55 protein-coding genes, 1 pseudogene and 1 riboswitch (2 of these 57 only partly in view) are annotated in these 57,671 nt (G+C 43.3%); of the genes and pseudogenes, 35 read left to right on the top strand and 21 right to left on the bottom strand.

Translation table 11 applies throughout. The annotated features are described in order from the left end of the window. The 6 genes from AC6HZ4_RS25250 to dat form a co-directional block, all read right to left on the bottom strand. Window positions 1-232: the start of a DEAD/DEAH box helicase gene (locus tag AC6HZ4_RS25250; RefSeq protein WP_497492617.1), read on the bottom strand. 2,531 nt of this gene lie to the left of the window's left edge; only the first 232 of its 2,763 coding nucleotides appear in the window; the start codon lies at window positions 230-232; the stop codon falls past the left edge of the window. Next, the gene (locus tag AC6HZ4_RS25245) at window positions 222-1,835 is read right to left on the bottom strand and encodes an SWIM zinc finger family protein (RefSeq protein ID WP_497492616.1); all 1,614 of its coding nucleotides are present in this window, start codon (window positions 1,833-1,835) and stop codon (window positions 222-224) included. Before AC6HZ4_RS25245 ends, AC6HZ4_RS25250 begins: the two co-directional genes overlap by 11 nt. A 118-nt stretch (window positions 1,836-1,953) precedes the next feature. Continuing rightward, a complete protein-coding gene (locus tag AC6HZ4_RS25240) occupies window positions 1,954-2,232 on the bottom strand; it encodes a DUF3910 family protein (RefSeq protein WP_497492615.1) in 279 nt (92 codons plus the stop codon). A gap of 220 nt (window positions 2,233-2,452) precedes the next feature. Further along, window positions 2,453-3,208: an SH3 domain-containing protein gene (locus AC6HZ4_RS25235; RefSeq protein ID WP_497492614.1), complete on the bottom strand. Its 756-nt coding sequence runs from the start codon at window positions 3,206-3,208 to the stop codon at window positions 2,453-2,455. Window positions 3,209-4,158: 950 nt separating this feature from the next. Further along, window positions 4,159-5,481, bottom strand: a complete 1,323-nt coding sequence (locus AC6HZ4_RS25230; RefSeq protein WP_497492613.1) for a C40 family peptidase — start codon at window positions 5,479-5,481, stop codon at window positions 4,159-4,161. Between the two features lie 263 nt (window positions 5,482-5,744). Next, entirely contained in the window at window positions 5,745-6,620 is an 876-nt protein-coding gene (gene dat / locus AC6HZ4_RS25225) for a D-amino-acid transaminase (RefSeq protein ID WP_497492612.1), read from the bottom strand. 341 nt (window positions 6,621-6,961) lie between these two features. Between dat and AC6HZ4_RS25220 the strand changes: the two genes are divergently transcribed. Beyond that, entirely contained in the window at window positions 6,962-7,864 is a 903-nt protein-coding gene (locus tag AC6HZ4_RS25220) for an aldo/keto reductase (protein ID WP_497492611.1), read from the top strand. Between the two features lie 85 nt (window positions 7,865-7,949). On the opposite strand, the gene AC6HZ4_RS25215 is transcribed toward AC6HZ4_RS25220, so the two are convergent. Further along, complete coding sequence (locus tag AC6HZ4_RS25215; RefSeq protein WP_497492610.1) at window positions 7,950-9,875, bottom strand: LTA synthase family protein; 1,926 nt, start codon at window positions 9,873-9,875, stop codon at window positions 7,950-7,952. Between the two features lie 452 nt (window positions 9,876-10,327). On the opposite strand from AC6HZ4_RS25215, the gene AC6HZ4_RS25210 reads away from it, so the two are divergent. The 3 genes from AC6HZ4_RS25210 to AC6HZ4_RS25200 all read left to right on the top strand — a co-directional run bounded on the left by AC6HZ4_RS25210 (window position 10,328) and on the right by AC6HZ4_RS25200 (window position 13,163). Next, entirely contained in the window at window positions 10,328-10,708 is a 381-nt protein-coding gene (locus AC6HZ4_RS25210) for a YkvA family protein (RefSeq protein WP_497492609.1), read from the top strand. A gap of 33 nt (window positions 10,709-10,741) precedes the next feature. Then, window positions 10,742-11,230, top strand: a complete 489-nt coding sequence (locus tag AC6HZ4_RS25205) for a metal-binding protein (protein WP_497492608.1) — start codon at window positions 10,742-10,744, stop codon at window positions 11,228-11,230. Between the two features lie 153 nt (window positions 11,231-11,383). Continuing rightward, window positions 11,384-11,498: riboswitch (TPP riboswitch) on the top strand. 681 nt (window positions 11,499-12,179) lie between these two features. Then, window positions 12,180-13,163 carry an alpha/beta hydrolase fold domain-containing protein gene (locus AC6HZ4_RS25200; protein WP_497492607.1) on the top strand — a complete coding sequence of 328 codons (984 nt, stop codon included), beginning with the start codon at window positions 12,180-12,182 and terminating at the stop codon, window positions 13,161-13,163. 63 nt (window positions 13,164-13,226) lie between these two features. Here AC6HZ4_RS25200 and AC6HZ4_RS25195 read toward each other — a convergent pair. The 3 genes and pseudogenes from AC6HZ4_RS25195 to AC6HZ4_RS25185 form a co-directional block, all read right to left on the bottom strand. Then, window positions 13,227-13,450 (bottom strand): annotated as a pseudogene (locus tag AC6HZ4_RS25195) (DDE-type integrase/transposase/recombinase); the annotation flags it as partial. 46 nt (window positions 13,451-13,496) lie between these two features. Further along, a complete protein-coding gene (locus AC6HZ4_RS25190) occupies window positions 13,497-14,534 on the bottom strand; it encodes a cytochrome d ubiquinol oxidase subunit II (RefSeq protein WP_497492606.1) in 1,038 nt (345 codons plus the stop codon). Continuing rightward, on the bottom strand, window positions 14,527-15,882 hold the full coding sequence (locus AC6HZ4_RS25185; protein WP_497492605.1) for a cytochrome ubiquinol oxidase subunit I: 1,356 nt from the start codon (window positions 15,880-15,882) through the stop codon (window positions 14,527-14,529). The genes AC6HZ4_RS25190 and AC6HZ4_RS25185 overlap by 8 nt, the downstream gene beginning before the upstream one ends. A gap of 243 nt (window positions 15,883-16,125) precedes the next feature. On the opposite strand from AC6HZ4_RS25185, the gene AC6HZ4_RS25180 reads away from it, so the two are divergent. Then, window positions 16,126-16,281 carry a hypothetical protein gene (locus AC6HZ4_RS25180; RefSeq protein WP_497492604.1) on the top strand — a complete coding sequence of 52 codons (156 nt, stop codon included), beginning with the start codon at window positions 16,126-16,128 and terminating at the stop codon, window positions 16,279-16,281. Between the two features lie 348 nt (window positions 16,282-16,629). Here AC6HZ4_RS25180 and AC6HZ4_RS25175 read toward each other — a convergent pair whose 3' ends face one another. Then, complete coding sequence (locus AC6HZ4_RS25175; RefSeq protein WP_497492603.1) at window positions 16,630-17,202, bottom strand: CPBP family intramembrane glutamic endopeptidase; 573 nt, start codon at window positions 17,200-17,202, stop codon at window positions 16,630-16,632. 529 nt (window positions 17,203-17,731) lie between these two features. On the opposite strand from AC6HZ4_RS25175, the gene AC6HZ4_RS25170 reads away from it, so the two are divergent. Continuing rightward, on the top strand, window positions 17,732-18,754 hold the full coding sequence (locus AC6HZ4_RS25170; protein WP_497492602.1) for a LacI family DNA-binding transcriptional regulator: 1,023 nt from the start codon (window positions 17,732-17,734) through the stop codon (window positions 18,752-18,754). Between the two features lie 134 nt (window positions 18,755-18,888). Here the strand turns inward: AC6HZ4_RS25170 and AC6HZ4_RS25165 are convergent, their stop codons facing one another. Continuing rightward, window positions 18,889-19,449 (bottom strand): shikimate kinase, encoded by a 561-nt coding sequence (locus tag AC6HZ4_RS25165; RefSeq protein ID WP_497492601.1) that lies wholly within the window; start codon window positions 19,447-19,449, stop codon window positions 18,889-18,891. 91 nt (window positions 19,450-19,540) lie between these two features. Next, on the bottom strand, window positions 19,541-20,356 hold the full coding sequence (locus tag AC6HZ4_RS25160) for a hypothetical protein (RefSeq protein ID WP_497492600.1): 816 nt from the start codon (window positions 20,354-20,356) through the stop codon (window positions 19,541-19,543). A gap of 837 nt (window positions 20,357-21,193) precedes the next feature. Between AC6HZ4_RS25160 and AC6HZ4_RS25155 the strand changes: the two genes are divergently transcribed. From AC6HZ4_RS25155 to aroD, 4 genes are all read left to right on the top strand, one after another. Next, on the top strand, window positions 21,194-22,219 hold the full coding sequence (locus AC6HZ4_RS25155) for a TRAP transporter substrate-binding protein (RefSeq protein ID WP_497492599.1): 1,026 nt from the start codon (window positions 21,194-21,196) through the stop codon (window positions 22,217-22,219). 182 nt (window positions 22,220-22,401) lie between these two features. Further along, on the top strand, window positions 22,402-22,962 hold the full coding sequence (locus AC6HZ4_RS25150; RefSeq protein WP_497492598.1) for a TRAP transporter small permease: 561 nt from the start codon (window positions 22,402-22,404) through the stop codon (window positions 22,960-22,962). Then, complete coding sequence (locus tag AC6HZ4_RS25145) at window positions 22,963-24,240, top strand: TRAP transporter large permease (RefSeq protein WP_497492597.1); 1,278 nt, start codon at window positions 22,963-22,965, stop codon at window positions 24,238-24,240. Between the two features lie 167 nt (window positions 24,241-24,407). After that, complete coding sequence (aroD, locus tag AC6HZ4_RS25140) at window positions 24,408-25,169, top strand: type I 3-dehydroquinate dehydratase (protein WP_497492596.1); 762 nt, start codon at window positions 24,408-24,410, stop codon at window positions 25,167-25,169. A 134-nt stretch (window positions 25,170-25,303) separates the two neighbouring features. Here aroD and AC6HZ4_RS25135 read toward each other — a convergent pair whose 3' ends face one another. From AC6HZ4_RS25135 to AC6HZ4_RS25125, 3 genes are all read right to left on the bottom strand, one after another. Continuing rightward, complete coding sequence (locus AC6HZ4_RS25135) at window positions 25,304-26,485, bottom strand: acyltransferase (RefSeq protein WP_497492595.1); 1,182 nt, start codon at window positions 26,483-26,485, stop codon at window positions 25,304-25,306. A 627-nt stretch (window positions 26,486-27,112) separates the two neighbouring features. Continuing rightward, window positions 27,113-27,934, bottom strand: coding sequence for a polysaccharide deacetylase family protein (locus AC6HZ4_RS25130; RefSeq protein ID WP_497492594.1), 822 nt, complete (start codon window positions 27,932-27,934; stop codon window positions 27,113-27,115). Between the two features lie 150 nt (window positions 27,935-28,084). Further along, window positions 28,085-29,164 carry a glycosyltransferase family 4 protein gene (locus AC6HZ4_RS25125; RefSeq protein ID WP_497492593.1) on the bottom strand — a complete coding sequence of 360 codons (1,080 nt, stop codon included), beginning with the start codon at window positions 29,162-29,164 and terminating at the stop codon, window positions 28,085-28,087. 336 nt (window positions 29,165-29,500) lie between these two features. On the opposite strand from AC6HZ4_RS25125, the gene galU reads away from it, so the two are divergent. The 6 genes from galU (at window position 29,501) to AC6HZ4_RS25095 (ending at window position 36,024) form a co-directional block, all read left to right on the top strand. Next, window positions 29,501-30,394, top strand: a complete 894-nt coding sequence (gene galU / locus AC6HZ4_RS25120; RefSeq protein ID WP_497492592.1) for a UTP--glucose-1-phosphate uridylyltransferase GalU — start codon at window positions 29,501-29,503, stop codon at window positions 30,392-30,394. Window positions 30,395-30,556: 162 nt separating this feature from the next. Next, the gene (gene galE / locus AC6HZ4_RS25115; protein WP_497492591.1) at window positions 30,557-31,543 is read left to right on the top strand and encodes a UDP-glucose 4-epimerase GalE; all 987 of its coding nucleotides are present in this window, start codon (window positions 30,557-30,559) and stop codon (window positions 31,541-31,543) included. Window positions 31,544-31,665: 122 nt separating this feature from the next. Beyond that, a complete protein-coding gene (locus tag AC6HZ4_RS25110; RefSeq protein WP_497492589.1) occupies window positions 31,666-32,367 on the top strand; it encodes a hypothetical protein in 702 nt (233 codons plus the stop codon). Between the two features lie 20 nt (window positions 32,368-32,387). Then, a complete protein-coding gene (locus tag AC6HZ4_RS25105; RefSeq protein ID WP_497492587.1) occupies window positions 32,388-33,047 on the top strand; it encodes a PspA/IM30 family protein in 660 nt (219 codons plus the stop codon). 314 nt (window positions 33,048-33,361) lie between these two features. Further along, a complete protein-coding gene (locus AC6HZ4_RS25100; RefSeq protein ID WP_497492586.1) occupies window positions 33,362-34,678 on the top strand; it encodes a UDP-glucose dehydrogenase family protein in 1,317 nt (438 codons plus the stop codon). Window positions 34,679-34,923: 245 nt separating this feature from the next. Further along, window positions 34,924-36,024, top strand: coding sequence for a glycosyltransferase family 4 protein (locus AC6HZ4_RS25095; protein WP_497492584.1), 1,101 nt, complete (start codon window positions 34,924-34,926; stop codon window positions 36,022-36,024). A 167-nt stretch (window positions 36,025-36,191) separates the two neighbouring features. Here AC6HZ4_RS25095 and AC6HZ4_RS25090 read toward each other — a convergent pair whose 3' ends face one another. Both AC6HZ4_RS25090 and AC6HZ4_RS25085 read right to left on the bottom strand, forming a co-directional pair. Then, window positions 36,192-37,202, bottom strand: a complete 1,011-nt coding sequence (locus AC6HZ4_RS25090; protein WP_497492583.1) for an LCP family protein — start codon at window positions 37,200-37,202, stop codon at window positions 36,192-36,194. An 18-nt stretch (window positions 37,203-37,220) separates the two neighbouring features. After that, complete coding sequence (locus AC6HZ4_RS25085) at window positions 37,221-37,868, bottom strand: YigZ family protein (RefSeq protein ID WP_497492582.1); 648 nt, start codon at window positions 37,866-37,868, stop codon at window positions 37,221-37,223. A 258-nt stretch (window positions 37,869-38,126) separates the two neighbouring features. Between AC6HZ4_RS25085 and AC6HZ4_RS25080 the strand changes: the two genes are divergently transcribed. The 8 genes from AC6HZ4_RS25080 (at window position 38,127) to cspD (ending at window position 44,393) form a co-directional block, all read left to right on the top strand. Beyond that, window positions 38,127-38,969, top strand: a complete 843-nt coding sequence (locus tag AC6HZ4_RS25080; RefSeq protein ID WP_497492581.1) for a DegV family protein — start codon at window positions 38,127-38,129, stop codon at window positions 38,967-38,969. A gap of 197 nt (window positions 38,970-39,166) precedes the next feature. Continuing rightward, the gene (locus AC6HZ4_RS25075; RefSeq protein WP_497492580.1) at window positions 39,167-39,478 is read left to right on the top strand and encodes a winged helix-turn-helix transcriptional regulator; all 312 of its coding nucleotides are present in this window, start codon (window positions 39,167-39,169) and stop codon (window positions 39,476-39,478) included. A 322-nt stretch (window positions 39,479-39,800) separates the two neighbouring features. Beyond that, complete coding sequence (locus AC6HZ4_RS25070) at window positions 39,801-40,961, top strand: C40 family peptidase (protein ID WP_497492578.1); 1,161 nt, start codon at window positions 39,801-39,803, stop codon at window positions 40,959-40,961. A 135-nt stretch (window positions 40,962-41,096) separates the two neighbouring features. Next, window positions 41,097-42,470: an ATP-dependent helicase ComFA gene (locus AC6HZ4_RS25065; protein WP_497492576.1), complete on the top strand. Its 1,374-nt coding sequence runs from the start codon at window positions 41,097-41,099 to the stop codon at window positions 42,468-42,470. Next, a complete protein-coding gene (locus AC6HZ4_RS25060) occupies window positions 42,467-43,174 on the top strand; it encodes a ComF family protein (protein ID WP_497492575.1) in 708 nt (235 codons plus the stop codon). Before AC6HZ4_RS25065 ends, AC6HZ4_RS25060 begins: the two co-directional genes overlap by 4 nt. Window positions 43,175-43,354: 180 nt before the next feature. Continuing rightward, the gene (locus AC6HZ4_RS25055) at window positions 43,355-43,555 is read left to right on the top strand and encodes a cold-shock protein (RefSeq protein ID WP_497492574.1); all 201 of its coding nucleotides are present in this window, start codon (window positions 43,355-43,357) and stop codon (window positions 43,553-43,555) included. Window positions 43,556-43,857: 302 nt separating this feature from the next. Further along, window positions 43,858-44,058 carry a cold-shock protein gene (locus AC6HZ4_RS25050; protein WP_129729973.1) on the top strand — a complete coding sequence of 67 codons (201 nt, stop codon included), beginning with the start codon at window positions 43,858-43,860 and terminating at the stop codon, window positions 44,056-44,058. A gap of 137 nt (window positions 44,059-44,195) precedes the next feature. Further along, complete coding sequence (gene cspD / locus AC6HZ4_RS25045) at window positions 44,196-44,393, top strand: cold-shock protein CspD (RefSeq protein WP_497492573.1); 198 nt, start codon at window positions 44,196-44,198, stop codon at window positions 44,391-44,393. A gap of 99 nt (window positions 44,394-44,492) precedes the next feature. Here cspD and AC6HZ4_RS25040 read toward each other — a convergent pair whose 3' ends face one another. Then, window positions 44,493-45,461, bottom strand: coding sequence for an amidohydrolase family protein (locus AC6HZ4_RS25040; RefSeq protein ID WP_497492572.1), 969 nt, complete (start codon window positions 45,459-45,461; stop codon window positions 44,493-44,495). Window positions 45,462-45,497: 36 nt separating this feature from the next. Next, window positions 45,498-46,274, bottom strand: a complete 777-nt coding sequence (locus AC6HZ4_RS25035; protein ID WP_497492571.1) for an IclR family transcriptional regulator — start codon at window positions 46,272-46,274, stop codon at window positions 45,498-45,500. Between the two features lie 220 nt (window positions 46,275-46,494). Here AC6HZ4_RS25035 and AC6HZ4_RS25030 point away from each other — a divergent pair, with 220 nt between their 5' ends. The 11 genes from AC6HZ4_RS25030 to AC6HZ4_RS24980 all read left to right on the top strand — a co-directional run bounded on the left by AC6HZ4_RS25030 (window position 46,495) and on the right by AC6HZ4_RS24980 (window position 56,877). Then, window positions 46,495-47,970 carry an aldehyde dehydrogenase gene (locus AC6HZ4_RS25030; protein WP_497492570.1) on the top strand — a complete coding sequence of 492 codons (1,476 nt, stop codon included), beginning with the start codon at window positions 46,495-46,497 and terminating at the stop codon, window positions 47,968-47,970. A 13-nt stretch (window positions 47,971-47,983) separates the two neighbouring features. Next, window positions 47,984-48,778 carry a 2-keto-4-pentenoate hydratase gene (locus AC6HZ4_RS25025; RefSeq protein ID WP_497492569.1) on the top strand — a complete coding sequence of 265 codons (795 nt, stop codon included), beginning with the start codon at window positions 47,984-47,986 and terminating at the stop codon, window positions 48,776-48,778. 30 nt (window positions 48,779-48,808) lie between these two features. Then, window positions 48,809-49,693 (top strand): acetaldehyde dehydrogenase (acetylating), encoded by an 885-nt coding sequence (locus AC6HZ4_RS25020; protein WP_497492568.1) that lies wholly within the window; start codon window positions 48,809-48,811, stop codon window positions 49,691-49,693. 13 nt (window positions 49,694-49,706) lie between these two features. After that, window positions 49,707-50,732, top strand: a complete 1,026-nt coding sequence (dmpG, locus tag AC6HZ4_RS25015) for a 4-hydroxy-2-oxovalerate aldolase (protein WP_497492567.1) — start codon at window positions 49,707-49,709, stop codon at window positions 50,730-50,732. A 13-nt stretch (window positions 50,733-50,745) separates the two neighbouring features. Beyond that, on the top strand, window positions 50,746-51,531 hold the full coding sequence (locus AC6HZ4_RS25010) for a 2-keto-4-pentenoate hydratase (protein WP_497492566.1): 786 nt from the start codon (window positions 50,746-50,748) through the stop codon (window positions 51,529-51,531). Between the two features lie 27 nt (window positions 51,532-51,558). After that, a complete protein-coding gene (locus AC6HZ4_RS25005; protein ID WP_497492565.1) occupies window positions 51,559-51,744 on the top strand; it encodes a 4-oxalocrotonate tautomerase in 186 nt (61 codons plus the stop codon). A 180-nt stretch (window positions 51,745-51,924) separates the two neighbouring features. Continuing rightward, window positions 51,925-52,776 carry a DODA-type extradiol aromatic ring-opening family dioxygenase gene (locus AC6HZ4_RS25000; protein ID WP_497492564.1) on the top strand — a complete coding sequence of 284 codons (852 nt, stop codon included), beginning with the start codon at window positions 51,925-51,927 and terminating at the stop codon, window positions 52,774-52,776. 147 nt (window positions 52,777-52,923) lie between these two features. After that, entirely contained in the window at window positions 52,924-54,279 is a 1,356-nt protein-coding gene (locus tag AC6HZ4_RS24995; RefSeq protein WP_497495837.1) for an aromatic ring-hydroxylating oxygenase subunit alpha, read from the top strand. Then, window positions 54,276-54,794, top strand: coding sequence for a 3-phenylpropionate/cinnamic acid dioxygenase subunit beta (locus tag AC6HZ4_RS24990; RefSeq protein ID WP_497492563.1), 519 nt, complete (start codon window positions 54,276-54,278; stop codon window positions 54,792-54,794). The genes AC6HZ4_RS24995 and AC6HZ4_RS24990 overlap by 4 nt, the downstream gene beginning before the upstream one ends. 284 nt (window positions 54,795-55,078) lie before the next feature. Continuing rightward, window positions 55,079-56,446 (top strand): MFS transporter, encoded by a 1,368-nt coding sequence (locus AC6HZ4_RS24985; protein ID WP_497492562.1) that lies wholly within the window; start codon window positions 55,079-55,081, stop codon window positions 56,444-56,446. 293 nt (window positions 56,447-56,739) lie between these two features. Beyond that, window positions 56,740-56,877, top strand: a complete 138-nt coding sequence (locus AC6HZ4_RS24980) for a hypothetical protein (RefSeq protein ID WP_497495836.1) — start codon at window positions 56,740-56,742, stop codon at window positions 56,875-56,877. A gap of 290 nt (window positions 56,878-57,167) precedes the next feature. Here AC6HZ4_RS24980 and pobA read toward each other — a convergent pair whose 3' ends face one another. Next, window positions 57,168-57,671: the 3' end of a 4-hydroxybenzoate 3-monooxygenase gene (pobA, locus tag AC6HZ4_RS24975; protein WP_497492561.1), read on the bottom strand. Its footprint extends 708 nt past the window's final position; the window shows 504 of its 1,212 coding nt (coding positions 709-1,212); the start codon falls outside the window, past its right edge — the gene reads right to left on this strand; its stop codon occupies window positions 57,168-57,170.

The following is a 57,671-nucleotide window of genomic DNA, read 5'->3' as shown; positions in this document are numbered from 1 at the left end:
TTGCGGGGCGCTTTGCGATAGATTCAAATGCTTGAACAGCGGTTAATACAACACCGTCTTGCCCCTTGTAGCGTTCTTCCTGCAGAAATGTTCCATAAAATGATGAGGCGTGCCAGGCAAAAGCATGACGAAGCCAAGAGGAACGCGACACCGGAGCGCCCGTTTCATCTTCTCCCGACAAAAACCATGCTTGTCCCGTCTTCGTTAGACGAAGTGTAATTTCAGAGTTCATCGAGCAACTTTCCTTTCCTCAGTTCTTCTTGGAATGCCCGCAAGCGGGAGAATGATGATGAAAGCTGTGTGATATAAACATTCCATTCTTCCGTTCGCTTCAATTTCTTGTAGTGTGTACGCAATTTTTTTAAATAGCGAACAGCCAGCTTGTAGGCCTGTCTGTTTTTCATCCCAATGGCATCGATTACGCCTTGATGATACAAAGGAAGAACAGCTTCACGGTCTTCTTTTTCTACTTCCCTTAAAGCTTCCTTTAATCCTTCCAGCGTCTCAAAGCCAACGAACATGCGCAGCTCTGCCCAAGTGCGGTATTGCCCTTTCGCAATTAAGTACGCTTCGTATTGCCATAGGCTGTGCGGAAGCAGTTCCTGTAAAATGGTTTCGAATCCGCCAGTGTCGTTTGTGTGATGCACATAATACTCATAGGAGGAGAGGAACAGCCGGACAATGTCATTCTTTAAAAACTGCTCTTCAGCTCCAGCCACATACTGCTTGAGCTTTTTATATGAAAACGAGAGCCATTGCTCCACACGATCCCACTGCAGATCGGCGCACAATTCCTCAATCCAGTAAAAATAAAAGCCGACAAGCATGTCTGACTCTGCTTCCAGCAGCTCCATTGCTTCTGCATCCTTTTGATGGAGAAAGAGTAAATGCGACGTTGCAAGCGAGTGAAGAAGGGAGGGCTCCATTGCCTCTAGCTTTGCTTGCTCTTCTGCAAGCCAGTCCGGTTTATTCAATATGTCGGTCCAAAGGTAGCGGTACAAAAAGAAGCGCTCCTGCAGACAGAGGATATGTGAAAAGAACAAGGAATGTGCGAGCTCGCTTGTCCGTTTTAATATAGGGTCAAATGCAAGCGGAAAGGCAGTGGTTTTCATTTTTTCAATATGCATTTCGATTTCGTCAATAAAGCGGTGTGCCACTGCAGTTGGACTAAAGTAGGAGTAGACCTGCTGGGCTGCATATTGCTCTGCCGCCTCGAGCAAACGCTCAAAGGAAAATAGAGCAGCGCTTAGTCCAAATAGCTCGCGCAGCGCAGCAGAGCGCGGCGCTTTTCTCAAAAGCTTCATATAAAAGTCTTCAAAGATGCTCATGAGATAGTACATTTTTCGATACGAATATTTATTTTGCTCTGCATTAAATGCTGTAAATTCCTGATCGAAATAACGAAGCCAGCTGTCAAAATCAAGCTCATCATATGCTGATGCCTGCAGCAGCTGCTTTGCTGTTTTTAGCTGAGGCTGAGCAGGCTTTCCTTTTTCTTTAAATAGCTTTGTAATCTCTCCTACTTGTCCAAAGCTTGATGCGGCATAAAACAAAACAGCAGCCTGATGCTCGCAATAGCCGATTTCAAAGCAGTCACAGCAGCCTGATGCCGCATCGCTGATGGGAAGGGCTGAATCGTACACGCCGGTTTCATCCTCCACAGTTCCTTCGAGAACAAAGCCGTTGAAGGAAACATTATAGACACGTCCTTCCCGATACAGCTGCAGTCCCTTTGTCATGAGGGCGCGATCCGATTCTGATTTCGGATCTAGCTCGGCAATCATCGTATGAGCCATTGATAACACATCTTCTTTTCCTAGTGAATGCTGAAGCATACAATCCCTCCGTGCAAAAAGAATTCCATCTACTCATTATAGCCTAATTTTTGAATTATGAGAATTCGGCTGGTGAGGCTGGGAGATTGACGCGAGAAATCAGTATAAAGGAAGCGGATCAGAGGCAAGCTTGTACATAAGGATCCTGTAGAATCCTCTGAACGAGGGGCATCATGTCATTTGTAAATGGAATATCGATCGGATACGGCTTTTGCGCCCCAGGCCTCACGCCGTACTGCTTACATTCATATTGCACACCGGCGCTGTTTGTCCGAATGACAAGTCTGTAGCGGTTGTCATCATTCTCTAATGAAAAATCGATGGCAAGAACTTCATCCTGCTCGTCTTGATAGCGGCGAGGTGTGCCAATCCAGTCTGGCTTTGCGTGTATGTTCATTTAAAAATCCCCCATTGCTAATTGTTTGCGTAAGCGGATGCAGCCTGCTCCAGTTTGGCATAAAAGACAAAAGGAACCTTTCATAGTGAAGAACACATAGAGAGCTTCCGTGAATAGGCTTCGCCTGAACCGTGCGTTTTGCACCCGCTTTTCTTATTATAGACAAAAAAGAAGCCTATTTCCCAATGAGAGAAACAGACTTCTTCATAATTTCCGTCCATTATTTTAATACTTTTACCTTTACCTTTTTGCGGCCCCATTGTAGAGCTTGCTTTGTTGTTGGCATTAAAACGTCAATTTTGTAGCCTTTAATTGCTCCGCCTGTGTCACCTGCAACGGCTTCACCATAGCCTTCCACCCATACCTTCGAGCCAAGCGGAATGACTTTTGGATCGACTGCGATAAGCTTCATATTCGGGTTTTTCTTCACATTGTAGCCGTACGCTGTGATACCTGTTGTAGACTCCCATGGTGTGTAGGCTGTTGCTTCTACATAAAATTCTTTTGCGACAGACGTTGCCGCAGGAGTCACATATGGCTTATACACATATGCTGTTTGGCCGTTATGATTGATCTTCATCCAGTCGTTTCCTGCATCAGCTATTACTTTGACTGTCTGTCCTTTGCGAAGCTGTCCAATCACTGCATAGCCTGTTCCTGGACCCGTGCGTACATTTAAGGATTCTGCGCTTACGTAATACAATTTAGAAGAAGGAGCCGTACCTGTTTCCTTTGTATATGCTGTGCTCACGTAAGCTGTTTTCCCGTTATATTGAATTTGAAGCCAGCCGTTCAAGCGTTTTGTTACCTGTAAAGATTGACCGTTCGTTACCTTTCCTACAACGGATGAGCCAGTCGTCGGCCCTTGCCTGACATTGAGTACATCTGCTGTTACGACTGTTGCTGCATCTGCAGAAGATGCGAAAAATCCGAGACTGAAAAGTGCAGCTGCTGTGATTCCAAATAATTTCTTCATACTTGTCCCCCGTTGACCGTTGTTTGCTGTCTTCATTATAGCAACTTTTATACTAGTAAACGGGGAAATTACATAACTAAAAAACTATTGTAATATTACTGTAACAGTTTGTAATATACAATAAATTGGAAATAACGTGTCGAACCTTGTGGGACAAGGTGTTGTAAGCGTTATCAAAAAATGGAATGTAACAAATTAGAATGTCTATTTCCTAAGAAATAAATCGAATAGCTTCTGTAAGCGTCAGGATGGGACAAGACATTTCATATTATTATAGAAGAAGCGATGTATAAAATTGTCTGTTTGTGGAAAAATAGGTTGCTTCTTTATGGGAAATGTATTATATTATTCATTGGAAGCGGTTGCAAATAGGTGGGGGATATGATTATATAAGAAGGTAAACTGCTTACGGCTATAAAACAATAGGGGAAAGCTAGGGAACATGAAGTGCTGCGAGAAAAGATAGAAGGCTGCTTTTGTCAAAGCTTCAACTTCCACAGCGGTTGCTTCCTTTATGGGGATGAAGGAAGCTGCATAGTTTTAGAGTAATAGACTACACACAACAAAAAAGATGCGGCAATTGTCTAATAGCCGCATCTTTTTTGTTGTGCGTAAATATATGTCGAATGGCTGTTTCTGATTTTATGCCAGTTAATATGTTTTCACTATAATAGTGGCATGTGCTTTGTCGGCCTGTACAAAAAATACGTCTTGCTAGGCAAGACGTATTTTTTGTATATGTACATTCAGGTACATATTTGCTTTTCTAGAGTAATAGATTTGTAAAGAAAACTTACCGATTAGCAAGCCTTTGGGAAAAGACAGAGGCGTAGCTGCCCTTATACTTAAAATTTCCCGCTGCTTCGAATGATTTCCTTACTGAAAGTTTATGTTCTTTAAGTGTAACAAAAGAAAGTAATCTAGTAATAGATGAAGAAGATAATCAATTTCTAGTTTGCTTTTGCATAGCCCAAGAAATGCTGCTTCCAATATGGGTTATTGAGAGAGCTGATGGCAACACCAGAATCTCCAGCTTGTATAAAGCTGTCTCCCCCGAGGTAAATCCCCATATGAGAAGGGCCAGCTGTATAGGTGTTTTGGAAGAAAACAAGATCACCAGGCTGCGGGTTTGTCGTTTTGTTTAGGCTTCTCCAATAATTCGCTGTGCTAGTGCGGCCAAAGGAGCTATTGAACTTGTTGTAAACATGATAAACAAAGCCGCTGCAATCAAATCCCGCCGGTGTTGTTCCGCCCCAGACATAAGGTGTGCCCACCAATGATTTTGCATAAGCTAGAAGCGATGCCGTATTTGATGCAGGAGGAGACTGCTCAGGCGCTGTAGGTGCTGCCTGCGCTACCGGTGTTTCAGAAAGATATGCTTTTGCAACATACCCAGTCTGCCCATTGTAGCTAATTTGGAAAAAGCCGTTCTGCTCGTTGGAGACCTGAAGCTTTTGTCCAAGTTTAACGCTTCCTAGCGGTTCATATTGTGTACCCGCTCCGCTTCGGACATATAAGGAGTTCACGTTCACGTAGCGGTCCTGCGGTGCAGCGGTCGTGCCGCCCTCTATAAAGCGTACATATTCACTGCTAACATAGCCTGTTCCGCCGTTATGCGTGATGCGATACCAGCCATTTTCTACTCCGTTTACCTGCAATTTTTGTCCTTCCACAACACCGCCGATGACGGAATGGTAGACTCCAGCCCCAGCTCTGACGCGCAGGGAGGTAGCAGTTACAACATATGTTCCATTTTGCTGTACAGAGGTAGGAAAATTTGCTTGTGCTGCCTCGTCTTCATTTTTAGAAATATAATCCTTGCTTACATAGGCCGTTTGCCCATTATAGTTGATTTTATACCAATGCTGCAGCTCTGCCGTTACTGTAACTTCTTGTCCCTTCTGAACATATCCAATAACAGGGTGAGCGGTGCTTGGACCGACGCGAACACGCAATGATGACACAGTAACAGTGTAGGTAGTGCTGCGAACATAATCTTTACTAACATATGCAGTTTGTCCATTATAGTCAATTTCATACCAGCCTTGTTCTTCGCCTGTGACTTGCAGGGCCTGTCCTTCTGTCACAAGTCCAAGAATGCCGTAGGAGGTGCCGGGACCAGTGCGCACACGAAGGGAATCCGCTTCTACCGTATGCAAGGCAACACTTGTCTCACTTGGTGCGGATTGTTCTGGTGCCGCTTCTGCATGGTCGATAGCCGCTGTGGCTCCTAAGGCAGACAGGGCGGCAATGCTGCCGAGAACTTTCTTCATTTTTTCGTATCCTTTCTTCTCTAAATTTCAGTTGATGAAAAATTTACCAACGTTAAAAATCTTAAAATGGATACGCGATACTGTCAATGATTATTCCTTAATTGATATATGAATGAGAAACGTGATTTTGATATAGAGGGGGAGGGAGGAAACCAGGGGTGAGAAGTCGATTGAAGGAGGCAGCCTTGTCCCAATCCATTCTCTTATTCCTGCAGTAGGAATTGTTGAGAGAGGAGATATAAAAAAGACCGCTGCGGGCGGTCTTATAGCAGAAATGTAATTCGTTCCCCAGGCAAGCTTTCTTGAAAGCATGTTTGCAGCTGCCTTGTCATTCGACCGACAATTCCATTTGAGATAGCGGTACCGTCAAGATGCGTGACAGGGGTAATTTCTGTTGTTGTTCCTGTAATAAAGCATTCATCTGCCTGCAGTACATCTCGTACGCTAAATATCTCCTCCTGAACAGGAATACTAAGCTTTGCAGCGAGAGAGAGGACATATTGCCGGACGATGCCATTTAAAATAAGGTGATTGGCAGGATGTGTATAGAGCGTTCCGTTTTTGAAAATAAAGCAGTTTGAGTGGCTTCCTTCCGTAACGATACCATTCCGGACGAACAGAGCCTCCTGGCAGCTTTTTCGTTCCGCACTTGTTTTTGCCATGACATTTGGAAGCAAATTGAGTGATTTAATATCGCAGCGAAGCCAACGGATATCCTGCTCTGTGCAAACGCGAATACCACGGAGCATCGCATCGGCTGGGCGTTCTTTTTTGATAAGATAGGCATAGAGCATTGGCTTGATATTTGAAGCGTATACATGATTGCGGGGCTGAACGCCGCGTGATACCTGTAAATAGACAGTGCCATTTCCAGTAAATTTGTTATGCTCCACAAGTTCGTACAACCATTTCACAAGCAGTGCTTTTGAAAAATGAGGGGTGAGTTCAATTTCCTCCATGGAGCGGTACAAGCGTGCTAAATGAGGCTCCAATAAGTGAAATGTACCTTCGTACAATCGAATTACCTCATACACGCCATCACCGAACTGCAAACCGCGTTCCTCCATGTCGATAGAAGGCTTTGCTTGTCTCGTATCTACAAAGTGTTCTCCGAATAATACAATTGGTTCATAGCTCATATGTATTTTCTCCCCATTTCTATTCGCATTAAGATGAAACAAGGCTCTTTTGAATACAATTAGGCATTTTTTTTTAAAATCCTGCTAATTTTTCGTAAAAAAAGACAACGTTTCGATGAAAAACGTTGTGCGTAGTGTGATCCACTACCGTGTAAAAAGGGTTGCTGTTCCTGCTAGGGACATCATCTAGACAAATTTAGTATAAGCTATGAACATGAAGTCCCTGTAAAGTGAACGTGAAGCTTTTGTATAGGGGATGAGGGTGCAATCCTTTGTAAGAGAAAGGAAGAAATGTTTTGTTATAATAAAGAGGAGATTCTAAAGGAGAGAGGATTATACATATGCAAACAGTACAGCTTTCAGAAAAAGTATCATTTTCGCGTATTGTGCACGGGATGTGGCGGCTGCGGGATTGGGATATGAGCAGTCAGGAGCTGCTTCAATTAATCGAGGAGTGCATGGAAATGGGGATTACAACCTTCGATCATGCAGATATCTATGGCGATTACAGCTGTGAGGCTTTGTTTGGACAAGCATTGCGTCTGATGCCATCCTTGCGTTCCTCGATGCAAATCGTAACAAAATGCGGCATTAAGCTTCGTTCCGCTAAATATCCTGAGCATCTGGTCAATCATTATGATACAAGCAAAGCCCATATCATTCAAAGCGTAGAAAATTCCTTGCGCCATTTCGGAACAGATTATGTGGATACACTTCTCATCCACCGTCCAGATCCGTTTATGGATCCGGCGGAGGTAGCAGAGGCGTTTGCTCAGCTAAAACAGCAAGGAAAGGTGCTTGAATTTGGCGTTTCTAACTTTTTACCGTCGCAAATGGAAATGCTCTCCTCTTATCTTGACATGCCGCTTGTGACCAATCAGTTAGAAATTTCCGTTATGCAATTTGAGCATTTTGAAAAGGGAACAATTGAGAAGTGCCAAGAGAAGCGTATCGCACCAATGGCATGGTCGCCGCTTGCTGGCGGCAGTATTTTTTCTGCTTCAACAGAACGTGCAATGCGGGTTAAGAAAACTTTAGAAGAGGTAAAAGAGGAAAGCGGTGCGGGCTCCATAGATGAGGTAATGTATGCATGGCTGCTGGCACATCCAGCAAAGATTATGCCAATCGTAGGGTCAGGAAAGATTGAGCGCATCCGTACAGCTGCACAAGCAGCAAAGCTTACGCTCAGCCGTCAGCAATGGTTCCGCATTTACATTAGCTCCCTTGGGCATAACGTACCATAACAAGAAAGACGGATGCGGCCTGGTTTGCTCCCGTAAAAGCTAGATAGAATAAGAAAAAGGCGGATCGATTAATCCGCCTTTTTTCTTATTCTTTTGCTGTTTGTTCTTTAATAGTTGTTTTTACAGTTCCGGTTTGAATCTTATTTCCATCAAAGAAGCGAAGCAAGTCGCCTGAAATAATAGTATCAGACATACGCAATTCATTTTGAGCACGGTCGATCAGTGCTTTTGCTTCTGCTGCAGGAACTGTTACTACTTCGCCTGTGTTGCGATCGTAGAATGTGCTTCCGTAGTAGTAATACTTGTCTGTTACAAAGTTACCGTCACGGAATACGACAAACGGTTTACGATCTGGAGCAAGCAAGTCCTGACCAAATTCGATATCGCTCGATGTATCAATGCCGAGTAAGCTTAGGATTGTAGGCTTTACATCCACTTGACCAGCAGGAGCGGAAATTGTTTTTCCTTCCGTTTGCCCTGGAACGTGAATAAATAGCGGTGTACGCTGTAGGTTCACGTGATCAAAATCAGTGATTTCTTCTTTACCTAAGAATTTTGCCATAGCAGTGTTATGGTTTTCGGAAATACCATAATGGTCACCGTAGAACACAATAATTGAATTGTCATAAAGTCCTTCGGCTTTTAACTTTTCAATAAAATGTTTTAATGCTTCATCCATGTAGCGAGCCGTTACAAAATAACGGTCCAAGACGCCGTCACCAGAATTAAATGGCTCGACCATCTTCATGTCATCATTGTACGTAAATGGATAGTGGTTTGTTAACGTAATAAAGCGAGTGTAAAATGGCTGCTTGATTGTTTTCAGCATATCAACAGACTGATCAAAGTATTCGATATCCTTTAAGCCCCAGCCAATTTTTGTTTCCGGCGTAGCCTTGTAGTCTAATTCATTGAAATAACGATCATAGCCTAATGCTGGATACATCATGTTACGGTTCCAGAATGTTGCATTGTTTGCATGGAACACGGCTGTATAGTAGCCTTGCTGGCGTAAAATTTCCGGTGTTGCTACGAATTCGTTATTTGAGTGTGTAAAGTATACAGCACCGCGGTCTAACGGATAAAGGGAGTTATCAATAATAAACTCTGCATCAGACGTTTTTCCTTGACCAGTTTGATGGAAGAAGTTCTCAAAGTAATAGCTTTCCTTCGCAAATTGGTTTAGGAATGGAGTAACCTCCTGTCCGTTTACCTTTGCTCCTATTAGGAATGATTGTGTCGATTCAAGGGATACTACGATTACATTCTTCCCTTTTGCGCTGCCGAACAGCTTTGAATCTGACTGTACATGGTTTGCTTTTACATAGTTTTCTGTTTCCTGCAGCTTGCTGCCGTCAGCGAAAGCCTTTTGTGAGCTTGCTCTTGCTTGCAGTCCTAAATCATATACCTGATGTACATATAATCCTAAGTTTTTGACAAGCATAACACGGTCGAATGAACGTGTAAGCAGTTCTGGACGCTCCATTTCAGCGAGTCCAAGATTCACTAGGAACACTGCAGCTGTTACAAGAAAGTACAATGCTTTAAATGGGCGGCTCAAGCGCTCGGCACGTACATAGCTGCGCGTCTTTCTAGCGATATATAATAAGAAGAAAATGTCTGCAAACATTAATAAAATTTTGTAGTTGAACAGCTCCTGTATACTGGAGCCAAGGCTTCCGAAGTTGGACGTTTGCATTAAAACAGGCAATGTCACAAAGTCATTAAAGAAGCCGTAGAACATTACGTTCCCAATTAAAATAACTGTTAAAAGGAAGTCCATAAAGATTGCCATATAGTTTCGCTTCTTACCCGTCATAAACAGTGATAAGCCAACTAGCAGCAAGGACGATGCAAGTGGACTAATAAACAAAATAAGTTCCTGCATCGGCGACTCTAATTTTAAATCAAAGCTTATACGAGTGACGATATATGTTTTGAGCCATACGAACAAAGCAGCCAATAAAGTAAATTTCGAGTTCTGGAACTGTGCTTTCAAGGATTCCTTCATTCACCCTCACCCTTTCTATTTCTCACCTTGCAGAGCTTTTTATGCAAAAAGAAAAAAGGAGTTCCGCAATGAAGCCGCATCGTTTGTCTTTTCATGGAGGCATATAAGTATGCTCTATGCAAAGTTTTTAACTGCGTTCCTATTGCGTCATTCCCGCTTTTTTCTATTCATATGGGAAATTTATCAAATGTCATTTTTGTATTATACTATAAATGGGATTGTTTAGAAACTATATAATGGGTGTAAATTTTTACAAATGATTTACATTAACCAAACAAAACTTTATCATTACGTTTATATGCTCGTCAACAATTAAATATAACATAGCTTATCCATTTTGTTCTTGGGAAAGGAACCTGTTAGATTAAAGGTGGATTGGCAAGCAATTTTGAAAAAAATCTCATTTCTTCATATAATAGGAATTATGGGGAATCTGACTGGAGGTCTTGTAGATGGAGCAAAAATTTTCGGTAGAAGCATTTTGGGATAAGACGAAGGGGGCTGCAAAGAAAGCCGGCCATTTCGTGATTTATACAGGCTTGCTTTTGTTTTATGTTCTGCAGCGGCCAGATGTTCCAAAGCGAGTAAAGGTTGCAATTATTGGGGCATTGGCTTATTTCATCGCGCCTGTTGATGCGATTCCAGATATAATTGCGGGCCTGGGGTATACGGATGATTTAGGTGCTCTTAGCGCAGTGCTGCTGCAGTCTGCGGCGTATGTTGATGATGAAGTGAAGCGGAAGGCGAAGGAGAAGCTCTCGCAGTGGTTTGGCGAGGACGCGGATACTTCGGATATTGATCACAAAATAGAAGGAGCAAGCGAACAGAAATAAGCTTGCCTGTAAATAGTTGAGGAGAAGCTAGAGATGCCATCAGGACGAACACATACAAGATTAAATTTATTGGTTCTGCCCGTCGTTCTTTTTTTACTTGTATCATACGGTATGACGAGCCGGGAGTTCTTACTTTGGTTTACGGGAGGATTTGTTTTTGGCACGTACTTTTTGACGCCGGATTTGGATACCGTAAGCTCTGCGTACCGCAACTGGGGACCGCTGCGCATTATTTGGCGTCCGTATCGGGCTGTCATGCCGCACCGGTCCGTGCTTACGCATACGATTGTGCTTGGAGACATTATTCGGCTATTGTATTTACTCGTCATTTCGCTGCCGTTTCTGTACATATTAGATGCTAAGGTATTAGACGGTGCGCTGCCGGGATTGATCCATGCGCATAGACCGATGCTTGGCGCAGCAGTGCTTGGGGTTTTCACGACGAGCGCCCTTCATATTATGCTTGATACAGTGAATACGAAACGAAAACGGATGTTTCGACCAAAGAGGAGCAAGCGATAAAAGGCTCCCATTAGTAGAGACAGTTCTCGCCCGCCGAAGCAAAAAGCTCCTCCATGTGCGAAGAACTGTCTCCTTCGTGTTCGCTTTTCTTATTCAGAAAATGCTTTGTCTTTCCATTATTTTCTGTATAATAAGAGTGTAAATTAATTTTATAAGTGATACTAGGGGTGCCTCATATGCGGGGCTAAGAGAGAAGCGCGAATAAGCTTCTTAACCCTTTGGACCTGATCTGGTTCGTACCAGCGTAGGGAAGTTTTTAGACGTGTTGCATCATGTACATATGCTGCTTACGCCAGGTCCTGTTTTGCTATGAGGACCTGGCGTTTTTTGTTTTATAAGAAAAGCGGACATGGCTCCACGTCCATCAAGTTAGAATTTTATGGTGTCCTCCAGAACGAAGATTTTGTGACATTTGTCCATTTCTATCGTTTTGGGGGTATTTTTTTTGCTAGATAGATGGGGCTGGCTTTCATTACATGCATCAGTCAGATTGAAGGGAATTAATGATTTCTTTTCGTATATCATGACTATATAAATTAAACAGAATCAATTGTATATTTAAAGAACTCCACACCGAGAAATTTAATAGAGATATTCAGTAACCACTTTCTTGTTTTTGAGTTTTTTATTCATGGTTTATAGGTGCGTAAAGATAAATTTCATATGTTTTATACATCTATAGACTTGTAAAGGAGGAGTGCTGGCCTATATATATTCTCTACCGTGTTACGTATATATCAATACGCCTTGCAATAGCATCTCTGCTTTTAATTCTTATCTGCTTTAACTAAATTTTTTCATTATTTCTCGGATCATTTATTATGAGTAAAAGTGTAGGTTATTTTATTATGTAACCGCTTAAATTACTCTAACTATTTCTATAATTGATAAACATCCCGATTCGTTATTATCATTAATCACTATAATATTTTCTAGGAGGATACTGTGGATGAAGATAAAAAGAGTTCCCTTCTTTTCTCTACTAATGGCCGGTATTCTTGCTGCTGTTACTACACTTGCTAGCGCTGCCGACAATAAAGCTAAAGTATTAGAAGTTCCTATTAAGGAAAATTCCATTAATTTAATTTCGGGTGTCATTTACTCTCAGCAACCTATTTATGGGTATTCTAGTCTTCCTCTTGAAATGGATATTTTACAGCCTGAAAGTAAAGAAGCTCTTCCTGCAGTTGTATTTGTACCAGGTGGCGGATTCATGTCAGCCAATAATGATAAGTCTATACAACAAAGAATGTCTATATCAGAGGCAGGGTATGTTGTCGCTAGTATTGAGTATCGAGTTACACCTCAAAGTATTTTCCCTTCACCACTTGAAGATGTTAAAGCGGCCATTCGTTACCTGCGTGCCAATGCTAAAAAATTTAATATCGATCCAGAGAAGATCGCTGTGATGGGTAGTTCAGCTGGAGGATATCTTGCAGCGATGGCTGGCACAACAAATGGTTTAAAGGAATTTGACAAAGGGGAGCGTCTAGACCAAAGCAGTGATGTGAAAGCAGTTATAGATTTGTATGGTCTTTCTGACTTAACGAGAGTCGGATATGGCTTTTCAGAAGAAGTTCAGGCTCTTCACAAATCGCCTTCCGCACCAGAAGCTATGTGGGTAAATGGACCTTCCGTAATGGGGCCTGGTGGTTCAATTCATGATAATCCTGAAAAAGCAGCCAAGGCAAATCCTATCACATATATCAATAAGGATGCACCGCCGTTCTTAATTATGCACGGAGATAAAGATACACTGGTTTCACCAAATCAAACTGAAATATTACACGATGCTTTAATTAACAAAGGGGTGGATTCCACTTATTATATTGTAAAAGATGCTGGCCATGGTGGAACGCACTGGGTGCAACCAGAAGTCACAAAAATTATAATTGACTTCTTAGATACACACGTAAAAGGTAAAGATAAGTAAAGGTTCTGATGCAAAGATGATTTCAGCAAAACATAGGACATGAACTTCTTGTTAGCTTACGGATTATGATGTGATGCCACATAGTTTACCAATGAATTCTTTCTGATTTTGGGCAAGTTCACCCTTTGGTGAACTTGCCCTTTTTTCATCATATGCATGACTTCAATGCCACATACTATTGCAGTAGCAGTTTCATACGTTTTGAATCCTAGCATGGGGCTTACTCTTTTCTTAATGAAACGATGATCTTGTTCTATGATAGTATTGAGATATTTCACTTGTCTCATTTAGGTGATAGCCCAAAAGGCATCTATGTATCTTTTGGGCTATCACCTATTCCTTTTTACTGCCTATAAAGGTACGGTCCTTCAAAAATAAATTCCAAAACATAATAAATCCCGGCAGCAAAATGGCGATACCGACTGCATACAAGATCAGCAGGGAGTAGAAGGTTGTCTTTTGCGTGAAGCTTGTATACACCGTAACCTCCGGGAAAATAATGTACGGCAGGTGCGCTTTTCCATATGCATAGCTCGCAAAGGCGTATTGTGCAACGACAGAGAGAACCGCAATCCGAGGCCAGCCGAGTTCAGTGTGGTTCTTGTTGCTCCACCAGAGCGATGCATATCCAATGACAAACAATCCAAGTGAGATTGCGAACCAAATAATTTCATCCCCTAAATTGGATAGAAGCCAGCCGGCGGTGCCCTGGATTGAGACAGAGACGAGCGCAATAACAGCGCTCAGAAGAGTGGCAGGTCCGAGAATAATTGCGTTCACTCTGTATATCCGGTACGCACTCTCATCACCGCGTTCACGAGAGAAGTCCGCTAAAAAGAGTGCGGACAGAAACAGTGCAGATGTTAATCCGAACAGCATATAGCTGTACACAGACGGGCTGCTTAGCAGCTGTTTGTACAGGAGTGTTTCCTTACCGTCTACCATTTTGACAAAGGATCCTTCTGTGACCGGCAGCACAGTGATGAGCAGGGCCGGAACGAGAAGTCCTGTGATGCCTGAAATGAGGCGCAGCTGTCTTTCATTGCGCGGCAGGGAATGAGAAAAGACCATGAATGAACTGCGCACTGCAATTAAAGCAAGAATTAATGTAACCGGAACGAACATGGCAGTAGCTAATGAATAGGCGGCATTTGGGAAAAAGCCGATAAAGGCAACGACGACAAAGACGAGAAACGTATTCGTCAATTCCCATGTGGGAGACAAATAGCGGTTCGCAATATCTCCAGCAGCCGTGTTGCGTTTCATATATACCATCGACCAAAATCCAGTCCCAAAGTCAATAGAGCCAAGGATGCTGTATGCGAAGACGAGTGCCCATAAAATGAGAATCGCAATGCTTTCTTCATGCATTTGACTTGCCTCCATATGCTTCAAGATCCCGGTTCAGCGGATTACGTCTAAAGAAGGTGCGCAGCACGATGACTGTTAAAACCCCTAGAAACATGTATAAGCAAATAAACACGAAGAATAGAGGTCCGACATAGTCTGCCTGTGTAGCTGCCTCGGTTGTTCTTTGGAAATGATAAATTGTCCATGGCTGACGGCCGCTGCAGCTGAAAATCCAGCCTGTTTCAATACCGATAAAAGCAAGCGGACCAAGCGCAACTATTGTCCAAAGAAGCCAGCGCGGAAACTGCACGTTTCGTTTTTTAGAAATGAAATACCAATATGCCAGCGCGATTGCGGCAATTGCAAGCTGCAGCATACCGGCAAATACCATTAGGTTAAAAAACAGATGTGTATACGCAGGCGGCCATGTTTCACGCGGAAATTCATTTAATCCCTTTACAACGGTAGACGGCTTCCAATCTGCTAAAATGCTGAGGGCCCAAGGAATTTCGATTCCATATTTAATCTCGTGTGTGTCCGGGTCCACGATGCCGCCGATGGTAAGGGGTGCGTGCGATGTTGTTTCAAATAGCCCTTCTGCTGCCGCAAGTTTTTCAGGCGAATGTTCATACAGATTGACCGCAGATTCGTGACCGGAGAGCCCCATAATAAGGCCAGAGACGAACGTAACGACTAAAGCCAGCATCAGCCCTTTTTTATGGTAGGCAATTTCATGGGCATTTTGATTACGCTTTAGCAGCTTGTATCCGGCAATCGCAGCGATAACAGCGCCGCCTGATAGATAAGCCGTAATGACAACGTGAAACGAACCGCTAAAGAAGCTCGGATTAAAGAAGGCTTCCCATGGATTTACATTGAAAATCGTACCGTCTTCACGCATGGAGAAGCCAGCGGGTGTGTTCATCCATGTATTTGCTGCCGTAATTAACACAGCGGAGGCAGTTGCCCCGAGCATAACGAAAAAAACAGAAAGCAGGCGCATAAATGGTGACAATTTATCCGCTGCATATACGTAAATGGACATGAACAGCGCTTCTAGAAAGAAAGCGAAAATCTCAATTTGAAATGGTACGGAAATTACCTGCCCAACAATCTTCACAAAGCCGGGCCAGAGCAGGGCAAGCTGAACGCCGACAATCGTACCAGTTGGGATTGCAACGCCGAGCAAAATAGCGAATGCCTTCGTCCAACGCTTCGCCATTACTGCATAATCCGGATCTTTTTTCCACTGGTATAGAACCTCCATAAGCAAAATCATAAGCGAGAGACCAATTCCAAGTGTCGCGAAAATAATATGGAATGCTAACGATGTTCCAAAAAATGCCCGCGACAAAGTGACTGTATCCATCTTTGTTATCCCCTTCACTTTTTGCCATTATTTTCTTACAAGGAGGGTAAATTTATACAATTATTCTACAAAATCTTATATGTCTTGACAGGTGTAAAAATTATGTTATCATAATGTTGGAATTATCAGAAAAATTATTATATTGTTCCTCTTAGCATTTTTACTTTGCAATTGAGAGCAACTTATAATATGATACGAACGTAGGTTCTATTTTGCGTGTGGTAAGAAATAGGGGGAATTTTCATGTATCCAGAGGTAATTAATAAGATGGCTTTTTCTAAAGAGCATAAAGATTTGCTGTTGAAGCTTTACAATAAAGAGATTACAAGACGTGAGTACGATCGTCTCGTGCAAATGCTTTATCGTCCATCGAAGGAAGAACGTACATATCAAGGATAAAAATAAAAGGGAGCTTACCTGAAAATCCAATGCAAGCGGGATTTTGGTCAGCTCCTTTTATTTTTGGAAAACTACAATTTCCTATCAAAAGGAATGAATAATTGATCTGGTTTGCAGTGATTGCTTCCATTGTGAATATATCGTCACTTTACCATAGTTAGTAAGGGATTCCTTCGAATGGATACATATTTCTACCCTGAAAATAAGCCGTATACAGTGATATGAACCTCATACTATGAGCAAAGCAATTTATTTTTATGTATCATGGTGCTCAACTTCTTTAACATGAGTGTCTCTGTTAAAGATTGTTATTAATTTTTGGTAAAAGGGTCTTCAAATGAACTCTTTTTATGTTAGAATCAAACCGCTTAAAACCATAAGGATATTTAAAGTTATATGCCATATAATCGAAGGAATAAGGCTTTGGGATTTAATCGTAATTCCTCCATAAAACATTCCTCCAAGAGAAAAAGCAATACAAATAGCCCAAGGAATTCCAAGTGAGTAATGTTGCAATCCAAATCCTAAACTTGTTATTATAACCGCCCATTTTTCACCTAACTGCTCTGAGAAGCGGCTTAAAAGAGTCCCTCTCCAAACCGCTTCTTCAAGCACTGCGTTTGTGATTGAAAATATAATAGCTAATAACCAGATTTCTTGGATAAAAGACCAGCCATTTTGAATAGCAAATGGCATTAAGGTAACGATATTGCTTGCTAATGCTATGAGGAGAAAGAATTGTACTTTTGTTTTGTGAAAACCTGACCAAATGAATGGAAAATAAATCAGCTCGTTCCATTTTGGCATTCCCCAATACCTTATAAATGGGGATTTAGAAAAGAAAGATAAAGCAAATAACGGAACCAAAATCAAAACCAATGAGAACCTGTTGAAAAAGATACGTAATTCTCTTGGCTGCATATTTACGGTCCAATGTGAGCTCGTATACAAATAAAGAAAGAAACCGATGCCAAATAATAGATTTGTAACAATAAATGATTTCATCAACTTATCAAAAGCAAAAAAAAGGAAAATAGTAACGAGTATCCATATGCTAATCAATAAGTAATTTTTCATTTGTAACAAAATAATAAGTGACACAAACAAACACAAGGAAACTACATTTCTAAGTAAGCTGTTATTTATAATGAGTCACCTCCTTAAACTTGCTTATTCTTTGACTATCAAATTTGAAATGAACTTGCACAGCTGCCCTTTTTTACCCTTACGAAGGAGATTCCTTCTTCATTGACAGTGCCCGAAATGAGTACCTATAATATATAGTACAATACTTAATCCCCTTTTGATTGGTTTAATTTTACATAATAGCCGTATATTCCCCAACAATCATAATCTCTCATTCATTTCTTGCTTTTCCAGAGCTAGAGTGTGAAATAAAAAATGGAAATGAATACATAACAGAATTATATACGAAGCAGGTGATTTGGTTATGAAGCAAAAAAAACATTCACGTGTTACGCTGCAGCAGGTAGCGGAGCATGCCGGCGTCTCTCGTGCGACTGCATCGCTTATTGTTCGCAACAGTCCCAATATTTCTGAAGCAACGCGTAAGAAGGTGCAGGAGTCTATGCGTGAGCTAGGGTATGTTTACGACCGCGTTGCTGCAAATTTACGATCACAAAGCTCCTCCACGGTTGGTCTGATTATTACCGATATTGCAAACCCGTTTTATTCAGAGCTGTTAATAGGTGTTCACCATGCTTTAGAAGAAGACGGATATACGGTTGTTTTAGGAACAACCTTTGATTTAGATACGAAGCAAGACCGCCTTCTCGAAACGATGCTGGAGCATCGAGTAGGCGGGGTCATTCTATGTCCGGTCTCCAACAGCTCAAAGGAAACCACTGATAAAATCAAGCAATGGAATATTCCGATTGTTCTTGCGGTTCGGGAATTGCCGGATCTGCATTGTGATTATGTTGGGATTGATTATGATACGGGAGCTCAAATGGCTGTCGAGCATCTTCTGCAGCAGGGGCATTCTCGCATCGCTTTTCTTGGAGGTCTCTCTCATTCCTTAGCCTGGGAGGCAAGAAAAAGAGGTTATTATCGTGCTTTACATGAAGCGGGCATTGAGCTTGATGAAACGCTTATCATTGGCAGTCCTGCTACGAGAGAAGGCGGCATGGATGCGATCCAGCAGGTGCTGCGTTACGAAAATCCGCCTACAGCTGTGTTTTGCTTTAATGATCTAGTTGCGTTTGGCGTGATGCAGGGCTTGAAAAATGCTGGATTAAGTCCGGGGAAGGATATAGCGGTAGTTGGATTTGATAATGTCCCTGAAGCAGAAATTTTTACTCCATCGCTTACGACGATTTCATCATTTCCGCGGCAGATCGGTTCTCATGCTGCCCATTTGCTGCACCAGCGTATCAAGGATATAGAAGGAGAACAACGAAAGATCATTTTAGAGCCTGAGCTGGTGGTTCGCGATTCCTCTCAAAAAACGTGAGGAGGAATAGGATCGATCCTTGCTGTCTAGCCTTTCAACCTGCGGAAGCGTCTCCGGCCGAATATGCAGAGGACGGTTCTTTTCATAAAGCAAACAGCCGGGCGCCTTGTAAACGCTCGGCTGTTTGAAGTTTTTTATTTGGACCTCGGTTCATACATATCCCAAGCTATCTTTAAGGAATCAACGATATAATCTGCGATTTCCTCAATCGCAAGATTATCCGTTCCGAGCTTAGAATGATGGGCTGAGTAGATGCCTTGACGTTTATAGAATAGCTGCTTAATCTCCTCAAGGGAAAGGCCTTGTAGAACAGGGCGGCTATCGATAATGATGTTTAAGCGCTCCTTCCAGGACTCCCAAGAGATATCAAGAAAGAAAACGATGCAGTGAGCTAAGCAGAATTCCCGGATTTCATCCTGCAGAAAGGCGCCGCCGCCTAATGAAATAATTTTCAGCTTCTGCTGGCAAATATCCTTAATCATATTTTTTTCTTTTTCTCGAAAGGCTTTTTCGCCAATACTATTAAATATTTCCCGAACGGGCATCTTAAACTCTCTCTCAATTTCCTTATCAATGTCGATAAAATCTCTATATAATTTCTTTGCCACGCGCTCTCCAATGGCAGTCTTTCCCACCCCCATAAAGCCGATAAAAACGATGCTTTTTTCTCTGAGGGATGTATGATCGTTTATCATTCGCAAGCACTCTTTCTTATATTTTTCTCAAGCTTAAAACCATTAAAATTATAATATACCTCGTTGGATTTGTAAAAAAAATTTTCAATTTTTAGGCAAATGTATGGAACAAATACGCACTGCAGATGCCGAGCAGCATGTAAAATACTGCAAATCCAATGTTCCACATTCCCATTCTATACGAATTTAGTCTTAACTGTTCAGATAGAATTGATACGGACAGATTAAACGGACTATACATGACCGTAGATAAACTGCAGGAGACGAGTACGATAGCTAAAGAGATCGAGGATATCTCCGGTAAAATCGGCTGCAGCAGTTGCACCAGCAACGTAATTGAAACTAAAGGATGAAAGCCGATCAGAGAAGTGACTAGGAAATATGCCCCAATGAGCAAATATAGAGAAAATAGATTTGCAGAAGCAAATTGAAAAGCAGACTGCACGAAGGCTAGATGTCCTGACAGTGACAGCATTTCGACAAATAAGCCCGCGCTTAAAAACATAAAAAAGTAATTCGATAACCCGTTTGTCCTCTCTTTCCAATGAGGGATTGTAATAAGGAAGTATCGTTTCGTTTTCCCGATGCTTACAGCCCAAATAATAGAAATAGGTACTAACGAAAGGACGACAGAGAATAGAAAGCCTGTTTCTAAAATATGCTGAATAGTGGAAACTACTACAATCAGTACGAGCAGCATTAGGAGCATTTCCCGAAGCTTTTTATAAACCTTTTTGAGTGATACATCCTCTGCTGCTTCCGCCGCTATGGGTGTATTTCGGTATTTGAAAAATGCAAGTGCATAGTCTGCAGCAATTGTAAGCAATGCAAGAGAAATCATAAATGGAAGCAGGTGATAGTAGCTAGTTTTGGTAACATCTAAAGATATACTTACCATTACCTCCATCGGACTCCATGTCAGACAGAGTGTATAAGCGCGCAATAGGTTTTGTGTATATTTTAAAAATTTTTGGAATATTTTAAATGAAACCTTATTGCAACTCTGTGAATTTTGTTATAAGATTATGAAAACGCTTTATTTCTTGTGTGCATCTAGTATACTCAGTTGGTTTTTTCGAGTACCAGAGGTTAGATTGGCTCTATTATTAGATCGATCTAATAAGCGGCTGTAGGCAGATAAGGCTTTCTTCCTAGAGCAGGACATGCAGTCTGTGCTTTGGGAGGCACGATACTGTAATCGATTTGTTTATTTAGAAGAGAAGGCCTACCCATGACTGATCTGCAATCGCTTAAGTCTGAATGAATTAACTATAAGTATTTATTAGATCGATCTAGTAAACTGCACAAAGCAATCATTCTTTTAATCCAAATGAAAGCAGCACGAAGGAAGCGGGTGATAGCGATTATACAAATAAAGCTGTGATAGGGACGAATATGATGATACTGCAAATTCCAGAGGGTAAAGAATCACGAGAAGAAAAGAACGTAAAGGCTGGGAGCATTACAATTTTTTCGTTGAGCGGCCTAGACTCCCATCATAGCCATCCTAGGTCAGAGGAGAAATGATACATAGAATACCTGCTGTGAGATGGCATTTTCATGCTTTTTATATAACCAGTACATTTATACAGAAACACAGCATTTGGTCGAAATTCGAGTCATTTTTTGGGCGTTTTATAGCATATGAAGGCCTCCAGTGTTAGGGCAGCCTCTTTCCCAGCTCTATTCATAACAAGTGTAAGTATGCAATGTTTTACCAAACTATTATTAAGGGGTGTATGTTATGAAAAAAATAGTTAGTGCTCTTTCTGCATCTTGCTTACTGTTGCTTGGTGCTTGTTCAGGAACGAGTGAAAAATCGTCGGCAGCCAACAGTGGTTCAAAATCTAAAGCAGTGAAGATTATGAAGCTATCGGTTGTTACTCCAAAGGATCGTTCCTTAACAAAGGGCTTGTACAAGTTTGAGGAGATTTTGGAAAAGGAAACAAAAGGCTCTATTGATGTACAAGTGTTTCCAGATGGACAGCTTGGAGGAGACCGCGTCGTATTTGAAGGCTTGAAAATGGGCTCTATTCAAGGAACGACTATGTCCAGCGGTCCAATTGCGTCATTTGCTAAGCGCTTTACTGCCTTAGATTTACCATATCTATTTAAGGATGAAGCAACAGCCTATAAAGTGTTAGACGGAGAGGTTGGAAAGGAATTACTTGGAGATTTGCCGGCAGTTGGCGTTATCGGCTTGAACTATTGGGAAAACGGATTCAGACATCTCACAAATAATGTAAGAGAAGTGAAGTCCGTTAGCGATATTAAAGGACTGAAAATTAGAACACTAGAGAACGAGCTTCATATTGATGTGTGGAAGGAGCTGGGTGCAACTCCAACTCCAATGGCTTACACTGAGTTATTTACGGCTTTGGAGCAAAAGGTTGTAGATGGTCAAGAAAATCCGGCTGGAAACGTAACGACTGGAAACTTCTTTGAGGTGCAAAAGTACCTGACAGCAACCGGACATATTTATAATGCCAGTGTGTTTATGGTGAGCAAGAAGTTCTGGGATACCCTTTCTAATGATGAAAAAGCAGCAGTGAAAAAAGCAGCTGATGAGGCAAAAGACTATCAACGCAAGCTAAATCAAGAAGAAAGTATGGAAGCCTTGAAGACATTGAAGGAAAAAGGTATGACAATTACTGAATTGGGCGATGAACAGAAAGAGAAGTTTGCAGAGAAGCTAAAGCCTATTTATGACAAATATGCCCCTAAAATTGGAGAAGATCTAGTTGAAAAATTAGTAGATGCAGCAAAATAAGTAGAAATGTAAATAGATTTAAGGAGGCTGATCCTCCTTAAATTTTTCTTGTGCGTTAAAAAATGATAGATTTCCAGCTGGGAAGCTTTAAAAAGCATCAGTGCAACTAGTCCGTTGCCAGCCTTCCCAAGGCCTAGCGTTAGTTCGGTAAACGTCTTTTATGTAAAAGGGGGAGCGTGCCTATGAATCGAGTGTTTAAATTACTCAATAAATTTACAAGCGCTGTCATTGCTATTTGTTTAGCGGCTATGGCGATTCTAGTATTTGGAAATGTTGTGTTGCGTTATGCGTTTAGCTCCGGTATTACGTGGTCTGAAGAGGTTGCGCGGTTTCTCTTTATTTGGATGACGTTCCTAGGAGCAATTGGTGCGCTAAGTGATAACAATCATTTAGGTGTGGATATGCTTATAAAGAAGCTGCCATTGCAAGCAAAACGAGTTGCCTTTGTAGTAAGTAATATCATTGTTCTGTATATTTTGTGGCTTGTTCTTGATGGAAGCTGGAAGCTCACGTTAAGCAGCACGGAGAGTACGGCTCCTGCAACTGGAATGCCTTTATCCTATATTTACATTGTTGGCGTTATTATGAGTATCGGTATGGGACTTATTGTTATATCTAATATTTACCGCGTATTATTCCAAAAGGATGCAGTGGAAGAGCTTACAAAAATGAAAGAATCTGAAGAAGAAATTATGAATGAGTTTCACGAGACGGAGCATGCGAAGGTTGGAGGGGGAAGATAGATGTCTTTAGGTATATTTGTTGGTTCACTTCTTGCCGTTATGGCTCTTGGAATGCCGATTGCTTTAGCACTTTTAGTAAGCGGTCTTGCTTTAATGCTGTATATGGATGTGTTTGATAGCCAAATTATTGCGCAAAACTTAATTAACGGGGCCGATAGCTTTCCGATGATGGCTGTTCCTTTCTTTATCCTTGCAGGGGAGCTAATGAATGCTGGCGGAATTTCCTCGCGCATTATTAACTTTGCCATGTCCACCGTGGGACATATTCGCGGCGGCTTAGGGTATGTAGCAATTATAGCCAGCGTTTTGTTTGCCGGATTATCAGGGTCTGCAGTTGCGGATACAGCAGCTTTAGGCGCTATTTTAATTCCGATGATGGTAAAAGCGGGATATGATAAAAATCGTTCCGCTGGTTTAATTGCAGCAGGAGGAATTATCGCTCCTATTATCCCGCCAAGCATTCCCATGATTATTTTTGGGGTAACAAGCGGTGTTTCGATTAGCAAATTGTTCACAGCGGGAATTGTTCCTGGCATTTTGATTGCTGTCGGCCTAACTATTGCTTGGACGATTGTAGTGCGCAAGGAGAAGGTTGAGGTGTTTCCTCGCAGATCATTGAAAGAAATACTAACAGCTACAAGGCAAGCAATCTGGGCATTGCTTTTGCCGGCCATCATTATTGGGGGGCTTCGCGGCGGGGTCTTCACTCCGACAGAGGCAGCGGTAGTAGCAGCATTTTATGCATTATTCGTCGGAATGGTTGTCTATCGGGAATTGAAGATTAAAGATTTATACAAGGTACTCATCATTTCTGCAAAAACAACAAGTATTGTCATGTTCCTTGTAGCAGCAGCAATGGTGTCTGCTTGGATGATCTCAATTGCTAATATTCCAGCAGCTGTGACGGATCTGCTTCAACCATTTATGGGCAATCAAATTGTTCTCTTACTAGCTATTAATCTATTAGTTCTCATTGTTGGTACAGCAATGGATTTAACTCCGACCGTTTTAATCCTGACTCCGGTTTTAATGCCAATTATTACACAGGCTGGGATTGATCCTGTCTACTTTGGAATTTTGTTCATTTTGAATAACTGTATCGGACTCTTAACACCTCCTGTTGGTACGGTATTAAACGTAGCCTCGGGAGTTGCAAAAATCGGCATGGAAGATATTATGAAGGGGGTATGGCCGTTCTTGCTCGTGGAAGTGCTTGTGCTCATTCTACTAATCTTGTTCCCTTCTATCGTAACCGGCCCGTTGGCATGGCTCCACTAAATTGTGATATCATCAGCAGCCCCTGTTTTTTGTGACAGGGGTTTTTTTGCGTACGAAGTTAAGCAGCATCTGATAAATACAGAATACTCTATACATGATATATGAAGGTATGCCATAATGAATGTAAAAAATGATGCCGCATGCATCTAAAGCTATGAGGGTGAATCATGAAAAACAGATGGTTTGGTGAGGAAAAGCTTCCGTATGTATGTACGCCTTTAACGGGCAGGAGTACAGATGAGCTGATTGATGAGCTAACAAGTATTGTGTTGAAAAAGCCAGATGTGATTGAGTGGCGCGCTGATTTTTATACTAATATCGCTGAGTTTGACCAAGTTTTGGCGACAGCTCAGGTGATTTATGAAAACAGCAATGGTATTCCGATTCTGTTTACAATCCGTTCTGATAGAGAGGGCGGGGAGCAAATCTCTTTATCAGAAGAAGCAAGAGTCGAGCTTATTGGCGAGTTATGCAAAAGCCATTTTATAGATATGGTCGACTATGAACTCTCGAATGAGCCAAGCAACATTCAGCGCGTTCGTGAGGTTTCTAGAGAGTACGGGAAGGCTCTTGTATTGTCCTATCATAATTTCGCATGTACGCCTAAGAAGCCGGAGATTTTAAAGCAAATTCTTTTGGCAGAGTTTTACGGCGCTGATGTGGCAAAGGCATCCGTTATGCCTTTGGACAAACAGGATGTACTCACTTTATTAGAGGTGACAAGAGAGGCAGCAGACATGCTAACCATTCCCGTTCTCACCATTTCGATGGGTGAACTCGGATGTATGAGCAGGGTAATGGGCTGGATGTACGGCTCAGTTATGACCTTTGCAGTTGGTGCAAGCAGCTCAGCGCCTGGACAGATTCCAATCGAGGATTTACGACATATGATTGGGATGGCACAGCGATTTATGGGAGTAAAGAAATAGATAAACATGTATACTTTGAAAAAAAATAAGTCAGCTTGGACATGCGAGATGTTTCAAGCTGGCTTATTTTTTCTGCTCTGAAAGCTCGGCTTCTGCTTATTAAATTGCTGGCTATGGGACCGTGTCCCTTTTTCCTACTGTTTTTTCACACGAGTAGGAAGAGGTAAGGGGAATAATGGAAGATTGATTTCCGGTTTCACCGCCGGTCCTGCTACAAGGCGTCCAAATGGTACGAATGTAAACAGTACAATGCTTCCAACCGATAATGCTGTCGTGCAAGCAAATAAAAGCAAGGCGTATACAATGGAGTTTGTCGGAATCGCAAACGATGCAAGCAGGCGTACGCATATATGCAGGAAGAAGAAGTGCCCTAAGTATGCCCCGTACGTAAAGCGCCCAATAAAACGCAGCAGCTTGTATACAAATGTTCTGCTATTTACAATTGTCATAGATAGTGCATATAGCAGCATAATTTCCGAAATGATGTAAAGGAACATCGAAGGCTTCAGATATGTTGATGCCTGCAAGTGAATGTCCCGTATCCCATCAAAGGAAAGCAGCTCATAGCCCACCTTTAGGAACAAGGCGATAAAAAGAAATGTATTAAGTGGAATATGCTTAATAATAAATCTGCGCCATTTCGGTAACGTTGCCGCTGCTATACCACCGAAGGCAAAGTAAAATGAATAAAATAAAAACGACCGGTCTGTATATTGCAGCAAAATTGAGTTTGTTAAGCGCTCTCCGTTAAAAATATAGTTTGAGGATACCCACATTAATAAAAAGTATGCGAGTGCAAGAATGCCAATTAATTTATACAAGCCGATTGTAGAGTGTATCCTGCGGCTGAACCAGTGAAAGAGAACAAATAAAACAGGGAACAGCAGATGAATTTGGAACATCATCACAACATACCAGAGGTGAGGAGCTGCACTTCCTGTTAAAATCGCTTTTATTGCCTCTGAAGGCGCACCGCTTGATAAAAATGGCATGCTCTGCGTTGTAATTAAGTAGATGGCTGACCAAATCATATAGGGCACGATAAGTTCTGATACTTTTTCCAAAATATAATGCTGATAGCGAACCTGCTTTTCATGATAATAAAAGAGCGTAAAGCCTACGATAAAAATAAAGGCAGGAGCTGAGAATTTTGCAAAGTTAAAGAACATCCCGATCATAATCGCTTGCTCCAAAGCAATGTTTGGCTGGTTGATTGTATAGGTAAGCGTGCTTTGAAGAACAACCGCAAGAAAGGCAAGGCTTTGCAAAATTTTTAGCTCCGGTACTTCTTTTTTACAAGAAACACGCGTTGTCATAAAAAATCATCTCCTATTCTATACTACAGATTATAGTACGGTTGCTTACTAGAAAACATGGCGAGTTTGTGAAATATTTAACATGTTTTTAGAAAAAAAGAATGACATGAAGATGAGGAATATTCTGCAGGAGAATAAAGCGTTTTCCTTTTAGGGGCTAGGATAAAAAATTATAAAGAAAAAGTATTCACCATTTCAGACAGGCATTCATCTAATATAGTAGGAGGTGATAAGGATGGTATATTATAAAAAGCATCTCGAGTATTTAATGGTTCCGCTCGGTTTGTATGTAGGATGCTACTCGTCACCTTGTCCCCCTAAATCGCCTGAGCCTTGCTGTTGTTGTAAGAGCTGTTGTTGTAAGAGCTGTTGGTGCAAGGACTGTTGTTGTGAGAGCTGTTGTTGTAAGAACTGCTGTTGTGAATCTTGCAAGTGTCAGAAGCAAGCTGGCTAAGGAAGGAGAAGGGAACGAGGCTGTTCCCCTCATATAAAAAGTCGATTGTCAAATGACGATCGACTTCTTTACTTTTCAAAAAGGTTTAAATTTCCAGATGGGAGCTCGTTCGATGTAGTAGGAAATTTTAAAGTGCAACTACGCCTCTGTCTTCGCCTAACGGCTAGTTTTCTTTATAAACGTGCATCATTCCAAAAATTTACCTCCATATGATAATCTGGGCTGTAAGGAAGCAGCTCATAGCCGTTTTTGCGTAAAAAAGCGATGATGTTAGGTAATGCTTTGACGGTTACAGCAGAGTCATGCATTAAAATAACTTCTACATTATGTTTGCTTTGATTGATCACATTTTTGACTAAGGAAGAGGAGGTTTGCGTTTGCTTCCAATCATCCGTGTCAATGGTCCAATCCCATAGCTTGAAATGGGAGCTGGCAAGGGCGTCGCGGTATGGCTGCTTTAAGTAGGGTCTGCTTCCGTATGGGACGCGTACTAAATTTGTCTGTACGCCAGTTACAGCAGCAACAATGTCCTTTGTTTCCTTCATCTCTGTAAGTAAAATTTCAGGGTCGCCGTTGTATAATTTTCCAGCGTTATGTGACATGCTATGTAGGCCGAGATAGTGACCATGTTGCAGTATCAGATGCATTGTCTGTGGGTAGCGGGATACTTGCCTGCCGATGACGAAGAAGGTTGCTTTTGCATTTTCTTTTTTTAATATACTTAAAATGTGAGGTGTATATTGGTTTGGGCCGTCATCAAAGGTTAAGTAGGCGACCTTTTTGGGATAATGAAGCTCTGCATTGACGCATTCCTTTACGAAGCGCGATTGCTTTTGTGAGAGCGATTTAGGCGACAAGCTTGACTGGCGTTCTCGGTGAGTATGAACGGGTGAAGCAAACGAAAAATGATACGCTCTAACAGATGTTGAGAAGCAAAAAAGCGAGATAACCGTGCTCACACAAAGAAGGTAAATGAGCAGAAGTTGTTTTCTCATAGTGTTCATCACCTTGCATAGGATGGAGTTATATTGTTATTGTATTCGAATAAATTTCTCCTAAACGGAACAGATTATGGAAACAAGAAAAGCGGATGCAGATGTAGATTTAGATAACAAAAAAACGCCGTTCCCTTTCGGGAATGGCGTTTACATATCCTGGTAGCGCGATTGCTGACGCGTCTTCATTTTCTTATAGAATGATAAAAGCGGTTTGTATCGTTCATGCACAATTCCAATAATTTCTGCTACGATCTCCATGAGTAAAATCAAGCCGAATAGAATGATGATCGATACCCATACGGTTGCGCTTTTAAACAAGACAGCAATTAAGCTAAAGAAAATGCCAAATGCATAAATGAGCAAGACTGTTTTGCGATGGGAGAAGCCCATTGCAAGCAAGCGATGATGCAAATGTGATTTATCTGGCGCAGAAATCGGCTTTTTGTTGACGATTCTGCGAATAATAGCAAATGTAGTATCAAAAATCGGTACACCCAAGATAATAATGGGAACGATAAAGCTGAACATCGTTACGCTCTTGTACAAGCCTAATAATGAAAGCACCGCAATGCAATATCCTAAAAATAATGCACCTGTATCGCCCATGAAAATTTTTGCCGGATGAAAGTTATAAAACAAAAATCCGAGCGTACTTGCCAATGCAATAATAGCAAGTGTGAAAATCATAGCTCTTCCGTCTAAAAAGCCCATGACAGCAATCGTTGCCAATGCGATGGAAGAGATGCCGCCGGATAAGCCGTCTAGTCCGTCAATGAGATTAATAGCGTTTGTAATAGCGACAATCCAAATCACTGTAACTGGATATGCCCACATGCCAAGCTCATATTTGCCAAGAAGCGGAATGGTAAGATGGTCAATTGTAAGTCCGCTTTTTACAATGAGAACGGCCGCAGCAATCTGGCCGATCAGCTTAAGCTTTGGCGATAATTCATATACATCATCTAACATTCCGATGCCGACAATAATGATGGCACCTACGATGATCGTTGTCATTCGTTGATGATACAATCCGCTTGCAAAATATCCTGCTGCAACCCCGATAAAAATCGCTAATCCTCCAAGGCGAGGCATAATTCGCTGATGCACTTTGCGGGCATTCGGTTTGTCAATCGCACCGATTTTAAAAGCCAGCTTCATAACAACAGGGGTTGCGATCACTGCTGTGATCAGGGATATTACAAACGCAAAAATAATTTGCGAGTTCACTCATACCCCACCCTTAAGTATAGTTTTCAAATGGTTTTCACAAAACTATTTACAGGCTACCAATATATACGTTCCTCAACTCATAACATATCGTATCACAAAAAACCTAGAATTCAATCTTTTTTTCTTGTAAATTTCGTTACCTATTTGTAACAATGCAAGAATATACAGGAGGGATTTTTTTACAGAAGAGAAATTTTTATTTTCCATAATACCCGAGGCTTCGACAGTTATAGGCATGAAAAGGATGAATATGGTATAATTATAACAGATTGGAATATGATTAATTCTTGTACTTGAATAGATTTATATAAAGCTTGACAGGAGGGATATATCTTGAAAAGAATTCGTAAAGCTATTATTCCTGCAGCGGGTCTTGGTACGCGTTTTTTACCTGCAACGAAGGCAATGCCAAAGGAGATGCTGCCGATCGTCGAGAAGCCGACTATTCAGTATATTGTGGAAGAGGCAATTGATTCCGGTATTGAAGATATTATTATCGTAACAGGAAAAGGAAAACGGGCAATTGAAGACCATTTCGATCATGCATTCGAGCTGGAGCAAAACCTGTTGGAAAAGGGAAAGTATGATTTGCTCGAAAAGGTGCAGGCCTCCTCAAGGCTGGCAAATATCCACTATATCCGCCAAAAGGAGCCGAAGGGACTCGGGCATGCGGTTTGGTGCGCTCGGAATTTCATCGGTAACGAGCCGTTTGCGATTTTGCTCGGCGATGACATTGTACAGTCGGAGAAGCCATGTCTGCGCCAGCTTATGGACGAATACGACCGAACCTTTTCCTCTGTGATTGGCGTTATGCAGGTAGACGAAGATGAAACGCATCGCTATGGCGTCATTGACCCAATCGAGCAAACAGGACGCCGTTATCAGGTTCGCAAATTTGTTGAAAAGCCGAGTCCGGGAACAGCGCCTTCTAATTTGGCGATTATCGGCCGCTATATTCTAACGCCGGAAATCTTCTTGTTTCTGGATCGCCAGCAAATTGGCGCTGGCGGCGAGATTCAATTAACAGATGCGATTGAAAGCTTAAATGGCATCCAGCGCGTATTTGCCTATGAGTTTGAAGGAAGACGCTACGATGTTGGGGAGAAGCTTGGCTTTGTAGAAACAACTCTCGAATTTGCTTTGCAAAATGATGAACTGAGACGTCCGCTCCTAGATTTTATGAAGAGCAAGCTGAAGGAGCACGAGAAATCAAGCGAGATATTTTGAGAACTCATTTAGAATACGTTTCTTGTTTTCAAAACGATACAGGATTTATAACGTCCAGCCTAGCTGTTTGGGAGCTTGGATGATTTTTCAGAAAACATTCAGCTAGGCCGCGGAATTTTTTTGTATAATAAACGGTATATAGTAGAATTTGGAGGGGAACAGATGATTTTAGTGGTCGGAGGCGCTGGTTATATCGGCAGCCATACAGTAAAGCAGCTATTAGATAAAGGACATGAGGTTGTTGTACTTGATAATCTCTCAACGGGGCATCTAGAAAGTATTGATACAAGAGCGGCGTTCGTCGAAGGAGATTTAAGCAGCCCTGCAGATTTAGACCATGTATTTGGAACATATCCTATTGAAGCGGTGATGCACTTTGCAGCAAGCAGTCTTGTCGGGGAATCAGTCAGCAATCCGTTAAAATATTATAAAAATAACGTTGCCGCAACCCTAACGCTGCTTGAAAAGATGATGGAATATCAAGTGGACAAGTTCATTTTTTCTTCTACTGCAGCTACATACGGTATACCTGAAACAAATATCATTAATGAGTCAAATCCAACGAACCCGATTAATCCATATGGCCGTTCAAAGCTTATGATTGAACATATTCTGCAAAACTTCTATGATGCATACGGTATGAAGCATGTGATTCTTCGTTATTTTAATGCAGCAGGCGCGCATGAGGCAGGAGAAATTGGTGAGGATCACAGTCCGGAAACGCATTTAATTCCGCTTGTGCTTCAGCATTTATTAGGGAAGCGCGAAACAATTTCTGTCTTTGGAACAGACTATCCTACGCCGGATGGAACATGTATCCGTGATTATATTCACGTGACAGATCTGGCAGAAGCTCATATCCTAGCGCTGGAAAGCCTGCGCAATGGATCAAAAACAAATGAAATTTACAATTTAGGCAATGGAACAGGCTTCTCTGTGAAGGAAGTTATTGAGGTGTGTGAGAAGGTAACGGACAAACAGGCAAACGTTGTGTATACAGACCGTCGTCCTGGCGACCCTGCACAGCTTGTTGCATCATCAGAGAAAATTTATAAGGAGCTTGGTTGGAAGGCAAAGTATTCTCTTAAGGAAATGATTGAAACGGCATGGAGATGGCATCAATCTCATCCGGATGGATACGGACAATAATATAGGTGAAGGTTCATACTCCCTTTTTAGGGAGTATTTTTTTATTTTTCACTGTATTTTCTCTTTTGCTCATTAGAATGCAAATTGTAGACAGGCTACCTTATCGAAAAGGAGGTGAAGAGATGAAAAAAGGAAAATGGTTACTTTGGGCGTTTTTGGCGGCTGTAGTTGTTTTCGCGGCCCGCAGCATCGTTCAGCAGTTTGGCGGATTGGGCATGCAAGGTGCGGCTGCAAGCTTTCGAGGTATAGCTTCAAATATGCAAGGTGCAATTCCGAGCCTTCAAGGCTTCGTTCCCAATGTACAAGGATGGTTCCAAAGTCTTCAAGGCTTCGTTCCCAATGTACAGGGATGGCTCTCAAGCCTTCAGGGCTTCGTTCCTCATGTACAAGGAGGACTATTGCATCTGCAGGGTATGATCCCGGATGTTCAAGGCTGGATTTCAAATATGCCAGCAAAAGAATGGATGCAGCATGCTTTTGATGGTTTCCGCCAGATGAGAGGGCACGAGGATGGATATATGTGGCGTTTAAGCATAGGTTCCTTCCTTGTACAAGCTAGCCTTTTTGTAATCGGCTGGGTGATATGGAAGCTTTCAACGGGCAGTAAACTCTGCAGATGGCTAGGCGCTGTGTTGATGGTGTGGGGCGCCGCGCTTTTAATGTCGAAGATCCTGCTTGTTCCGTTTATCCTTGCGGTCGCTTATTTTACTTACAAAATTGCAAGAAACGGACAAGCTGCATCTGCTCCTTTTGCCGCAGATGCATCCAGCTTCGGTTCACATACACTTGATTACTTAGATGAATGGGAAAAACAGAATGTTTAAATGAAGGAGTGACAAATAAGATGGGTATTTTTAAACGATTGAAAAGAATTACACTTGCAGATGTGCATGGTGTACTAGATAAGGCGGAGGATCCGATTAGCATGGTGAAGCAGTATATCCGTGAAATGGAGGAGCAGCTTGTAAAGGCGCAGCAGGCTTTAGCCCGGCAAGCAGGTTTGGAAAAGAGATGCGAGGCTCTTGTAGCTCAGGCGCAGGATGTTGTAGAAAAGCGTCTCCGTCAAGCAAATCTAGCAGTAGAGCGCAATGAGGACGAGATTGCGAAGCTGGCGCTGCAGGATAAAATTGTGAACGAGCGCAGGCTGTCAGCGTATAAGCAGCAATATGAAGCTGCTCAGGCGCAAACCGCTGATTTGCAAATCAGGGTGAATGACCTGCAGGAAAAGTATGAAGAACTAAAGCTGAAGCAGCAGGAGCTAGTCTCCCGAGTGCATGCAGCACAAGCGGTACAAGCAGTTCAAACAACCGTTTCTTCCTTTGGCGCTGACAATGCGGTGCGAGGCTTTTCAAGAATGGAGGAGCGTATATGGGCGCTGGAGGCCGAAGCGAAGGCAAGCCAGACTTTGGAGGCGCCGCTTCAGCCGAGCACGAATGTTCTCCTGCAGGCTGAGGCAGAACGAGAATTGGAACAATTAAAAGCAGCGAAGCATGCAGCTGTTTAACTGAAGAAACTTTGCTTTCCCCCTATTCCCTATAGAAAATTTCATCCCTCTTGCAAAAGAGGGATTTTTTATGCAAGGCAATGTTTTTTAGAAGGTGTTTTTTGGAGGATCACTCTGACATTGAACTGTCCCTCGCCACGAGCAAACCGGTCCGATTCAGCTTTTCTTACGTATGTTAAAAAAACGTAAAATATTTTCTGTTTTGTTGTACTAGAAGTCGCTTCCTTATACTCTAGAAGTAGAGAAGAACAAGCAAAACGGGAAGACGTAATGGGATACAGTAAGGAAAATAAGCTCCTTTAGAGAGGTGTAGGATGGACATTACAGTTGTAGGAACAGGGTATGTTGGTCTCGTGACGGGAGTCGGATTGGCGGCAATTGGACATCGCGTTACCTGTCTGGATATTGATGAAGAGAAGATGGAGCGGCTGCAAGGCGGCGAGGTGCCAATTTACGAACCCGGTCTGGCTGAATTGATGCGGGAAAGCATGATGAAGGGGCGTCTTACCTTTACAACGAATGTACAGAAGGCGTATGAGAGGGGAGAAGTTGTTTTTATTGCGGTGGGAACGCCGCCAAATCCGGACGGATCCGCCAATTTAACATATATTACGCAAGTATGCGCTCATATAGGGATGTATGCCTCTAAGGATACGATCGTAGTGACGAAAAGCACCGTTCCTGTTGGGACAAATGATTATATAAAGGAAACCATCGAGCGGCATTTACGCTCTGATGTGTCGATTAGCGTTGCTTCTAATCCTGAATTTTTGCGGGAAGGCTCAGGCGTGCATGACTTTTTTCAGGGAGACCGCATTGTAATTGGAACAGCTGATGAGCAAACGGCAAGCGTGCTTGAGGAGTTGTTCAAGCCGCTTGCAATTCCTGTTTTTAAAACGGATATTCGCAGTGCGGAGATGATTAAATACGCCTCTAATGCCTTTTTGGCAACGAAAATCAGCTTTATCAATGAGATTTCGAATATCTGTGAGAAGCTTCATGCCGACATTGAGGATGTAGCGGCTGGAATGGGGCTTGATAAGCGGATCGGAAGTCAATTTCTGAAGGCAGGCATCGGCTACGGCGGATCCTGTTTTCCAAAGGATACAGATGCACTCGTCCAAATTGCGGGCAACGTGAAGCATGATTTTCAGCTTCTGAAAGCAGTGATCGAAGTAAATAATAAGCAGCAGGCTTCGCTTGTTCAGAGGGCGAAACAGGTGATGGATTTAAAAGGAAAGAGGGCAGCTTTGCTTGGCTTGGCATTTAAGCCCAATACAGATGATATGAGAGAAGCACCTTCACTTGTGATTATTGACCAATTGCTTGCAGAAGGAGCATATGTTGTTGCATATGATCCACAAGCTAAGGAGAATGCAAAGCGCCTTTTGCCGCATATTCAATATGCTGGTAGTATCGATGAGGCAATTGCAGAAGCAGATGTTGTATTTCTTGTGACAGAATGGGATGAGATAAAGCAGTATCCGCTGGAGCGCTATGAGGAGCTTATGAGACAGCCTGTTGTATTTGACGGTCGAAATTGCTTTGAACTGGAGAGGGTCAGGCAGCATGCGATGGATTATTATTCAATTGGACGTGTGCCGGTGCTTCGCAGGCAAATTTCGGTGTAAGAGATGTAGAAGCAACAAAGCCTGTATCTGCTGCAGGCGGTGCTAGATAACAATCCAAGGGTTAAACTTATTTCGTAAAAAAGGAGCAGCGCAAAGCGCTGCTCCTTTTCTTTTACGAAGCCTATTTTTAAGCTGGAAACTCTATTTTATTCATAGAGGAATTTGTAAATTCGTGAGAGCAAGTATGTGCTTTTTTATATTAATACGAAGAAGGGAGCATAATTCAGAACGTTTGAAGAAAAATAATGATACGCATTTTTGTAAAAGTAGGTGTGACGATGCTTTCATTTTCTATATATGCGGAGGCATTTCTTCTCTGCTTTCTTATCGCTTTTTTTGCGACTCCTTTCGTGATTTGGCTTTCCTGCCGCTTTGGGATTGTAGATAAGCCGAATGAGCGAAAGGTGCATACGCGTGCGATGCCGCGCATAGGGGGCTTGGCTATTTTGGCAGGTGCTGCAGCAGGACTGTTGTTTTTACCCATATCGTTTCCCGGATTTTCCGGTATTGTGCTGGGTTCCATTATTATTATTGCGACAGGACTGCTTGATGATATATACGCGCTTCCTGCTTTATATAAGCTAGTTGGACAAATGGCCGCTGCGGTCGTACCGATTGCATCCGGCATTTCGATCAATAAATTTATGCTTCCGTTTTATGGGGAAATTAATTTAGATGTAACAAGCTATATTATTACATTCCTTTGGATTATTCTTGTTACAAACTCCATTAATCTTATTGACGGTCTCGACGGCCTAGCTGTCGGTGTGTCCACGATCGCACTTACTATTATGCTGTCCATTGCAATTGCGCAGCAGCAGTATTTCCTTATTGGCTATATCGTCATTTTAGTTGCCAGCAACTTAGGCTTTCTTGTATTTAATTTTCACCCTGCTAAAATTTTTATGGGGGATGTGGGATCGCTTTTTTTGGGATATTCTGTTTCGCTCATTTCCATTGTGGGCTTCTTTAAAGGGATTGCCCTAACAAGCGTGCTCGTTCCAATTATTATTTTAGCTATTCCGCTGTCAGATACGTTCTTTGCTGTTATTCGGCGTTTGTTAAACCGCCAAAATATTATGGCTCCTGATAAGTTTCATCTTCATCATTGTTTGATGCGGCTAGGCTACAGCCATCGGACGAGCGTGTTAATTTTGTATGGAGCAGGTGCCCTGTCAGGCGTGTTTGCATTCTTTTTTCCATATGATAATTACCGTTCCGCCGTTGTGCTATTTATTGTCTTTTTAGTACTGGTGGAGCTATTTGCTGAAGTTGTCGGGCTCATTGGAAAACGAAGGCAGCCAGTGCTTAGCCTGCTGCGAAAGCTTGTGATGAAGCTGTATTGAAAATGCTGCTGTGACATTTTCTAAAGAAACCCGCCGATTGGCGAGCCTTTAGGCGAAGACAGAGGAGTAACTGTACTTTCCTGCTACGTCGAATTAGCTTCTGGCTGGGAATTTATACTTTGCTAAAGTATAAATGAAAAAGCTTGGGATCTGTGTCCCAAGCTTTCTTATTGATCCGACTCTGATTCATTTGAAGAGCTGCTTGTTGGCAGGTCAAGTATTTCCCAAAGCCTGTCGTGTATTTTCTGTTGGCTTTCTTCTCTTGGAATGTAATAATAAATCCCTTCAATATAGTCATCATCACCTTCAAGCTGAAGCGTTTCAATGCTGGATGCTTTAAATCCAGAGAATTTCTGATACAGAGCCAGGCCGTCGGAAACTGGAATATCTGTTTTGACGTATTTTCCGATAATTTCAGCAATGTCGTCCACCTTCGTCACGATGGAAGGAGAATTAAGTTTCTCAACGAGAGCCCCTAATACTTGCCGCTGCCGCTGTGCGCGGCCAAAATCGCCCATTGGATCATGCTTTCTCATTCTTACGTAGGCGAGAGCTTCTTCTCCGTTTAAGTGCTGTGATCCTTTATGGAAGGTGATCCCTTTTCTTGGGTTTAAATCGGACCCCTCTGTGAAATCAAATGGAACGTCTACTGTGACACCATTTACGGCGTCAACAATTTCTTTAAAGCCTTCAAAGCCGATTTCGATATAATGGTCAACCGGAACGTTTAAAAAATCCTCCACGGTTTCCATTGTCATATCTATACCGCCATATGCATGGGCAGCGTTAATTTTATCGAGCTTATTACGCCCTGCAATGTTAACGCGTGTATCACGCGGAATGCTCAATATTGTGACCTGCTTTGTTTTTGGGTTGATGGTAGCAAAGATAATCGAGTCGGTTCTTCCATTTTGTCCACCCGACGCATAATCTTCAACACCTGTTAACAGGATAGTGAACGGTTTTTTGGTGATCTCCGCATTCTCTGTCCGAAGCTTTGATTTCTCCCGTTTTGTCCCGCTATAAATATTAGCTAAGGATAAGAACGAGTGAAGGGAGGAATAAGCGCCGTATCCGATTCCGCTAATGATAAGAAGCAGCACAACCACCACGAGGATGCGCCGCCTTCTCCGTTTCACCCTTCTTCGCTCTTGTATATATTGATGACGATCTTTCATAAGGCAACTCCTTTAAGCTTAGATTGAAGCAGCCGAAACATCTTGCTCCAGGTACAGCATTTCTCCTTCAGCAATTATGCAGCGGCCATTTGTTAGTTCTATCGCCCATTCCCGGAATGCTTCCTTTTCTCCTTCCTCTACGTAAGCATCAAAGGTAACATCTTCCAAGTAGTGAATATCCTTGATTGTATATCGAGACTGGCGCAATTCATTTTCTACCTTCCCAAGCAGCGTATAATCTACCTTTGTCTTCATTACCCGCATCAGCTTTCGCTCAACGATACCGGCATGATTCAAGCCTTCACTTGTGCTTTTGCTGTAAGCGCGTATTAAGCCGCCCGCTCCGAGCTTAATGCCGCCGAAGTAACGAGTGACGACAACAACGGTATCCTTTAGCTTTCGCTTTTTTAATACCTCTAGCATTGGTACACCAGCTGTACCGCTTGGCTCACCGTCATCGTTCGCTTTTTGAATTTGATCGTGCTCGCCGATTAAATAAGCGGAGCAGTTGTGGGTAGCGTCCCAATGTTTCTTTTTTATATCTTGAATAAAGCGCTGTGCTTCCTCTTCGGCAGCAGCACGGCTTACATAACAAATAAAGCGGGATTTCTCTATAATAATTTCATGCTCTCCGTACCCTTTAACAGTGAAGTATTGTGCTAACAATGGTATACGCTCCTATTCATTAAAATTACCTATAAACTTTATTCTAAAAGGGAACTTTTTGAGTTTCAAACATTTTCTCATTTTTTGTCAGTCGAATAAGGTAAAAATATAGATGTATTCTATATTTTTTGTTGAAATTTGTGAAATAAATCATTATAACTCCATACCTTTTTATTACCAGTGAGGGATGCGCCTTTTTTTATTTTCGTGTACAATATACGGACTGAAGGAAAATTCATTTTAAAGGATGGTAGCAAGATGAGAACGGCGATTGTGACGGACAGCACGGCATACATACCGGAAGAAATAAGGCGGCAGATGGATATTCATATGATTCCTCTGAATGTTATTTTTGGCGATGCTTCTTATCAGGAGGAGCTGGAATTGACAGCTGACCAATTTTATATAAAGGTGAATGAGCAGGAGGCGCTTCCGAAAACCTCACAGCCTGCGATCGGTTTATTTGTCGAGTTGTTTGAGAGTTTATCGCGCGAATATGATGCTATTATTAGCATTCATTTATCAAGCGGAATTAGCGGAACGTATCAAACAGCTACAGCAGCGAGCCAAATGGTGGAGGGAGCGCGCATCTATACATACGATTCGGAAATTAGCTGCGCTATCCAGGCGTTCTATGTACTTGAAGCGGCGCGAATGGCAGCGGCAGGAAAAGCGCCGGAGGAAATTTTGCAGCGTATGGACGAGATTAAGCAATCAGCTGATGCTCTTTTTGTTGTGGATGATTTAAACCATCTGCAGCGGGGAGGACGCTTAAGCAGCGCACAAGCCTTCATCGGAAGCCTGCTTCAGGTCAAACCGGTGCTGCACTTCGAAAACAAGGTAATCGTCCCGCTCGAAAAGATCCGCACACGCAAAAAAGCGCTAAAGCGTGTTGTAGAATTATTTGACGAAGATGCACGTCAAGGCGTACCTATGGAGGCCGTTGTGATTCATGCCAAACGAGAGGAAGAGGCACAGGAGCTTGCACAGCAGCTGAGGGAGGCATATCCGCATGTTGAGGTCGGTGTGAGCTATTTTGGCGCTGTAATTGGCACGCATTTAGGTGAGGGTACAATCGGTTTAGGCTGGTATAAAAAGTGATACTGCTGTACGTATTCAATTTATAAATGTGATAAGAAGACTCCTTCCTTCGGCTGAAGGGGTGAGCCGCAGGAAGGACAAAGTCTGCTTTTTTATGCTTTTTGTAAGAGCTTGTTCATTTTGGATATAATTTATAATACATTGATACTTACTTTTTATAAGAAGCTATTTTATAATGAAATGGAGGTGAAGGGCATATGGAACACAATTCAGCATTATGTCCAAAATTTGAGTCTGCCTTTACGCTTCTTAGTAAGAAATGGACGGGCTTAATTATCCAATCGCTGCTGGCGGGACCGAAGCGCTTTCGTGAAATAGCGGATATCATTCCGAATATGAGTGACCGGATGCTGTCGGAGAGATTAAAGGAGCTGGAAAGCGAAGAGATTGTCGTGCGCACGGTATACCCGGAGGTTCCGGTACGTATTGAGTACGCATTATCCGAAAAAGGAACAGCGCTTGAGGCGGTTATGCGGGAAGTGCAAAAGTGGGCAGAGCAATGGGTGTAAGGGAAACATGTAAAGGCGTAACAAAATGTAAACATTTTGTTACGCCTTTTTTGTGTTTTTACAAAAATTAGGCTGTGTTTAGGATCCCTCTAGGGAGGTTTTTTACGACAAATTGTAACAAACATATACTGGGAATTTATAAGGGTTTGTCGAGAAAAGCTTGCTATGTAAGCGTTTTTCATCATAGATTGACAAGGTTAGGAGCGATACTTCATGATTCTACAATCTGCGTGTTACATTTATTTTACAAGTTTGTAACAAAGACAAATTTTATTGGTAAATATGGTATAAATTTATTTGGGAAAGGGAAGGTGTGAATATTATGAACAATTGGAAAGCTGTATCTTGCGCTATTGCCGCAGGATTTATGATATTTACGACAACAGCTCCGGCAGCAGTACAAGCTGAGGACACGGTTCAAGTAGAGTCAAGTGAGAGAGCAAAGCAGATTCAAGAGTATCAAAAGCAAATCAGTGATATGAAGAAAGAAATTGAAAAGTACGAGCAAGACCGCATTGCGAACGAACAAAAGCAGGCGGAAACACAAAAGAATTTAACAGAAACGCAGCAGTTAATTGCGCAAAAGAATGCAGAAATTGCAGAGTTGGAAAAGAAGATTCAGCAGCGTCAGTACGTGATTAAAAAGCGCCTTGTTGCACTTCAATCCCAGCAAAAAGCAAACCTTGTAACAGACGTTCTTGTGGATGCAGAAAGCTTTACGGATCTGCTTGACCGCATCAGCTCTGTAAGCTTGATTTTCCAATCGGACAAGGATATTTTAGCAGCACAGCAGCGTGATACGGAAGCGCTAAAGGCAGCGCGTGAGCTTGTTTTACAAAAAGAGCAGGAGTTGCGTGAGTTTGCCGCTTATTTGGAAAAGGTAAGTGCGGAAATCGCGGCAGCCCGTCAAGCGAAGCAAGGGGCTATTGATGAGCTTGAAGGGAAAATACAAGCGCTCGTTCAAGAAGATTTAAATGAGAGAGCAAGAAAAGAACTAGAAAAAGCAGCAATGTTTGCGCAGCGTATGTCTGATGAAACATCCATGACTACATCAGCAGCGCCAACTGCAACAGCATCAAATGCAGCAGCATCAAAGCCAGCGCAGGCTAAACCAGCTCCGGCAGCACCAGCTCCAGCGTCAGGCGGTGTTGTGGCTCGTGCACAGCAATATCTTGGTGTTCCTTATGTATTCGGCGGTGCATCTCCAAGCGGATTTGACTGCAGCGGATTTATCTCTTATATATATGGGAAAGCACGTACAAACGTAAGCGGCTACTGGGGTTCTGTATCTCACATTAGCCGTGACCAATTACAGCCAGGAGACCTTGTATTCTTCCAAAATACATATAAAGTGGGTCCATCTCATATCGGTATTTACGTTGGAAATAACACAATGATTCATGCAAGCGATAGTGGTATTGCATATTCTAATCTTAGCAGCGGCTACAATCAATCACACCTCCTAGGGTACGGCAGATTTTAAAAATAAACAGGCTTTCCAATGAAACGATCAATATGAAGCCGATAACTTGCTATTTTCACAGCAGGTTATCGGCTTTTTCGTGTTTTGCCAGCAGCAGCCTGCGTTGCTATAATGGGCGAAAAAAGGGGGGAAATAATGTACTCAGCCGAGCTTTGCGCATTTTTGGAGGGAAGGAGGCTCCTTCCAGGAGAGCTGCCGTTCCCAGAGGAAGTACTGCGCCAGCATCAAAGAGAAGGTTTTCTTGCAGAGGAGCCGAGTGTGAAGCGGATAGGGAAGGGATATCGTTGCACCCGATGCGGTAATGAGGATCCTATGTTTTTTTCATGTTTTTCTTGTGCACGTTGCCAAACGATTTGCACGTATTGCCGCCGATGCGTCATGATGGGCAGAACAAGTGAATGTACCTCGCTGCTTCATTGGAAAGGGCCATTAGCGGACAGGGGCGGGACGCAGGCAGAGTTTATATGGGATGGTGTTCTTTCAGATGAGCAGCGCATCGCTTCAGAAGCAGTTCTGCATGCGGTAGAGCAGAAGGAGGAATATCTCATTTGGGCAGTGTGCGGCGCTGGAAAAACAGAAATGCTCTTTGCCGGCATACATGCTTCTCTCACAAAGGGAGAGCGCGTCTGTATTGCAACGCCGCGTACTGATGTTGTGCTGGAGCTTGAACTGCGTCTTAGGCAGGTTTTTGCGAATATCCCGATTGCGGCATTATATGGAGGCAGCTTGTGCCGGCACGTACAGGCTCCTCTGACAATTGCCACGACGCATCAGCTGCTTCGATATTTCCGCGCATTTGACACGTTGATCATTGATGAGGCAGATGCGTTTCCGTATTCAGCCGATTCGGCCTTACAGTACGCAGTAGAGCATGCGAAGAAAGAGGATGCGTCTGTTATTTATGTGACGGCCACACCAAATCCGCGTTGGAAGAAGGAGGTGCGAAATGGAACGCGAAAAGCAGTCGTCATTCCAGCGCGCTACCATCGCCAGCCCCTGCCTGTACCTTCCTTCCTTTGGTGCGGCAGCTGGAAGAGGAAGCTTCGGGGGCGCAGGCTTCCCAAAAACGTTATGCATTGGGTAGAGAAGCATGCAGCTGCTGGGCATCCCGTATTTTTATTTGTTCCTCATATTCGGCATGTTGAGCCTGTTGTGGCTATCCTAAAGCAACTAGATGGACGGATTGAAGGTGTGCATGCAGAGGACCCGATGCGAAAGGAGAAGGTTCGTGCATTTCGAGCAGGCAATATTCCGCTATTAGTTACAACAACTATTTTAGAGCGCGGTGTCACAGTAGCTAATTTACAAGTGGCTGTGCTCGGAGCTGAGGAGACTGTATTTACGGAAAGCGCGCTCGTACAAATTGCCGGAAGAGCCGGGCGGAATGCAGCTTATCCAAAGGGCGATGTTGTCTATTTTCATTACGGAAAAACAGAAGAAATGGTTGCAGCGAGGCGGCACATTGAGACAATGAACAAGGAAGCGAAGCAAAAGGGGTGGCTTGTATGACAGAGCATTGTTTGCTTTGCTTTGAGAAGCTGTCGTATTCCCCTGGTTGGCTTTCGTTTCTGTTAAAAGGAGAAGAGCAGCTTCTTTGCCGGGAGTGTGAACAGAAATTAGAACGGATAGAGGGGGAGCTGTGCACAGTATGCGGACGTTCGCTGGAGCATCTTGCTGCCGCGCATCAAGAACAAGGGGTGTGCAGGGACTGCTTGCGCTGGGAAGAGGGGGCGATGCGCGGAGCGTTGCTGCAGAACCGCTCCTTGTATGTATACAATGATTGGGCGAAGGATGTATTGGCCCGCTATAAGTTTCGCGGCGATGCTGTCCTCTCTAAGCTTTTTCATAAGGAGCTGCGGCGAATGTATAAGCATTTCCCGCGCTCTTGTCGTGTAATCCCTGTTCCGCTGAGCGTAGAACGGCAATATGAACGCGGCTTCAATCAAGCGGAGCTGCTCGCTGCTTGCTTTCCGTACGCCATGCCGTCTCCTGTTACGCGCGTACACACCGAAAAGCAGAGCAAAAAAACACGGGCGGAGCGCTTGCAGGCACAGTCTCCATTTTTACTTTCCTCCCATACTCGATTTGACGGTGAGAATATTTTGCTCATTGACGATGTATACACGACAGGTACAACGCTGCGTCAAATAGGGAAGCTGTTTCGTGAGCAGGGAGCTGCAGCTGTGTATGCTTTGACTGTATTTCGAGGATGAAAATTGCTGAAATCGTGACAATCTATATCTATTATCCTTAAAATCTAGTAGAAATCGCTTCCAAATGTCGAATGGTGGCATAAAAACACGACAAGACGGTTTGGACTTTACCTCTCTTTATCCGTTATAGTCAAATTGTGGGGTTATTCCACGAGTTTATGATTGAAGGGAATGGGAGTCATGCAACAAGGTACAGTAAAATGGTTTAACGCAGAAAAAGGATACGGCTTTATCACAGTAGAAGGTGGAGAAGATATCTTTGTACACTTTTCTGCGATTCAAACTGAAGGCTTCAAAACTTTAGAAGAAGGACAACGTGTATCCTTCGATATTACAGAAGGCAACCGCGGTGCTCAAGCTGCAAACGTTGTCAAGCTATAAGAACCCAGTTTATAAGCAGCGTACGCTTCATATAAAATAGGGAAATGCAATGCCGCCTCCATTTTTTTGATGGAGGTTTTGTCGTAAGCGCTTGCTTTTTGCTGAAGCTGAAATCCAAGAGCAAGGACATCCGAAGGGCTTTACATATGATTCTCCTAAAAATCACGCCCTCGCAGTATGATGCGAATGTCGAATCTTTAGATAAAATTACGATGAAACAGCTTAGACATTCAGCATTTTCGTATATTATAGTTAAGATAAGCATTTATACATGAGTTTATAATTGAAGGGAATGGGAAAGCATGCAACAAGGTACAGTGAAATGGTTTAATGCAGAAAAGGGATTCGGATTTATTCAAGTTGAGGGCGGCGATGATGTATTCGTTCATTTCAGTGCAATTCAAGGCTCAGGCTTTAAAACACTGGAAGAGGGCGCAAAGGTAGAGTTTGAAATTGTACAAGGTGCACGTGGTCCACAGGCAGCAAACGTGGTAAAGTTATAAGAATTACTTGTTCATTTGTATACAGCTGAAACAATGTGAGGAAAAATGGAGCCCATTTTTGACTTTTTGATATTCAATCCGTTATAGTCAAATTGTGGGCTTAACCACAAGATTCAAGATTGAAGGGAATGGAAGGCATGCAAGGAAAAGTAAAATGGTTCAATGCAGAAAAAGGTTTCGGTTTTATCGAGCGTGAAAATGGAGACGACGTATTCGTACACTTCTCCGCAATTCAAGCAGATGGCTACAAGTCTTTAGACGAAGGCCAAGAAGTAGAATTTGATATCGTTGAAGGCGCGCGCGGTCCGCAAGCAGCGAACGTAGTAAAGCTATAATAACCCGTTTATAAGCAGCCAGGCTTCATATAAAGCAGGGAAAAAAGCGATTAGCCCCCGTTTTGTAAAACGGGGGCCTTTTCATGCTCTGAAAAGCTATTATGCTTTTTCGGTGGTTTGGTGTTTTGTTCTTGGGTGTAAGAGTGACTGAACGGCATTTTCGTTATAAAGTCTCGGCGGCCAAGCGCAAAGGTCAAATGGAAAGTCAGATCCAGGCACGACCCTGTCTTCACCAACAGTCTTCGCTAAATAATGGACTGCTTCATCATTCCAAAGAACTGTATCAAACCAGAAGCGGCGCAAATATTCTTCTGGAGGAGCATGCAAGGAACCGGCAACGGCCGGCCACTTTTCGTAGCCCTTGTTCAAACGTCCGATTTGGTACGGAAGAAAGCCGCCGCCGTGCGCGAGCAAAATTTTTACGTTCGGATATGTATCAAGCAAACCGCTCAGCAATAAATCAGCAGCGCAAACTGTGGTTTCCCAAGGAACCCCGATTAAGTTCGGCATCATCCGTTTTTTCAGCCGCGGATCTTCGCAAAGAAGCGGATGAATGAAAATGATAGCTCTTTGGTAGTTTGCCTCCTCCCAAAATGGGGTAAAGCGTGCATCTGTTAGCATTGCATCCGATAGACCAGGACCGATAATTGCGCCATGTAAGCCGCGGCCCATCGCATGCCGCAGCGCCTCAGCCGCTCGAATGGGGCTGTTAAGCGGTACAGTAGCTAAAGCGGATAAACGCTCATTGTTGCATTGCACCCAGTTAGCTAAGGCTTCATTATACACGCAGGCAGCCTCGCTTGTAATCTCCTCCGAAACATCGTACATAAACAGCTGGGGAACAGGAGAAACAAGGGAGTGGGATACGCCTGCAGCTTGCTGCTCCGCCAAGTACAAGGAAGAATTGATAAACGACTCCTTTAATTCAAATCCCCACTTTCCGTTTACCGTTAAAAACTCAGCCTGATTCGGTGACTTTGTCTCCCATTTTGCATGAACTGTATGCTCATGATCCTTGAGCCAACGCAATACATCTTGTGGAATAAAGTGAGTATGTATATCGAACAAACAAACCACGCTCCTTTACATGTATAGAAGAAGCCATTATGGCCTCCAGTACCCAAGCTTTTCGGAAATTTCCTTTGCAGCGTTTTTTACCTTGCTAATAATCGAGAGGTTGTGCGGATTCATACGATGAACAGGCCCGATAATACTTACCGCGTATACGACCTTGCCTGTATAGTCCCGAATAGGAGCGGCAATGGATGCAACACCTTCCCGGAGCTCTTCAATGCTGATTGCATATCCCTGCTCCTGGATGCTTTTTAATGCTGTGCGAAGGGTATCACGATTTGTAATAGTGTTCACTGTATATTGCTCCAAGCCCTCATCCAGATATTTTTCAATAAAGTCCTTATTCTGGTGTGCAAGAATCACCTTTCCTGTACTTGTGCAATGAAGGGGGTTCCTTCTGCCGATGTGCGATAAAATTTGAACAGGATGCTTACATTCTACACGATTTAAATAGACGACATCTGTATCCTCAAGCACCGCAATAGTTGCTGTTTCGCCAATCTCATTAACAAGGCGCTGCAAAATGGGCTGAGACTCTCGGTTGATTTCCAGATTTGATGTGACAATAGTGTTTAAGTTGAGAATTGTGAGGCCTAGTCGATATTTTTGCGTTTCTGGATCCTTTGTAACAAAGCCTTCACTAGCTAACGTATTTAATAGACGGCTGATGGTGCTTTTTCCAAGCCCAAGCTCAGCTGCTAAATCCGTCACCTTTTTCTCTGGTGCATCAAGTGAAAAGCTGCGCAGCAGGCGAAGTGCGTTTTTTACTGAGGATAATAAATATTCTTCATTTACCTTCGTCTCCATTCTATATCCCTCCTTTTTATGTTGCTTATAGAAGAACTGAATTTCTCTATAGTGTACATATGATTGTAGCACGAAACTCAATTCGTTTAAATATTAAGAAAAGTACAAAATTTTTTCGTTTTGTTCCGTATATAAGAACTATGGTGTTGTATGATAAACAAACCTAAATTACTATAAATTTACAACATCATATCTTTTCATAATTTGAGGAGGTTATTTTATGCAGATGCAAACGACAACAGAACAAAAGGTAACGGCAATTGATTGTAAGCATTTCATTAATGGTCAATATATCGCTTCACTAAACGGCAAGGCTTTTGAAAATGTAAATCCGGCGACACAAGAGGTTATCGGAACGGTAGCCGAGGGAGGGAAAGAAGAAATCGATCTTGCAGTAGCGGCTGCGAGAAGAGCATTAAACGGGCCGTGGAAACGGATGACAACAAACGACCGAATCGCAGTTATCCGCCGCATTGGTGATATTATTCTTGAGCGTAAGGATGAATTAGCACAGCTTGAATCGTTAGATACAGGCAAGCCGTATTGGTTATCCAGTACAATTGATATCCCGCGTTCTGCGTACAATTTTCATTTCTTCGCTGATTATTTGCGCGGGTTAGGAACTGAAGCATATCAGATGGATGATGTGGCAATCAACTATGCAATTCGCCGTCCGGTCGGCGTCGTCGGCCTGATTAACCCATGGAACCTGCCGCTTCTATTGTTGACCTGGAAGCTGGCTCCTTGCTTAGCGGCTGGAAATACAGCTGTGATCAAACCGGCTGAACTCACGCCAATGACGGCTACCCTGCTTGGAGAGATTTGCAAGGAAGCAGGCGTACCAGATGGTGTAGTGAATATTGTGCATGGCTTTGGCCCTGATTCTGCCGGCTCCGCTTTAACAGAGCATCCGGATGTGGATGCCATTTCCTTCACAGGTGAAACAACGACAGGAAAAATCATTATGCAGGCCGCTTCCAAGTCATTGAAAAAGCTTTCCTATGAGCTTGGCGGCAAAAATCCAAATATTATTTTTGCGGATTCTAATTTAGATGAAGTAATTGAAACAACATTAAAATCAAGCTTTATTAATCAAGGTGAAGTGTGCTTGTGCGGCTCCCGTATTTATGTAGAGCGCCCGGCTTACGAAGCATTTTTAGAGAAGTTTGCTGCAAAAACAAAGGAGCTTGTTGTGGGCGATCCGTTCGATCCAAAAACAAAGGTAGGCGCTCTTGTATCGGAAGAGCATTATGAGCGTGTGAACAGCTATATTCAACTAGCTGTTCAAGAGGGCGGCCAAATTGTAACCGGCGGCAAGCGTCCGGAGGGATTAGAGAAGGGATATTACCTTGAACCGACGATTATTACCGGCTTAGACCGCAATTGCCGCGTTGTACGCGAGGAAATCTTCGGACCTGTGGTGACGGTGATTCCGTTCGACTTCGAGGAGGAGGTTGTTGCACAGGCGAACGATACGCACTATGGATTAAGCGCTTCCATTTGGACGAATGATTTGCGCCGTGCACATCGTGTCGCAGGGCAAATTGAAGCCGGTATTATCTGGGTAAATACTTGGTTTTTACGTGATTTGCGTACACCGTTTGGCGGCATGAAGCAAAGCGGAATCGGACGCGAGGGCGGCGCTCATAGCTTTGAGTTCTACAGTGAGCTGTCCAATATTTGTATTAAGCTATAAGGGGGAGCTTGTGATGAGCATAGTTGATGTAGATAAAGCGGTCCGGCTTTCCGGATATTTAGAACAGGCAGAGATATCGGGGCGGGGAGTTTCCCCGCTCACGGAGCTTGAGCCAAATTTGACGATTGAGGAAGCATATCAGGTGCAATTAGTAACCATTCAAAAGAGACTCGAGGCGGGCCGGATTGTTGTTGGCAAGAAAATTGGGTTAACGTCCTTGGCGATGCAAAATCTGCTTGGTGTAGATCAGCCTGATTACGGTCATCTTCTTGATGATATGGTCATAGAAAATGGCGGACAGATTCCGATGAAGCGTATACTGCAGCCGAAGGTAGAGGGCGAAATCGCTTTTGTGCTAAAAAAAGATTTAACAGGACCGCGTGTGACGGTGTTAGATGTGATCCAAGCAACGGATTATGTGCTGCCAGCGCTTGAGATTGTCGACAGCCGCATTGCAGATTGGAAGATTAAGCTGCAGGATACGATTGCTGATAATGCATCTTCCGGTTTGTATGTGCTTGGCGGTAAGCCGGTTCCGGTCGATCAGATTGATTTGGCGCAAATCGGTATGGTGTTATATCGAAACGGTGAAATCATCAATACAGGCGTCGGTGCAGCAGCTCTTGGCAATCCAGCCGTTTGTGTAGCTTGGCTAGCTAATAAGCTGTTTGAATACGGCATTACATTAAAGGCTGGGGAAGTCATTTTGTCCGGTGCTCTTTCTGCTGCGGTAAATGCGGAGGCAGGGGATTATTTTCAGGCAAGATTTGCGCATTTAGGTGAAGTCAACGTACGGTTTTCTAAATAGATAGATTGCGAGAAAGAGGAGGATATATGTATGTCTAAGGTAAAGGCAGCAATTCTCGGCTCCGGAAATATCGGAACAGATTTAATGATGAAGCTAGAGCGCTCCAATGTGCTGCAATTAACAGCAATGATCGGGATTGACCCTGAGTCGGACGGCTTGCGCCGCGCAAAGGAAAGAGGCTATGAAGTGATAGATACGGGATTAAAAGGATTTTTGGAGCGGCCGGATTTGGCGGATATTGTGTTTGATGCTACTTCTGCGAAGGCGCATATTCGTCATGCAAAGATGCTGCGGGAAGCAGGAAAGATTGTATTAGATTTAACGCCTGCGGCGGTAGGGGAGCTAGTCGTTCCTCCGGTTAACATTCGTGAGCATATAGAAGCGGATAATGTAAACCTCATTACGTGCGGCGGGCAGGCTACGATTCCGATTGTTCATGCCATCAATCGTGTTTGTCCGGTAGAATATGCGGAAATCGTTGCGACCATTTCAAGTAAAAGTGCAGGTCCTGGTACACGTGCAAACATCGATGAATTTACGCAAACAACGTCTCGCGGCATTGAGGTGATCGGCGGAGCCAAGCGAGGCAAAGCCATTATTATTTTAAACCCTGCTGAGCCTCCGATTTTGATGAGAGATACAGTGTATGCGCTCGTAGAAGACGGAACGATGAACGAAGAAGAGATTATCCGTTCGGTTCAGAAGATGGTTGAAGCAGTACAATCGTACGTGCCAGGCTATCGCTTGCGGACAGAGCCGATTATTGAAGGAAATAAAGTAACGGTATTCCTTGAAGTAGAAGGAGCAGGGGATTATTTGCCAAAGTACTCCGGAAATCTTGATATTATGACAGCCTCGGCTGTAAAGGTTGCAGAAGAGCTTGCCAAGCATCATGCGGCAAAGCAAACCGTGTAAGGAGGGGAAAACAATGACAAAACAACGTGACATTATGATTACTGAAGTAGCGCTTCGAGACGGCAGCCATGCGATTGCGCATCAATATACAGTAGAGCAGGTTACGCAGGTTGCGAAGGCCTTGGATCAGGCGGGTGTTCCTTATATTGAGGTGGCGCACGGTGATGGGTTAGCGGGTTCCTCCTTACAGTACGGACTATCCCGCACAAATGAATTCGATCTAATTGAGGCAGCTGTGGACGCATGCACAGAATCCAAAATCGCTGTATTGCTGCTTCCAGGAATCGGCACGATGAAGGATCTAAAGCAGGCGGCAAGTCTTGGAGCAAAAATGGCTCGTATTGCGACTCATGTGACGGAGGCGGATGTGTCTGCCCAGCATATTGCGTTAGCGAAGAATTTAGGCATGGAGACGGTTGGGTTTTTGATGATGTCACACATGGCTCCTGCTGACAAATTGGTTGAGCAAGCAAAATTAATGGAAAGCTACGGTGCTGATATTGTGTATGTGGTCGATTCTGCAGGCGCATTGCTTCCTCATGAGGTAAGGGAGCGCATTCGTGCTTTGAAGCAAAGTGTTGGCGTGGAAATTGGCTTTCATGGTCATAACAATCTCTCATTGGCAATGGCAAATACACTGGCTGCGATTGAGGAGGGAGCAACACGCATTGATGGCAGTGTGCGCTGCCTAGGTGCTGGTGCCGGCAATACGCAAACAGAGGTATTAGTTGCAGTATTGGATCGTTTAGGTATCGAAACGGGTGTAGATTTATATAAAGTGATGGACTTGGCAGAGGATATTGTGGCGCCGATTTTACCGGTGCCGCAGGAAATTACAAGGGATAGTCTCGTACTTGGCTATGCTGGCGTATATTCGAGCTTCCAGCTTCACGCACAGCGCGCCGCAAAACGACTTGGCATTGATTCCCGCGATATTTTAATTGAACTGGGCAAACGAAAGGTAGTTGGCGGACAAGAAGATATGATTGTAGACGTGGCGGCAGAAATTGCAAAGAAAAAACTAGAGACCGTTCGCTAAGGAGGGATGCGAAATGAATGCGCTAAACTATAGATCTACAGCTGAATTTCTGCATAAGGCAGAGCTTGAAAAACGCGAGGTGATTCGCATTACGGCCGACTATCCTGACATGACCGTTGAGGATGCCTATAAGGTGCAGGAAGAGCTAGTGGCGATGAAGCTAGAAGAGGGGCATCGCATCGTCGGCCCGAAGATGGGATTAACAAGCCAAGCAAAAATGAAGCAAATGAATGTGGAAGAGCCGATTTACGGCTATATCTTTGATTACATGGTTGTACCGGACGGCGGAACGATTCAAATGGCGAATTTTATTCATCCGAAGGTGGAGGCGGAAATCGCCTTTGTGTTAGGAAAGGATATTCAAGGGCCTGGCATAACTGGTGCTCAAGTGCTTGCTGCTACAGATTATGTAGTGCCGGCGCTTGAGATTATCGACAGCCGTTATGAGAATTTTAAATTTACGCTTCCTGATGTTATTGCTGATAATGCCTCCTCTTCGAGCGTTGTGCTTGGCAACCGCCTGACGCGTCCTGCCGGCATCGAGCTTGACCTGGTAGGCGTGACGCTTTCGATTAATGGTGAAATAAAAGATTTGGGCGCTGGAGCGGCTGTTGTGGGGCATCCAGCCAATTCTGTAGCAATGCTTGCCAATATGCTGGCGCGAAAAGGAGAAAAATTAAAGGCAGGGGATGTTATCTTAACGGGTGGCGTAACCGGTGCAGTTATGCTTACAGCTGGGGACATTGTATCGGCGAAGCTAGATGGTTTAGGAGAAGTCTCATTTCAAGTGGAAAAATAAGAAATTCTAAAGCTAGCGGAGGATTATATGCCGATCATTAATATTCAAATTTTGCAAGGAAGGCCGGAAGAAAAGATTAAGAGAGTTATTGAGAATGTAACAGAGACCATCTCCGCCACGCTTGAGGTGCCAAAGGAGACAGTCCGTGTGATTGTAACGGAGATTCCAAAAACACATTGGGGTGCCGGCGGAATACCTATGTCTGAAAAATAGAAAAGCGGAGTCGACTGCACGGCTCCGAAAGCCAGATATTTCTTCCTATCAAAGCTGCCGTTTGGCTTTGAAGGGAAAGGGATATTTGACCATAAGGAGCCAAGGGTCGAAGCAAGACAAATAGAAAGGCAGTAAAAGGCTTGCTTTCTTAATAAAAAATAAAGAATGGGGAGAAATACTATGACACTTGAATTAGGATTGCTCGTCCCTCATACGCCAAGAATGTGCTTTGAAGATCGGACTCCAGATTTTCAAAAGGAGCTTGTTGCTGGTATGCATCATGCTGCAAAGGATATTGCAAATGTAAAACCAGATGTAGTTGTGCTTATCTCTTGTCACTGGCTCTCGAGCTTTCATCACTTTGTAGATGCAACACCGGAGCATAAAGGGATTTTAACGCCGTTCGAATGTCCGGAGCTTATTTCAGATGTTCCATATTACTATCCAGGGGATTCTGATTTAGCAAATGAGCTTGTTGAAGCAGGACGTCAGGCGGGGCTTACTGTTATTGGCGTAAATGATCCAACGTATGTATGGGATTACGGTACCGTTGTGCCTCTTCGTTACCTTGTCCCGAATGAGGATATCCCTGTTATTGATTTATCAGTTACATGGGCTGCGAGTTTAGAAGAAACATATGAATGGGGCCGCCTGGTTGGCAAGGTGCTGCGCGAAAGCAATAAGCGCGCTGTATTTGTAAGCAGCGGTGCTCTTTCACATAATTTGCTGCGAGGCCCGGAGTTGTACCCAACCTTGGCAGAGCAGGCGATGGATCGTCAATTTTTAGAGTACTTAAACAATAACGATTTGGAGGCTGCGTGGCGCATGCTGCCGCAATATGCAAGAGCTGCAGGTGTGGAGTCGGGCGGGCGTCATATTGCCATGCTTTTGGGTGTACTCGAGGGCAGCTATACAAGCACCTATTACGGCTACGGCCAGTCATCAGCCAGCGCGAATGTTGTCATGACCTTCACGCCGCAAAGTGTTGCATTAGAAAAGAATGGAGCCTTGCAAACGGTAGAGTCAGAGTAAGTGTCATCCTGTTTTATATGCGTTTCTCTTGCATGTTCATTTTTGAAAGCGGGTACATGAGTCCGGGATAAAGGAGAGCGTAGTGCAGCGCATCAAATTGTATCGGATCAAATAGAACGTACAAGACTAAGGGGGCAGATCAGCATGATGAGAAAAAATAGAATTGATAATAAAACATTGCAGATGCTCAAGGATAAAATGAAGGAGGGGCTGATGCCGCAGTGGGTCGTCACGGATCCTGATATTTATGAGCTAGAGATGGAAACAATCTTTGGCCGTACGTGGCAGTTCTTAGGGCATGAGTCCGAGCTGAAGAAGCCGGGAAGCTATGTGACACGCTGGATGGTCAGTGATCCTGTGCTGCTTGTAAAGAATAAGGCAGGAGAGTGCAAGGCATTTCTTAATTCCTGTACACATCGCGGGGCGCATCTATGTACAGCCGACCGAGGCAATAAGAAGACGTTTACGTGTCCGTACCATGGCTGGAGCTTTAATACAGATGGGGAACTTATTGGAATTGTAGCCGGTAATAAGGTGTACGGGGAGGAAATGCAGAAGGATGAGTGGGGCCTTCGCCCGATTCCGCGCGTCGAATCATATCAGGGCATGATTTTTGGAAACCTTGATCCAAACGCGATGCCGCTTGAGGAATATCTCGGCGAAATGAAATGGTATTTTGATATTTTACTTGGCAGAAGCGACGGCGGCATGGAGGTAAGAGGGGTTCCACAGCGCTGGGTTGCACAGGCGAACTGGAAGGCAACGAGTGAAAACTTTGCAGCAGACCCATATCATGTACAAACGACACATCGCTCCACTGTAGAGATGGGCATTAGCCCAAAGGATCCATTATATGCAGGTTACGGCCATCAGGTTGTGATGAAGAACGGTCATGGTATTAATGTCATTACATCCTCAACGGGCCGATCCCATTATCAGTTCCAAGGATTGCCAGAATCTATGTGGCCGATGTTTGAGAAAAACCTAAGCCCGAGCCAGGTCGAGGTTTTGTCAAAAACAACTGTATTTGTCGGCGGGGTATTCCCTAATCTCTCTTTTGTAAGTCCTGTTCATGGTACGGAGGGACACTTGCATAATTACTTAAACTTCCGCGTTTGGCGGCCGTTAGGGCCGGATAAGGTTGAGGTTTGGTGCTGGTTTATGATTGATAAGGCTGCACCAGAGGATTACAAGGAAGCTGCTTATAGGGGATATCTCGGCTCATTTGGGCCTTCAGGGACGCTGGAGCAGGATGATACGGAGGTTTGGGCGAGAATGGTACAGGCAAATAAGGGGCTAATGGCACGCGACAAGGAGCTGAGCTACAACAATCTGTGCAATTATTTAATGGGCTTTGGCGGATTGGAGCCGGATGAAAGCTTCCCGGGGCCGGGCATTGCGTATCCGACGTGCTATGCAGATGCCATTTCAAGAAGCATGCATGAGTTTTGGCTGGAAATGCTGACGAAGGATATGCCTGCATCAGAGGAGGTGCGTCGATGAGCTCTAAGCTGTTCACTCCATTTGAGCTGCACTATGAGATTACGAATGTATTATCCCGTGAAGCGCATTTTCTGGACAATCGCAGGTATGAGGACTGGCTTGATCTATTAAGTGAGGATATCGTATATCGCATGCCGATGCGCGTCACAACGGAAACAAAGGATGGATCAGATATATTAGATGAAATGGCGTTTTTTGAAGAAACAAAGAAATCGCTTACAACAAGAGTGCAGCGCCTCCGCACCTCATCGGCATGGGTTGAAAATCCGCCGACAAGGCAGCGTCATCTTATTACAAACGTATTGGTTGAGCCAGGTACACAGCCTGATGAATATGAGGTAACAAGCAGCTTTCTTTTCCTGCGCAGCAGAGCTTCAGATTTACATTTGGAGCAGCTCTCTGGAGAACGTCACGATGTGTTTCAATTCGTGGAAGGGAAGTGGCAAATTGCCGCCCGTACCATTTATCCAGATCAGGCTGTGTTAGGGGTTATGAATTTAAGTATGTTTTTATGAATTCGCTGCTTCTGTCAATGGGAGCAAGAGCTGTAAGGATACATACTGTAAGACAGCCCTTAGCTCCCCAATCCCATATCGGGTATAATAGCGGCCCCTTCTATGATTCAGTACAATCCGCAATCTATCTTTCATTTCTTACAACTCTATCAAATGTATAACTCTCATTTTGAAAAATTTATTTTTGTTATTCCGTATAAAGGAACATTGGTGTTGTATAGGAAACATAGCGATTATATGATGATTTACAGAAAGAGTATTATAAAATAATAGGGGGAATTGTATTGCGCACTGTTAATGCTTCAGAGGTAGTAGCTGCAAGTAAATTTAACCGCTTTCATTTGACTGTTTATCTTTGGTGCTTTTTTGCAATCGCTTTTGATGGCTACGACATTGTCATGTATGGTGTAGGCCTGCCTTGGATGATGAAGGAATGGAATTTAACGGCAGTACAAGCAGGGGCAATTGGCAGCTATTCCTTGGTTGGAATGATGCTTGGCGCCTTCATTTTTGGACCTCTTGCCGATAAAATCGGAAAGAAAAAGGCGCTGGCGATTTGCTTGTTCCTATTGAGTGTTTTTAATTTACTGGCTGGCTTTGCAAATAGCCCGGCCTTATTCACGGTAATGCGCTTTATTGGAGCGCTTGGAATGGGTGGTTTAATGCCAAATGTAATTTCCTTAATGACGGAATATTCTCCAAAAAGCAACAGAGCAGTTATCGTTGCGACAATGTATTGCGGTTATTCAATTGGCGGTATTCTCGCTTCTCTAGTTGGAATGTATATTGTAGCTGATTTTGGCTGGAGGGTACTATATTGGATCGGAATTATTCCCCTCCTTGCATTACCATTTTTCATGAAAAATTTCCCGGAATCCATCTCCTTGTACATTTTGAAAAGAGAAACAAAGAAGCTAGTAGGAATTTTAAACCAAGTAGATCCAACCGGAAACTATAAGGAAACAGACGACTTTCAATTCGCAGCTGCAGAGAAACACGCAAAGGGTATGCCAATCAAAAAGATATTTGAGAAAAATCGTGCAATCAGTACATTTGCTTTTTGGGTTTCTGTTTTCTGCTGTCTTCTCATGGTATACGGATTGAATACATGGCTGCCAAAAATTATGCAGCAGGCTGGCTTCGGTCTTACTTCCAGCTTGTCATTTAACCTTGTATTATGTGTAGGACAAATTGGCGGTGCTTTAATCGGCGGTTATTTAGCTGATAGGGTTGGACACAAAAAGGTATTAACAGCACTATTCCTGCTTGGCGCACTTTGCTTTGTTGCTTTAAGCACCACATCTAGCACAGCATTCCTTTATATTTTAATTATGATTGGCGGCGCTTGCACAGTTGGAACGCAAAATATTGCAAACCCTTACATTTCTGAGTACTACCCAAGAGAGGTAAGGGCAACGGGAATAGGCTGGGCACTTGGAATCGGCCGTATCGGCTCCATCCTTGCACCGACAATCATTGGTATGATTCTTGCGACAGGCATCGAGCCGCAAAGCATATTCATGTACTTTGCGATTCCAAGCATTGTGGCGGCAATCGGAATTTTAATAATTCAAGAGAAATACGGAAGCTTTGATAAGCTGCAGCATTCAGATGCAAAGGAAGTAAAGATTGGTCCGGAGGTTAATGTATAAGAAAGATATAATCAACAAAAAGGTGTCCCAAAAGGTCGTCAAGCACAGCCTTTTGGAGACGCCTTTTTTAGAGCACTGTTTGGATATATCAAGGTGTTGCAGGGGAGAGTTCCTTGCTTCAGATCCTTTACGGTATAAAGGAATGGTATATGATCGCTCAAGCAGAAAAGTACTAATTGCTAGTTATGCAATTTCTCTAGATTCATAGCACCAGCAGCATGTCAAAGATTGAGACGTTTAATTGCAATTGTCCTAAAATTCTTTTACTAGAATCCTTAAACGATTAACTTTATATAAAGGATAGTAAAGAAACAGACCAACTATACTCTGCCTTTGAAGATGCAAGAAAGCCGATAAAGATGAAGGCTATTCCTTACTTCACTTGGGGTAACAGAGGCATAGGCGAAATGAGAATTTGGTTAAGATATTAAGTATTCAATTGGAGTGGACTGTGGAGCATAATTAGGGAGAGACGTACTTGTTGATATGGCAACAAGTACGGAGATTGCTACTGCAGTAAAAGAGTATACATGAACACAGTTTTATCAAAAAATAGGCGAGAACACCCCTTCCTCAAGGAACGTGAAGGGCAAGGCTCAGTGAATAGGGAGGGGATGAATCGCCTTCTAACAAGAGATGGCGACTTGCCATCTCGATTTTTGTTTCTTTGGAATGCCTCTGACAAAGAGGATGGAAGGGCTTGTTGTAATTGCCTTATGACTTATTTGCCTAATGTTAAAAGCTCTGCCTCCTCAGGCCATTCCATTGGCAGTCCGACATAGTTCTCGGCCAGGCTTGTCGCTGCAGCCCTGGACGATGTAACGTAGTCAAGCTCAGCTAACTGAATTTGATGCTCAAATGGCGTATAGTTGCTGTGGCGATGGAGCGTTGTTGTCATATACCAAGAGAATCGCTCTGCCTTCCAAATACGGCGTAGACAAATCTCAGAATACCGTTGTAATAGATTTGTACTGCCGGATGTGTAGAAGGATGTAAGAGCTCGCGCCAGCACCTGTATGTCGGCCATTGCGAGGTTCAGTCCTTTCGCTCCGGTTGGCGGAACGATGTGTGCTGCGTCACCAGCAAGAAATAGCTTGCCATATTGCATTGGGTCACAGACGAAGCTTCGCATTGCTACAATGTTTTTTTGAATAATAGGACCATCAATCAGCTTCCAGCCGTCATTTGTCGCAAGCCGCGTATGCAATTCGCTCCAAATACGGTC

This window comes from Ectobacillus sp. OTK, from assembly GCF_059698935.1.
This window is presented reverse-complemented; position numbering and strand designations above follow the sequence as displayed.

Coding starts and splice junctions, on each gene's coding strand:
- AC6HZ4_RS25175 (WP_497492603.1), bottom strand. CDS start 17,202: ATGCAGCCAAGAGAATTACGTATCTTTTTCAACAGGTTCTCATTGGTT.
- AC6HZ4_RS25165 (WP_497492601.1), bottom strand. CDS start 19,449: ATGATAAACGATCATACATCCCTCAGAGAAAAAAGCATCGTTTTTATC.
- AC6HZ4_RS25210 (WP_497492609.1), top strand. CDS start 10,328: ATGGAGCAAAAATTTTCGGTAGAAGCATTTTGGGATAAGACGAAGGGG.
- AC6HZ4_RS24995 (WP_497495837.1), top strand. CDS start 52,924: ATGAGAAAAAATAGAATTGATAATAAAACATTGCAGATGCTCAAGGAT.
- AC6HZ4_RS25020 (WP_497492568.1), top strand. CDS start 48,809: ATGTCTAAGGTAAAGGCAGCAATTCTCGGCTCCGGAAATATCGGAACA.
- AC6HZ4_RS25150 (WP_497492598.1), top strand. CDS start 22,402: ATGAATCGAGTGTTTAAATTACTCAATAAATTTACAAGCGCTGTCATT.
- AC6HZ4_RS25205 (WP_497492608.1), top strand. CDS start 10,742: ATGCCATCAGGACGAACACATACAAGATTAAATTTATTGGTTCTGCCC.
- AC6HZ4_RS25110 (WP_497492589.1), top strand. CDS start 31,666: ATGAAAAAAGGAAAATGGTTACTTTGGGCGTTTTTGGCGGCTGTAGTT.
- AC6HZ4_RS25145 (WP_497492597.1), top strand. CDS start 22,963: ATGTCTTTAGGTATATTTGTTGGTTCACTTCTTGCCGTTATGGCTCTT.
- AC6HZ4_RS25130 (WP_497492594.1), bottom strand. CDS start 27,934: ATGAGAAAACAACTTCTGCTCATTTACCTTCTTTGTGTGAGCACGGTT.
- cspD (WP_497492573.1), top strand. CDS start 44,196: ATGCAAGGAAAAGTAAAATGGTTCAATGCAGAAAAAGGTTTCGGTTTT.
- aroD (WP_497492596.1), top strand. CDS start 24,408: ATGAAAAACAGATGGTTTGGTGAGGAAAAGCTTCCGTATGTATGTACG.
- AC6HZ4_RS25190 (WP_497492606.1), bottom strand. CDS start 14,534: ATGCATGAAGAAAGCATTGCGATTCTCATTTTATGGGCACTCGTCTTC.
- AC6HZ4_RS25025 (WP_497492569.1), top strand. CDS start 47,984: ATGAGCATAGTTGATGTAGATAAAGCGGTCCGGCTTTCCGGATATTTA.
- AC6HZ4_RS25100 (WP_497492586.1), top strand. CDS start 33,362: ATGGACATTACAGTTGTAGGAACAGGGTATGTTGGTCTCGTGACGGGA.
- AC6HZ4_RS25060 (WP_497492575.1), top strand. CDS start 42,467: ATGACAGAGCATTGTTTGCTTTGCTTTGAGAAGCTGTCGTATTCCCCT.
- AC6HZ4_RS25005 (WP_497492565.1), top strand. CDS start 51,559: ATGCCGATCATTAATATTCAAATTTTGCAAGGAAGGCCGGAAGAAAAG.
- AC6HZ4_RS25200 (WP_497492607.1), top strand. CDS start 12,180: ATGAAGATAAAAAGAGTTCCCTTCTTTTCTCTACTAATGGCCGGTATT.
- AC6HZ4_RS25240 (WP_497492615.1), bottom strand. CDS start 2,232: ATGAACATACACGCAAAGCCAGACTGGATTGGCACACCTCGCCGCTAT.
- dmpG (WP_497492567.1), top strand. CDS start 49,707: ATGACAAAACAACGTGACATTATGATTACTGAAGTAGCGCTTCGAGAC.
- AC6HZ4_RS24990 (WP_497492563.1), top strand. CDS start 54,276: ATGAGCTCTAAGCTGTTCACTCCATTTGAGCTGCACTATGAGATTACG.
- AC6HZ4_RS25010 (WP_497492566.1), top strand. CDS start 50,746: ATGAATGCGCTAAACTATAGATCTACAGCTGAATTTCTGCATAAGGCA.
- AC6HZ4_RS25170 (WP_497492602.1), top strand. CDS start 17,732: ATGAAGCAAAAAAAACATTCACGTGTTACGCTGCAGCAGGTAGCGGAG.
- AC6HZ4_RS25245 (WP_497492616.1), bottom strand. CDS start 1,835: ATGCTTCAGCATTCACTAGGAAAAGAAGATGTGTTATCAATGGCTCAT.
- AC6HZ4_RS25230 (WP_497492613.1), bottom strand. CDS start 5,481: ATGAAGAAAGTTCTCGGCAGCATTGCCGCCCTGTCTGCCTTAGGAGCC.
- dat (WP_497492612.1), bottom strand. CDS start 6,620: ATGAGCTATGAACCAATTGTATTATTCGGAGAACACTTTGTAGATACG.
- AC6HZ4_RS25215 (WP_497492610.1), bottom strand. CDS start 9,875: ATGAAGGAATCCTTGAAAGCACAGTTCCAGAACTCGAAATTTACTTTA.
- AC6HZ4_RS25050 (WP_129729973.1), top strand. CDS start 43,858: ATGCAACAAGGTACAGTGAAATGGTTTAATGCAGAAAAGGGATTCGGA.
- AC6HZ4_RS25055 (WP_497492574.1), top strand. CDS start 43,355: ATGCAACAAGGTACAGTAAAATGGTTTAACGCAGAAAAAGGATACGGC.
- galE (WP_497492591.1), top strand. CDS start 30,557: ATGATTTTAGTGGTCGGAGGCGCTGGTTATATCGGCAGCCATACAGTA.
- AC6HZ4_RS25160 (WP_497492600.1), bottom strand. CDS start 20,356: ATGGAGGTAATGGTAAGTATATCTTTAGATGTTACCAAAACTAGCTAC.
- AC6HZ4_RS25220 (WP_497492611.1), top strand. CDS start 6,962: ATGCAAACAGTACAGCTTTCAGAAAAAGTATCATTTTCGCGTATTGTG.
- AC6HZ4_RS25135 (WP_497492595.1), bottom strand. CDS start 26,485: ATGACAACGCGTGTTTCTTGTAAAAAAGAAGTACCGGAGCTAAAAATT.
- AC6HZ4_RS25155 (WP_497492599.1), top strand. CDS start 21,194: ATGAAAAAAATAGTTAGTGCTCTTTCTGCATCTTGCTTACTGTTGCTT.
- AC6HZ4_RS25235 (WP_497492614.1), bottom strand. CDS start 3,208: ATGAAGAAATTATTTGGAATCACAGCAGCTGCACTTTTCAGTCTCGGA.
- AC6HZ4_RS25105 (WP_497492587.1), top strand. CDS start 32,388: ATGGGTATTTTTAAACGATTGAAAAGAATTACACTTGCAGATGTGCAT.
- AC6HZ4_RS25180 (WP_497492604.1), top strand. CDS start 16,126: ATGTATCCAGAGGTAATTAATAAGATGGCTTTTTCTAAAGAGCATAAA.
- AC6HZ4_RS25080 (WP_497492581.1), top strand. CDS start 38,127: ATGAGAACGGCGATTGTGACGGACAGCACGGCATACATACCGGAAGAA.
- AC6HZ4_RS25065 (WP_497492576.1), top strand. CDS start 41,097: ATGTACTCAGCCGAGCTTTGCGCATTTTTGGAGGGAAGGAGGCTCCTT.
- AC6HZ4_RS25035 (WP_497492571.1), bottom strand. CDS start 46,274: ATGGAGACGAAGGTAAATGAAGAATATTTATTATCCTCAGTAAAAAAC.
- AC6HZ4_RS25070 (WP_497492578.1), top strand. CDS start 39,801: ATGAACAATTGGAAAGCTGTATCTTGCGCTATTGCCGCAGGATTTATG.
- AC6HZ4_RS25090 (WP_497492583.1), bottom strand. CDS start 37,202: ATGAAAGATCGTCATCAATATATACAAGAGCGAAGAAGGGTGAAACGG.
- AC6HZ4_RS25095 (WP_497492584.1), top strand. CDS start 34,924: ATGATACGCATTTTTGTAAAAGTAGGTGTGACGATGCTTTCATTTTCT.
- AC6HZ4_RS25075 (WP_497492580.1), top strand. CDS start 39,167: ATGGAACACAATTCAGCATTATGTCCAAAATTTGAGTCTGCCTTTACG.
- AC6HZ4_RS25000 (WP_497492564.1), top strand. CDS start 51,925: ATGACACTTGAATTAGGATTGCTCGTCCCTCATACGCCAAGAATGTGC.
- AC6HZ4_RS25030 (WP_497492570.1), top strand. CDS start 46,495: ATGCAGATGCAAACGACAACAGAACAAAAGGTAACGGCAATTGATTGT.
- AC6HZ4_RS25185 (WP_497492605.1), bottom strand. CDS start 15,882: ATGGATACAGTCACTTTGTCGCGGGCATTTTTTGGAACATCGTTAGCA.